Origin of the sequence: Sphingomonas sp. UBA978, assembly GCF_002292295.1 — a bacterium.
Classification (GTDB): domain Bacteria; phylum Pseudomonadota; class Alphaproteobacteria; order Sphingomonadales; family Sphingomonadaceae; genus Sphingomonas.
In genome coordinates this window covers 1-55,514 of record NZ_DBBS01000019.1, presented here as the reverse complement: position 1 = coordinate 55,514, position 55,514 = coordinate 1, and the positions used below count along the sequence as shown (strand labels likewise).

52 protein-coding genes, 1 tRNA gene, 1 pseudogene and 2 riboswitches (1 of these 56 running past the window's edge) are annotated in these 55,514 nt (G+C 68.8%); of the genes and pseudogenes, 27 read left to right on the top strand and 27 right to left on the bottom strand.

Going from position 1 to position 55,514, the window contains the following annotated elements; translation table 11 throughout:
- Positions 1 to 228: the end of a cation diffusion facilitator family transporter gene (locus tag B2515_RS11705; protein ID WP_293876486.1), read on the top strand. It extends 741 nt beyond the left edge of the window; only the last 228 of its 969 coding nucleotides appear in the window; the start codon falls outside the window, past its left edge; its stop codon occupies positions 226 to 228.
- Positions 229 to 270: 42 nt separating this feature from the next.
- Positions 271 to 930, top strand: a complete 660-nt coding sequence (locus tag B2515_RS11700) for a hypothetical protein (protein WP_293876484.1) — start codon at positions 271 to 273, stop codon at positions 928 to 930.
- A 28-nt stretch (positions 931 to 958) separates the two neighbouring features.
- On the opposite strand, the gene B2515_RS11695 is transcribed toward B2515_RS11700, so the two are convergent.
- Both B2515_RS11695 and B2515_RS11690 read right to left on the bottom strand, forming a co-directional pair.
- Positions 959 to 1,573, bottom strand: coding sequence for a DUF4893 domain-containing protein (locus tag B2515_RS11695; protein WP_293876482.1), 615 nt, complete (start codon positions 1,571 to 1,573; stop codon positions 959 to 961).
- Positions 1,570 to 2,355, bottom strand: a complete 786-nt coding sequence (locus B2515_RS11690) for a 3-hydroxybutyrate dehydrogenase (protein ID WP_293876480.1) — start codon at positions 2,353 to 2,355, stop codon at positions 1,570 to 1,572. The genes B2515_RS11695 and B2515_RS11690 overlap by 4 nt, the downstream gene beginning before the upstream one ends.
- 104 nt (positions 2,356 to 2,459) lie before the next feature.
- Here B2515_RS11690 and B2515_RS11685 point away from each other — a divergent pair, with 104 nt between their 5' ends.
- Complete coding sequence (locus tag B2515_RS11685) at positions 2,460 to 3,374, top strand: KPN_02809 family neutral zinc metallopeptidase (protein ID WP_293876478.1); 915 nt, start codon at positions 2,460 to 2,462, stop codon at positions 3,372 to 3,374.
- Between the two features lie 37 nt (positions 3,375 to 3,411).
- Here B2515_RS11685 and B2515_RS11680 read toward each other — a convergent pair whose 3' ends face one another.
- The gene (locus B2515_RS11680) at positions 3,412 to 4,659 is read right to left on the bottom strand and encodes an N-acetylmuramoyl-L-alanine amidase family protein (RefSeq protein ID WP_293876476.1); all 1,248 of its coding nucleotides are present in this window, start codon (positions 4,657 to 4,659) and stop codon (positions 3,412 to 3,414) included.
- 490 nt (positions 4,660 to 5,149) lie between these two features.
- On the opposite strand from B2515_RS11680, the gene B2515_RS11675 reads away from it, so the two are divergent.
- Positions 5,150 to 7,933: a ribonuclease E/G gene (locus B2515_RS11675; protein ID WP_293876814.1), complete on the top strand. Its 2,784-nt coding sequence runs from the start codon at positions 5,150 to 5,152 to the stop codon at positions 7,931 to 7,933.
- A 169-nt stretch (positions 7,934 to 8,102) separates the two neighbouring features.
- On the opposite strand, the gene B2515_RS11670 is transcribed toward B2515_RS11675, so the two are convergent.
- From B2515_RS11670 to B2515_RS11660, 3 genes are all read right to left on the bottom strand, one after another.
- The gene (locus B2515_RS11670) at positions 8,103 to 8,975 is read right to left on the bottom strand and encodes a DMT family transporter (protein WP_293876474.1); all 873 of its coding nucleotides are present in this window, start codon (positions 8,973 to 8,975) and stop codon (positions 8,103 to 8,105) included.
- 265 nt (positions 8,976 to 9,240) lie between these two features.
- Positions 9,241 to 10,230 (bottom strand): NADP-dependent oxidoreductase, encoded by a 990-nt coding sequence (locus B2515_RS11665; RefSeq protein ID WP_293876472.1) that lies wholly within the window; start codon positions 10,228 to 10,230, stop codon positions 9,241 to 9,243.
- A 112-nt stretch (positions 10,231 to 10,342) separates the two neighbouring features.
- Positions 10,343 to 11,512: a DUF2171 domain-containing protein gene (locus B2515_RS11660; protein ID WP_293876470.1), complete on the bottom strand. Its 1,170-nt coding sequence runs from the start codon at positions 11,510 to 11,512 to the stop codon at positions 10,343 to 10,345.
- A 231-nt stretch (positions 11,513 to 11,743) separates the two neighbouring features.
- Between B2515_RS11660 and B2515_RS11655 the strand changes: the two genes are divergently transcribed.
- The 3 genes from B2515_RS11655 to B2515_RS11645 all read left to right on the top strand — a co-directional run bounded on the left by B2515_RS11655 (position 11,744) and on the right by B2515_RS11645 (position 13,368).
- A tRNA-Ala gene (locus B2515_RS11655) sits at positions 11,744 to 11,819 on the top strand.
- A 64-nt stretch (positions 11,820 to 11,883) separates the two neighbouring features.
- Positions 11,884 to 12,630, top strand: coding sequence for an NUDIX domain-containing protein (locus B2515_RS11650; RefSeq protein ID WP_293876468.1), 747 nt, complete (start codon positions 11,884 to 11,886; stop codon positions 12,628 to 12,630).
- Positions 12,631 to 12,645: 15 nt separating this feature from the next.
- Positions 12,646 to 13,368 carry an extensin family protein gene (locus B2515_RS11645; RefSeq protein ID WP_414711390.1) on the top strand — a complete coding sequence of 241 codons (723 nt, stop codon included), beginning with the start codon at positions 12,646 to 12,648 and terminating at the stop codon, positions 13,366 to 13,368.
- Positions 13,369 to 13,410: 42 nt separating this feature from the next.
- Here B2515_RS11645 and B2515_RS11640 read toward each other — a convergent pair whose 3' ends face one another.
- The 4 genes from B2515_RS11640 to B2515_RS11625 form a co-directional block, all read right to left on the bottom strand.
- Positions 13,411 to 13,968 (bottom strand): hypothetical protein, encoded by a 558-nt coding sequence (locus B2515_RS11640; RefSeq protein WP_293876466.1) that lies wholly within the window; start codon positions 13,966 to 13,968, stop codon positions 13,411 to 13,413.
- A gap of 260 nt (positions 13,969 to 14,228) precedes the next feature.
- The gene (locus tag B2515_RS11635) at positions 14,229 to 14,504 is read right to left on the bottom strand and encodes a hypothetical protein (protein ID WP_293876464.1); all 276 of its coding nucleotides are present in this window, start codon (positions 14,502 to 14,504) and stop codon (positions 14,229 to 14,231) included.
- 67 nt (positions 14,505 to 14,571) lie between these two features.
- Positions 14,572 to 15,351, bottom strand: a complete 780-nt coding sequence (locus B2515_RS11630) for a transglutaminase-like domain-containing protein (protein WP_293876463.1) — start codon at positions 15,349 to 15,351, stop codon at positions 14,572 to 14,574.
- Positions 15,352 to 15,468: 117 nt separating this feature from the next.
- The gene (locus B2515_RS11625) at positions 15,469 to 16,221 is read right to left on the bottom strand and encodes a Bax inhibitor-1/YccA family protein (protein ID WP_293876461.1); all 753 of its coding nucleotides are present in this window, start codon (positions 16,219 to 16,221) and stop codon (positions 15,469 to 15,471) included.
- 134 nt (positions 16,222 to 16,355) lie between these two features.
- On the opposite strand from B2515_RS11625, the gene thpR reads away from it, so the two are divergent.
- Entirely contained in the window at positions 16,356 to 16,919 is a 564-nt protein-coding gene (thpR, locus tag B2515_RS11620; RefSeq protein ID WP_293876459.1) for an RNA 2',3'-cyclic phosphodiesterase, read from the top strand.
- A 21-nt stretch (positions 16,920 to 16,940) separates the two neighbouring features.
- A complete protein-coding gene (locus tag B2515_RS11615; RefSeq protein ID WP_293876457.1) occupies positions 16,941 to 17,477 on the top strand; it encodes a superoxide dismutase family protein in 537 nt (178 codons plus the stop codon).
- A gap of 45 nt (positions 17,478 to 17,522) precedes the next feature.
- Here the strand turns inward: B2515_RS11615 and B2515_RS11610 are convergent, their stop codons facing one another.
- The 3 genes from B2515_RS11610 to B2515_RS11600 form a co-directional block, all read right to left on the bottom strand.
- Positions 17,523 to 19,094, bottom strand: coding sequence for a spinster family MFS transporter (locus tag B2515_RS11610; protein ID WP_293876455.1), 1,572 nt, complete (start codon positions 19,092 to 19,094; stop codon positions 17,523 to 17,525).
- A 96-nt stretch (positions 19,095 to 19,190) separates the two neighbouring features.
- Positions 19,191 to 19,886 carry a hypothetical protein gene (locus B2515_RS11605; protein ID WP_293876453.1) on the bottom strand — a complete coding sequence of 232 codons (696 nt, stop codon included), beginning with the start codon at positions 19,884 to 19,886 and terminating at the stop codon, positions 19,191 to 19,193.
- Positions 19,859 to 21,097: a TIGR04063 family PEP-CTERM/XrtA system glycosyltransferase gene (locus tag B2515_RS11600; protein WP_293876451.1), complete on the bottom strand. Its 1,239-nt coding sequence runs from the start codon at positions 21,095 to 21,097 to the stop codon at positions 19,859 to 19,861. The genes B2515_RS11605 and B2515_RS11600 overlap by 28 nt, the downstream gene beginning before the upstream one ends.
- 163 nt (positions 21,098 to 21,260) lie before the next feature.
- On the opposite strand from B2515_RS11600, the gene B2515_RS11595 reads away from it, so the two are divergent.
- The 6 genes from B2515_RS11595 (at position 21,261) to B2515_RS11570 (ending at position 25,312) form a co-directional block, all read left to right on the top strand.
- A complete protein-coding gene (locus B2515_RS11595) occupies positions 21,261 to 21,572 on the top strand; it encodes a hypothetical protein (RefSeq protein WP_293876449.1) in 312 nt (103 codons plus the stop codon).
- A gap of 52 nt (positions 21,573 to 21,624) precedes the next feature.
- Entirely contained in the window at positions 21,625 to 22,332 is a 708-nt protein-coding gene (locus B2515_RS11590; protein ID WP_293876447.1) for a hypothetical protein, read from the top strand.
- Positions 22,333 to 22,358: 26 nt separating this feature from the next.
- Entirely contained in the window at positions 22,359 to 22,682 is a 324-nt protein-coding gene (locus B2515_RS11585) for a Rap1a/Tai family immunity protein (RefSeq protein ID WP_293876445.1), read from the top strand.
- 83 nt (positions 22,683 to 22,765) lie between these two features.
- Positions 22,766 to 22,918 (top strand): hypothetical protein, encoded by a 153-nt coding sequence (locus B2515_RS11580; protein WP_293876443.1) that lies wholly within the window; start codon positions 22,766 to 22,768, stop codon positions 22,916 to 22,918.
- Positions 22,911 to 24,269: a DUF5935 domain-containing protein gene (locus B2515_RS11575; protein WP_293876441.1), complete on the top strand. Its 1,359-nt coding sequence runs from the start codon at positions 22,911 to 22,913 to the stop codon at positions 24,267 to 24,269. The genes B2515_RS11580 and B2515_RS11575 overlap by 8 nt, the downstream gene beginning before the upstream one ends.
- Positions 24,266 to 25,312: an acyltransferase family protein gene (locus B2515_RS11570; protein WP_293876439.1), complete on the top strand. Its 1,047-nt coding sequence runs from the start codon at positions 24,266 to 24,268 to the stop codon at positions 25,310 to 25,312. The genes B2515_RS11575 and B2515_RS11570 overlap by 4 nt, the downstream gene beginning before the upstream one ends.
- 11 nt (positions 25,313 to 25,323) lie before the next feature.
- On the opposite strand, the gene B2515_RS11565 is transcribed toward B2515_RS11570, so the two are convergent.
- Positions 25,324 to 25,890 (bottom strand): type 1 glutamine amidotransferase domain-containing protein, encoded by a 567-nt coding sequence (locus B2515_RS11565; protein WP_293876437.1) that lies wholly within the window; start codon positions 25,888 to 25,890, stop codon positions 25,324 to 25,326.
- 125 nt (positions 25,891 to 26,015) lie between these two features.
- Between B2515_RS11565 and B2515_RS11560 the strand changes: the two genes are divergently transcribed.
- A complete protein-coding gene (locus B2515_RS11560) occupies positions 26,016 to 27,026 on the top strand; it encodes a DNA topoisomerase IB (RefSeq protein WP_293876810.1) in 1,011 nt (336 codons plus the stop codon).
- An 11-nt stretch (positions 27,027 to 27,037) separates the two neighbouring features.
- Entirely contained in the window at positions 27,038 to 28,225 is a 1,188-nt protein-coding gene (locus B2515_RS11555) for a mechanosensitive ion channel family protein (protein WP_293876435.1), read from the top strand.
- Positions 28,226 to 28,242: 17 nt separating this feature from the next.
- Here the strand turns inward: B2515_RS11555 and B2515_RS11550 are convergent, their stop codons facing one another.
- On the bottom strand, positions 28,243 to 29,058 hold the full coding sequence (locus B2515_RS11550) for a hypothetical protein (protein WP_293876433.1): 816 nt from the start codon (positions 29,056 to 29,058) through the stop codon (positions 28,243 to 28,245).
- A 110-nt stretch (positions 29,059 to 29,168) separates the two neighbouring features.
- Complete coding sequence (putA, locus tag B2515_RS11545) at positions 29,169 to 32,168, bottom strand: bifunctional proline dehydrogenase/L-glutamate gamma-semialdehyde dehydrogenase PutA (protein WP_414711389.1); 3,000 nt, start codon at positions 32,166 to 32,168, stop codon at positions 29,169 to 29,171.
- A 182-nt stretch (positions 32,169 to 32,350) separates the two neighbouring features.
- Between putA and B2515_RS11540 the strand changes: the two genes are divergently transcribed.
- The 3 genes from B2515_RS11540 to B2515_RS11530 all read left to right on the top strand — a co-directional run bounded on the left by B2515_RS11540 (position 32,351) and on the right by B2515_RS11530 (position 34,835).
- A complete protein-coding gene (locus tag B2515_RS11540; protein ID WP_293876808.1) occupies positions 32,351 to 32,785 on the top strand; it encodes a MaoC family dehydratase in 435 nt (144 codons plus the stop codon).
- A gap of 30 nt (positions 32,786 to 32,815) precedes the next feature.
- The gene (locus B2515_RS11535) at positions 32,816 to 33,994 is read left to right on the top strand and encodes an acetyl-CoA C-acyltransferase (protein ID WP_293876429.1); all 1,179 of its coding nucleotides are present in this window, start codon (positions 32,816 to 32,818) and stop codon (positions 33,992 to 33,994) included.
- Between the two features lie 358 nt (positions 33,995 to 34,352).
- A complete protein-coding gene (locus B2515_RS11530) occupies positions 34,353 to 34,835 on the top strand; it encodes a pyridoxamine 5'-phosphate oxidase family protein (protein ID WP_293876427.1) in 483 nt (160 codons plus the stop codon).
- A 76-nt stretch (positions 34,836 to 34,911) separates the two neighbouring features.
- Here the strand turns inward: B2515_RS11530 and B2515_RS11525 are convergent, their stop codons facing one another.
- On the bottom strand, positions 34,912 to 36,144 hold the full coding sequence (locus tag B2515_RS11525; protein WP_293876806.1) for a polyhydroxyalkanoate depolymerase: 1,233 nt from the start codon (positions 36,142 to 36,144) through the stop codon (positions 34,912 to 34,914).
- A gap of 153 nt (positions 36,145 to 36,297) precedes the next feature.
- Between B2515_RS11525 and B2515_RS11520 the strand changes: the two genes are divergently transcribed.
- Complete coding sequence (locus B2515_RS11520; RefSeq protein ID WP_293876425.1) at positions 36,298 to 38,067, top strand: ABC transporter transmembrane domain-containing protein; 1,770 nt, start codon at positions 36,298 to 36,300, stop codon at positions 38,065 to 38,067.
- Between the two features lie 109 nt (positions 38,068 to 38,176).
- On the top strand, positions 38,177 to 39,325 hold the full coding sequence (locus B2515_RS11515) for a saccharopine dehydrogenase family protein (RefSeq protein WP_293876423.1): 1,149 nt from the start codon (positions 38,177 to 38,179) through the stop codon (positions 39,323 to 39,325).
- A gap of 80 nt (positions 39,326 to 39,405) precedes the next feature.
- On the opposite strand, the gene B2515_RS11510 is transcribed toward B2515_RS11515, so the two are convergent.
- Both B2515_RS11510 and B2515_RS11505 read right to left on the bottom strand, forming a co-directional pair.
- Positions 39,406 to 39,732: a hypothetical protein gene (locus B2515_RS11510; protein WP_293876421.1), complete on the bottom strand. Its 327-nt coding sequence runs from the start codon at positions 39,730 to 39,732 to the stop codon at positions 39,406 to 39,408.
- Between the two features lie 10 nt (positions 39,733 to 39,742).
- Positions 39,743 to 41,968, bottom strand: coding sequence for a ribonuclease R family protein (locus tag B2515_RS11505; RefSeq protein WP_293876419.1), 2,226 nt, complete (start codon positions 41,966 to 41,968; stop codon positions 39,743 to 39,745).
- 78 nt (positions 41,969 to 42,046) lie between these two features.
- On the opposite strand from B2515_RS11505, the gene B2515_RS11500 reads away from it, so the two are divergent.
- Entirely contained in the window at positions 42,047 to 42,967 is a 921-nt protein-coding gene (locus tag B2515_RS11500) for a rhodanese-related sulfurtransferase (RefSeq protein WP_293876417.1), read from the top strand.
- Positions 42,968 to 43,092: 125 nt separating this feature from the next.
- On the opposite strand, the gene proS is transcribed toward B2515_RS11500, so the two are convergent.
- Positions 43,093 to 44,622, bottom strand: coding sequence for a proline--tRNA ligase (gene proS, locus B2515_RS11495; RefSeq protein WP_293876415.1), 1,530 nt, complete (start codon positions 44,620 to 44,622; stop codon positions 43,093 to 43,095).
- A 268-nt stretch (positions 44,623 to 44,890) separates the two neighbouring features.
- Between proS and B2515_RS11490 the strand changes: the two genes are divergently transcribed.
- Positions 44,891 to 45,790 (top strand): DMT family transporter, encoded by a 900-nt coding sequence (locus B2515_RS11490; protein ID WP_293876413.1) that lies wholly within the window; start codon positions 44,891 to 44,893, stop codon positions 45,788 to 45,790.
- On the opposite strand, the gene B2515_RS11485 is transcribed toward B2515_RS11490, so the two are convergent.
- The 6 genes from B2515_RS11485 to B2515_RS11460 form a co-directional block, all read right to left on the bottom strand.
- Positions 45,754 to 46,302, bottom strand: coding sequence for a CcdC protein domain-containing protein (locus tag B2515_RS11485; RefSeq protein WP_293876411.1), 549 nt, complete (start codon positions 46,300 to 46,302; stop codon positions 45,754 to 45,756). The genes B2515_RS11490 and B2515_RS11485 overlap by 37 nt on opposite strands.
- A gap of 383 nt (positions 46,303 to 46,685) precedes the next feature.
- On the bottom strand, positions 46,686 to 48,263 hold the full coding sequence (gene gcvPB, locus B2515_RS11480; protein WP_293876409.1) for an aminomethyl-transferring glycine dehydrogenase subunit GcvPB: 1,578 nt from the start codon (positions 48,261 to 48,263) through the stop codon (positions 46,686 to 46,688).
- A complete protein-coding gene (gene gcvPA, locus B2515_RS11475; protein WP_293876407.1) occupies positions 48,260 to 49,618 on the bottom strand; it encodes an aminomethyl-transferring glycine dehydrogenase subunit GcvPA in 1,359 nt (452 codons plus the stop codon). Before gcvPA ends, gcvPB begins: the two co-directional genes overlap by 4 nt.
- A gap of 122 nt (positions 49,619 to 49,740) precedes the next feature.
- Entirely contained in the window at positions 49,741 to 50,112 is a 372-nt protein-coding gene (gene gcvH / locus B2515_RS11470) for a glycine cleavage system protein GcvH (RefSeq protein WP_293876405.1), read from the bottom strand.
- A gap of 21 nt (positions 50,113 to 50,133) precedes the next feature.
- On the bottom strand, positions 50,134 to 51,336 hold the full coding sequence (gcvT, locus tag B2515_RS11465) for a glycine cleavage system aminomethyltransferase GcvT (RefSeq protein ID WP_293876403.1): 1,203 nt from the start codon (positions 51,334 to 51,336) through the stop codon (positions 50,134 to 50,136).
- A gap of 59 nt (positions 51,337 to 51,395) precedes the next feature.
- Positions 51,396 to 51,502: riboswitch (glycine riboswitch) on the bottom strand.
- Positions 51,503 to 51,595: riboswitch (glycine riboswitch) on the bottom strand.
- Positions 51,596 to 51,913: 318 nt separating this feature from the next.
- Complete coding sequence (locus B2515_RS11460; protein ID WP_293876401.1) at positions 51,914 to 52,549, bottom strand: hypothetical protein; 636 nt, start codon at positions 52,547 to 52,549, stop codon at positions 51,914 to 51,916.
- A gap of 170 nt (positions 52,550 to 52,719) precedes the next feature.
- On the opposite strand from B2515_RS11460, the gene ispH reads away from it, so the two are divergent.
- From ispH to rnhA, 3 genes are all read left to right on the top strand, one after another.
- Complete coding sequence (ispH, locus tag B2515_RS11455; protein WP_293876399.1) at positions 52,720 to 53,691, top strand: 4-hydroxy-3-methylbut-2-enyl diphosphate reductase; 972 nt, start codon at positions 52,720 to 52,722, stop codon at positions 53,689 to 53,691.
- Positions 53,692 to 53,921: 230 nt separating this feature from the next.
- Positions 53,922 to 54,875, top strand: coding sequence for a homoserine kinase (thrB, locus tag B2515_RS11450; protein ID WP_293876397.1), 954 nt, complete (start codon positions 53,922 to 53,924; stop codon positions 54,873 to 54,875).
- Positions 54,872 to 55,324, top strand: a complete 453-nt coding sequence (rnhA, locus tag B2515_RS11445; protein ID WP_293876395.1) for a ribonuclease HI — start codon at positions 54,872 to 54,874, stop codon at positions 55,322 to 55,324. Before thrB ends, rnhA begins: the two co-directional genes overlap by 4 nt.
- 13 nt (positions 55,325 to 55,337) lie before the next feature.
- On the opposite strand, the pseudogene B2515_RS11440 reads toward rnhA, so the two are convergent.
- Positions 55,338 to 55,514: pseudogene (locus B2515_RS11440) on the bottom strand (N-carbamoylputrescine amidase); the annotation flags it as partial.

Below are 55,514 nucleotides of genomic sequence, written 5' to 3'. Positions count from 1 at the left end.
GTCAACCACGTCCGCACGATCCACACCGCCCCCGATGCCATCTTCGTCGCGGTCAGCGCCGATTTCGTCGACACTATCACGCTCGGCGAGGGCGAGACGCTGATCGAGCAGCTGGAGGATGCGCTGCGCGCGGCGGTGCCGGCGCTGAGTTCGATCTATATCCGCCCGGAAAAGCAGGAGAATGCGGCGACGCTGACCGGCACCGCAACCGGCAGAACCACGGCATAACGTGGTTTCATAAACCGGCGCGCGCCGATACCATCCGTCGCCATGCACCGCCTGTTCCTGCGTCCGTTGCTCGCCGCCCTCCTGCTGGCCGGATCGCTTGTCGCCGCCGCGCCCGCCTGGGCCGCAGTGACGATCACCTTCTGGAGCCACGAGCTCGGCAACAGCTTCCCGCACGCCTTCTTCACGCTGCGCGGCACGCCCGATGCCGGCGGCGCCCCGGTCGACGTCAATTACGGCTTCACCGCAAAGGCGATCACGCCCAAGCTGTTGATGGGGACGGTCGGCGGCCGGCTCGACATTTCCAAGCCCTTCTACATCGCGGGCAGCGACGCACAGTTCGCGGTCGTGCTCAGCGACGCGCAATATGCGCAGGTGCTGGCGCTGATCGCCGCCTGGGACGACAAGACCGGCGACGGCCGCTACAACCTGAACAGCCGCAACTGCGTCCACTTCGTCAAGGAAGCCGCGCGGATCGTCGGCCTGTCGGGGCTCGACCAGCCGAAGCTGATGAAGAAGCCGCGCTCCTATCTGAAGGCGGTGGCGGCGGCCAATCCCGGACGGGTCACGCCGGTGAACCTGCGGGGCAAGGCCTATCTCGCCTCGCTCCCGCCGCTCGCCGCCACGCCGGTGATGGTCGTGTCCCCCGCAACGGTGCCGGTGGAGTCGACCCGGACGGCAGCGGATCTCGTGCCGGCGCAGTGAGGCGCAGAGGGGGGATGCGCGTGGGCGATCAGGCCCGCACGATCTCCATCACGTCCAGCGTCGACTGGAAGCCCGGATAGGGCAGTACCAGCCGCCAGCGGGCCGGGGCGATCCGCTCGACCAGCCCCGCCATGTCGCGCCGTGCATCGCGGCCGTAGCGCATCGGCCGGTCCTCGTCGCCGAGCGCCAGCGTGCCGAGGAAGACGGTGCGCGAATCGGTGCTGTCGAACAGGTTGCCGCTGGTGCGCTGGTCGCCGTCGGTGACGAACTGGCGGACGATGCCGCTCTCCGCCACGCGGCACCCGGTCCACGCCCCGCGCAGCAGCGGGCGGGCGTGCGGGCCGATGCCGCCCAGCCGGTGCATCCGGCAGCGATAGGCCCCCGGTCGCAGCGCCGCGCCCTGGACGATGCGATCGGGGTCGAACAGCGCCGGGTCGGCGGCAAGCCCCGCCGCCCCCTCCGGCGTCGCGCGGACGCGGGCCAGCGCCTGTACCCAGGCGTCGCGCCAGTTGCGCAGGCGCTCGCGATCCTGCCGCGTCGCGACCTTGCGCCAGTCGACGTTGCCCTCGTCCTGCGCGCGCACCGCGGCGGTCGCCAGCATCGCGCCGGCCAGCGCCACCGCGGCGATCCGGGTCGCCCTCACGCTGCGGTCCAGCCGCCGTCGACCGACAGGTTCGCGCCGGTGATCGCCTTCGCTTCGTCGCGGCACAGGAACAGTGCCAGCGCCGCCACCTGCTCGGGCGTCACGAATTCCTTGGTCGGCTGCGCGGCGAGCAGCACGTCGGTCATCACCTGCTCGCGCGTCATCCCGCGCGCGGCCATCGTATCGGGGATCTGCGCCTCGACCAGCGGCGTCCAGACATAGCCGGGCGAGATGCAATTGACGGTGACGCCATGCTGCGCCGTCTCCAGCGCCAGCGTCTTGGTCAGCCCCGCGATGCCGTGCTTGGCCATGACATAGGCGGATTTGTTGGGGCTTGCGATCAGGCTGTGCGCCGAGGCGGTGGTGATGATCCGTCCCCAGCCTGCCGCCTTCATATGCGGGATCGCCGCCTTGGCGACATACCATGCCGACAGCAGGTTGATGCGGATGATCGCCTCCATCCGGTCGTCGGGAAAGCTCTCGATCGGGGCGACATGCTGGATGCCGGCATTGTTGACCGCGATATCGATGCGGCCGGTTTCGCGCACGGCGCGGTCGACCAGCGCCGCGATCTGGTCGGGCTGCGTCATGTCGGCAGCATCGTACAGCGCGGCCGCGCCGCTGATCGCCGCCAGCTCGGCACGCAGCGCCTCGATCGCGCCGGGATCGCCGAAGCCGTTGATGACCACCGCCGCGCCCTCCGCCGCGAACGCCCGCGCATAGGCGAGGCCGATGCCCGAGGTGGAACCCGTGACGATCGCGGTCTTGCCCTTGAGGAACATGCGTCTCTTCTCCTGATGACGCCGTCGTCCTGCGTCGTCGTGCACAACGTTGCAACCGGGGGGTCGGTTCGGGCATTCGTAACGCACGCTAAACGGAGCCTGCCATGCGCCTCGACGATTTCGACCCCAACGACATCAACGTCGGCGACCAGCGCGGATCCGGCGGGGGGTTCGGCGGCGGCGGTGGCGGCGGCGGATTGCTGTTCGGCCTGTTGCCGCTGATCGGCAGCCGCTTCGGCTGCGGCGGGATCATCGTCGTGCTGTTGCTGCTTGCGGTCTTTGGCGGGCTCGGCAATCTCGGCAGCCTTGTAGGCGGCGGCAGTGGCGTCAGCAGCCGCCCGGCGGCGTCGGCCGAAGGGCCGCAGGCGGTCACCGCCGCCTGCACCGCCAATCCGCAGAGCAAGGCCGCCTGCAACGCCTTCCAGTCGGCGCAGCGCACATGGACCGCGATCTTCCAGCAGTCCGGTCAGCAGTTCCAGAAGCCCAGTCTGCAATTTTACGGCGGCAACGGCCGGTCGGGCTGCGGCGCGGCGCAGGCGGCGATGGGGCCCTTCTACTGCCCGACCGATCAGGGCATCTATCTCGACACCAGCTTCTTCGACGAACTCGCCAACCGCTTCGGCGCCAAGGGCGATTTCGCGCAGGATTACGTGATCGCGCACGAATTCGGCCATCACATCCAGAACCTGCTCGGCACCTCCGAACAGGTCCAGCGCATCCAGCGCAGCAGCAGCGAGACGGAAGGCAATGCCGCCTCGGTCCGGCTCGAATTGCAGGCGGATTGCTATGCCGGCGTGTGGGCGGCGCAGAACCGCAGCAGGATGGAGCCGGGCGATCTCGAAGAGGGGCTGACCGCGGCGCAGGCGATCGGCGACGACACGCTGCAGAAGCAGAGCCAGGGCCGCGTCGTCCCCGACAGCTTTACCCACGGCACCTCGGCCCAGCGTCAGTCATGGCTGCAACGCGGCCTGCAGACCGGCGACCCGGCGCAGTGCGACACCTTCTCAGGCGCGATCTGACGAACCTCGCTCCCCTCCCTCCGGGGAGGGGAAATCCCTATCGGCTCGCGAGCTGCCGGGCGAAATGCACCTCGACCGCCTTGGTCACGCTTTCCGCGATCCGCTCGCGCCCGTCGCGGCTGTCGAGGAACGCCGCATCGACCGGGTTCGAGATGTATCCCGTCTCGAACAGGATCGAGGGCATGTCCGGCGCTTTCAGCACCATCAGCGACGCCATGCGGTGGAACAGCGGCTTGGTCGGAATCCGCGGCTTGGCCTCGCGCCCCAGCAATCGGGCAAAGCTGGCGGAGGTGTTCATCGTCTCGCGTTGCGTCAGGTCGATCAGGATCGACGACACGTCCGCCCCCGCCTCGCCCAGATTGACGCCGGAGATGACGTCCGCCTTGTTCTCGCGGCTCGCCAGCCGCGCGGCTTCCTTGTCCGACGCGACCTCCGACAGCGTATAGACCGACGCGCCCGAGGCGTCGCCGCTGCCGACGCTGTCGCAGTGGATCGATATGAACAGGTTCGCCTTCAGCCGCCGTGCGATGCCATAGCGTTCGCGCAGTACCAGATAGCGGTCGTCGTCACGGGTCAGCGCCACGCGCACCCGGCCGCTCGCCAGCAGGTCGTCGCGGATCGCCCGCGCGATGCGCAGCGTCACGTCCTTTTCGCGCAGCCCCGTCTCCGGATTGATCGCACCCGGATCGACCCCGCCATGCCCCGCATCGATCACCACCAGCGGCCGGCTGTCGTCGCCACGGACACGCGGCAGCGCGACGCCGCGCGCGGGCGGCGGCACCGGTATCGACACCTTGTATTTCGGCCGGGCGGCCCAGTCGCCGAAGTCGAACGCCATGAAACTCAGCGGCCCGGCCGCACTCGCCGCCGCGAAGCGCGCGGCGGTGACCGGCTCCAGCGACAGCGTCAGCCGCCGGCCGTCGGCGTCGAATCCGCCGTCGCCGATGATCGCGGGTCGCGCGAGATCGAACAGCAGCCGCGTGCCGCCGCCCTGCCGCAGCTGACGCACGCCGCTCACCGGCCCGCCCGCCGCCGCCAAAACGCCGGGCAAGGCGCCCGCAACGTCGATCGCGATCTGACGACTGCCGTCGAGCATCACGCCGGTCGCATCGCCCACCCGCCCGTCGAAGCGGATGACGATCCGGCCATCGTGCACCGCAACGCTGCGGATTGCGGTCGCGCCCCATGCGGGCGCGCTCGTCAGCCAGCCGGCAATCAGGGCAAGTACCACGAACACACGGCGGTCTTGCCGCGCCGAGGGTACGCGGGTCCAGCGAAAAGCCATTGCCAACCCCTTCTGGCGATTCTCCTGCGATCGCCGCGGGTTGTTCTAGCTGCGCGGGTACGAACGCGGCGTTGCCCGGCAAGGTTAATCCGGGATTCGGCATGTTCTTGCCGGTGGACCGGCAATTCCCTGCCAGTTGCGGTGTGCTGGGTCCGATGCTACCAACGGACTGCACCCGTGCGTCGCGCGCTATCCGTAAGACGCGAAGCACAGGTCCCCGCGCCTTCCTGGGGCGGGTTTAACCAGGTTGACGCTCGCATGACGCACTTTTCCAACGTTCGACACCGCCCGGCCTCGGCCGGCGGCGTGTCGGGCGTGTGGGAGGGCCGAGCCCCCCGATGTGCCGGGCGAGCAGACGCATCTTTGCCACACACCCGCGCCGGTTCGCCCGGCGCCATCTATCAACGCGCATGCGCGCCCTCCGGACCGGCCCCGTCAGGGCCACCCGCAGGAGCGCCACGCGCGCGGAGACTATCCAATGACCACGCGTATGCTGATCGACGCACGCCACCGGGAAGAGACCCGGGTCGCCGTCGTCAAGAATAACCGGATCGAAGAGTTCGATTTCGAGAGTGCCGAGCGCAAGCAGCTCAAGGGGAACATCTACCTCGCCAAGGTGACGCGCGTCGAGCCGTCGTTGCAGGCGGCGTTCGTCGATTACGGCGGCAACCGCCACGGCTTCCTCGCCTTCAGCGAAATCCACCCCGATTACTACCAGATCCCGAAGGAAGACCGCGACGCGCTGCTCCGCGAGGAAGCCGAGCACGCCGCCGAGGAAGCCGCGCTGCGCGCCGAGCACGACCATGACGACGACGACCATGACGGCGACGAGCACGACGATTACGACGATGCCGACCACGGCGACGACACGGATCACGACGGCGGCGATCACGATCACGGCGACGGCACCGCCCATGGCGAAGGCACGTCGAAGAAGCCGCGCACCGCGAACGACGACCAGGTCGAGGCGCTCCGCCAGCGCCGCATGAACCTGCGCCGCCGCTACAAGATCCAGGACGTCATCCGCCGCCGTCAGGTGCTGCTGGTCCAGGTCGTCAAGGAAGAGCGCGGCAACAAGGGCGCGGCGCTGACCACCTATCTCAGCCTCGCCGGCCGTTATTGCGTGCTGATGCCCAACACGTCGCATGGCGGCGGGATCAGCCGCAAGATCAGCAACGCGGCCGACCGCAAGCGGCTGAAGTCGATCATGGCCGACATGCAGCTGCCGCCGTCGATGGGCTGCATCGTCCGCACCGCGGGCCTGCAGCGCACCAAGGTCGAGATCAAACGTGACTTCGACTATCTCGCCCGCCTGTGGGACGGCATCCGCGAAGCCACGCTCGGCTCGGCGGCGCCGGCGCTGATCTATGGCGACAGCGACCTCATCAAGCGCGCGATCCGTGACATCTACAACAAGGACATCGACGAGGTGATCGTCGAGGGCGAGGAAGGCTATCGCCACGCCAAGGAATTCATGAAGCTGCTGATGCCCAGCCACGGCCGGCGCATCAAGCAATATGCCGACGCGGTGCCGCTGTTCCAGCGCGCGCATGTCGAGGACCAGCTCGCCGCGATGTACCATCCGGTCGTGCAGCTGAAGTCCGGCGGCTATCTGGTCATCAACCCGACCGAAGCCCTGGTGTCGATCGACATCAACTCCGGCCGTTCGACCCGCGAACACAATATCGAACAGACCGCGACCGCGACCAATCTGGAAGCGGCGAAGGAAATCGCCCGCCAGCTGCGCCTGCGCGACATGGCCGGCCTCGTCGTCATCGACTTCATCGACATGGACAACAATTCGAACGTCCGTAAGGTCGAAAAGGCGATGAAGGAGGCGCTGAAGGACGATCGCGCCCGCATCCAGGTCGGCCGCATCTCGTCGTTCGGCCTGATGGAGATGAGCCGCCAGCGCTTGCGCACCGGCGTGCTCGAGGCGTCCACCCGCCCCTGCCCGCATTGCGAGGGCACCGGCCTCGTCCGCACCGCCTCGTCGGCCGGGCTGTCGGCGCTGCGCATGATCGAGGACGAGGCCGCCCGCGGTCGCGGCTCGCTGCTGACGCTGCGCGCGAGCCAGGAAGCGACGATCTACGTCCTCAACCGCAAGCGCGCCGACATCGCCGAGATCGAGGATCGCTACGGCGTACAGGTCGAGATCATCCCCGATCGCGAGGAGGAGGGCGCCCGCATGTCGGTCGAGGTGTCCGGCCCGCCGCCCGCCTATGCGCCGAAGATCGAGGCGCTGATCGAGGAAGATTACGACGACGTCCCCGAGGAGATCGAGGACGAGGAAGAGGAAGAGATCGTCGAGGAGGCCGAAGAGCAGCCGCGTCGCGAGCCGCGCGACGGCGGCCGTCGTCCCGAGAATCGCGAAGAGCGCAGCGACGACGACGGCGAAGGCCGCGGTCGTGGCCGCCGTCGCCGCCGTCGCGGCCGTCGCGGTCGCAAGGACGAGAATGGCGACGTCGTGCAGGACGAGGCCGGCGTCGAGGGTGAAGCGGTCGCGGGCGACGAGCTCGAAGCCGCCGAAACCGCCGACGTCGATACCGGCGAGACCGAGGGCAACGGCACGGACGGCGGCGAGTTCGCTGGCGAGCAGCCACAGGGCGAAGGCCGCCGTCGTCGTGGCCGTCGCGGTCGCCGTGGCGGCCGTCGCCAGGCGGGCGATCAGGTCGAGGGCAACGAGGCCGAGGCTGCGGGCGATCCGCAGTTCCCGGCGGACGACGCCGACGGCGAACCCGCCGAGCTGGAGCCGATCGCCGAAGCCGGCGATGCCGGCCCGGTGACCACCGGCCTCGACGCGCCCGTCCCGGCCGCGGTCGAGGACGACGCCCCGGTCGAGGCGCCCAAGACCCGCCGCCGTCCCCGCGCCCGCGCCGCCGCCCCGGCGGTCGAGGCACCGGTCGCGGAAACGCCGGTCGCAGCGGAGGCGCCCGTCGCCGAAGCGCCTGCGGTGGAAGCGGAAGCGCCCGTCAAGCCGAAGCGCACCCGCAAGAAGGCGGCTCCGGCCGCCGCGGTCGAGGACGTGGTCGCCGAGGCTCCGGCCGAAGCCCCCGCGGCCGAGGACAAGCCCAAGCGCCGCCGCACCCGCAAGCCCGCCACCACTGCCGACGCCGCGCCTGCGGACACGGTAGCAGCCCCGGTCGAGGAGCCCGCTCCGGCGCCCGAGGCCACGCTCCAGACCGCACAGGACGGCACCGCCCCGACCGACGACACGTCGGAAGACGGCGAAGCGCCCCGCCGCGGCTGGTGGCAACGCACCTTCGGCGCCTGAGTCGAAACGACGAACCCCCTCCCGCTCACCCGAGCGGGAGGGGGTTCGTCGTTGAGGACCTATCCCGTCGCGACCGCGTCCGGCGCGTGGATGGACCGGGTCCGGGGCGTCCCCGATCTCCGGCCTTCATCCGCCGCCGCATGCCGTCGCAAAGACGACGAAGGCGCGGCTAGGCGCCCGCCAGTGCGATCACGCCCACGATCAGCACGCCGCATCCTGCCAGCCGCCAGATGCCCACGGCTTCCCGCAGGATGACCATCGCCAGCACGGCGCCCACCATCATCGACATCTCGCGCATCGGCGCGACGAGGCTGAGCGGCGCGCCGTTCCGTAGTGCGGCGAGCACCAGAATATAGGACAGCGGCGACAGCAGGCCGACGCCGATCGCGAGCCACCAATAGCCCTTCATGGCGTGGATCGCCCGACGTGGGTTCGCGCCCACGATCGGCGCCAACAGGGCGAAGCGCAACAGGTTGGAAAACCAGTCGAGGATCACGGGCATGATGCTGAGCGCCTTCACCGCATGGGCGTCCACGACCGTATAGGAGGCGATCAGACCGCCGGTCGCGGCACCCCATCGTACCCCGGACTGACCGCCTGGCCGGCGGAAGGCGGACAGGTCGCCGCGCGTCGCGATCAGGCCGATGCCGATCACGACGAGCGCGAGCCCGCCGAGGCTCCGGCCGCTCGGCACCTCACCGAGCAACAGGATGGCGCCGATCGTCGACAGCATCGGTCCGGTGCCGCGGGCGACGGGGTAGATCACCGACAAATCTGCGACCTGATAGCCGCGCTGAAGGCAGAGGCTGTAGGCGAGATGGATCACGCCGCTGAGCAGCACGACGGCGACGCCCCCCGCCGTCCAGCCGACCGTTCCGCCCGACAGCAGATATAGCACCGATGGCGCATAGCCGATGCAGGCGACCAGATTATAGGCGAAGACGAAGACCGGCCCGACCGATGCCGCCCGCTTGGCGAGCAAATTCCAGATGGCATGGGTTACGGCGGCGAGGACGATGAGGAGCAGTGAGGCAAGCGTCATGGAGACCCCCTTTCGCGCAGGTGCGCTAATGGTCTCGACGTCTCCTCCCCTGGGCTTCTATCCCTTGGGTGCAGCCGCGGAACGTCCGCGGTCTCTGCAACGCTCGGTCCAGCGGCGGTGCCCGCCCGGAACCCTAGTTGCCACTCGGTCGATGTCGCACGATTAGCGCGACCGGGCACGCCCGATCAAGACGTGACGGGCGGGTGCCAAAGCATCTCGGGGAGGCGCCGCACGCGATCTCCGCATACGGCGCCCGCCCATTCCCTTACACCCGGACCAGCATCTTCCCCGTATTGCCGCCGGTGAACAGCCCCAGGAACGCGTCCGGCATCGTGTCGAGCCCCTCGAACACCGTCTCGTTGCGCTTGAGCTTGCCGTCCTTCAGCCAGCCGCCCATGTCGCGATAGAAGTCCGCGGCACGGTCCATGTAATCGCTGACGATGAAGCCCTGCACGCGCATGCGCATGCCGATCAGCCGCGCGAGATAGCGCAATTCGGTCGCTTTGCCGCTGTTGTAGACGTCGATCATCCCGCAGATCGCGAACCGCGCGCCCTGATTGCCATGCGCCAACGCCGCATCGAGATGCTCGCCGCCGACATTGTCGAAATAGACGTCGATCCCGGTCCGCGCGACCTCGCCCAATGCCTTCACCACCGGTGTGCCGCTCTTATAGTCGATCACCGCATCCGCGCCGAGCGATTCGACCCAGGCGCATTTCTCGGCGCCGCCCGCCGAACCGATCACCCGGCATCCCTTGGCCTTGGCGATCTGCACCACCGTCGATCCGACCGCACCGGCTGCGGCGGAGACGAACACCGTGTCGCCTTCCTTCGCACCCGCGACCTCGAGCAGGCCGAAATAGGCGGTCATCCCCGGCATGCCGAGCTGGCCCAGATAGGCCTGCGGATCGACGTCGAGCTGTGGCAGCGCCTGCACTTGATCGGCGGGCAGCACCGCCTCGTCACGCCAGCCCGCGAAATGCTGGACGGTGTCGCCTTGCCTAAACGTGTCGGAACGGCTCTCGACCACCTTGCCGATCGCGCCGCCCTGCATCGGTGCGCCCAGTTCGAAGGGCGGCGTGTAGCTTTTCACGTCGTTCATCCGCCCGCGCATATAGGGGTCGACCGACAGCCAGCTGTTGGCGATGCGGACCTCGCCGTCCTTCAGATCGCGCGTGCCGAGATCGACCAGCTCGAAATTCTCCGCCGTCGGCATACCCTGCGGCCGCGACTTGAGGCTCCATGCACGTGCCATCTCTCACTCTCCCGATTGCTTTGGCCACAGCTTGGCCATGTCAGTTGCAGGCTGCAACGAAAAAGGCCCGGGCGGTCGGCCCGGGCCTTCGTTATCCGGCATTCTCCGTGGTTTAATAGGTACCGGAGAAGCTCTTGTTCAGCGTCTTGCCGTCATTCGCCGTACCGCTGGCGGTCGACTGGCTACCGGTCGCGGACGACGACGACTGGCTGTATGCCTGCGAGGACCGCGAACGGTCGTCGCTGTCGTCGCCGAACATCGCCTGATTGCGCTCCTCGTCGCGCCAGGCCTTCTTGGCGTCGGCGGCCGACTTGCTCAGCGTCACCTTGCCATCGACCGTCTGCAGCCAGCTCGACGGGATCGAATGGTGGCGGCCGCCGGCGTCGGCGTCGTTCTTGGTCAGCAGGATGCGGTCGCCACGCACCTTGTCGACCGTGCCGACATGTTCGCCGTCGCTGCCGACCACGTCCATATGCTCCTCGACCGCGTTCAGCGCATCGCGCTGCGTCTGACGGGTCGAGCGCCACGCGCCGAACTCATTCTCGAACTTCGACCGGTTCTCTCGGCGATATTCGTCGTAATCGCGGTCGAGCGACTGGATCTGGCCACGGCGCCAGCTGTGATAATCGTTGTCGCGATCGGTGTCGTAGCGATCGTCCATCCGCGAATCATATTCGCGACGCCGCTCGGCATCCTCGTCGCCGAACCACGAGCGGACCTCGTCGCCGGCGCGGGCGAAAAAGCCGCGATCCTCATAGTCATAGCCTTGCGGCTGACGGCCATAGCCCTGCTGCTGCGACCGGCCGTACGGCTGCTGGCGATCGCGGTTGTCGCGGTAATTGTCGTCGTCGGCATGCGCCGTGCGGCCGAAATCCTCGAACCGGCGGCTGCCCGCACCATAGCTGCCATGATATTCGCGCTGCTGGTCGCGGCCGGCATCCGCGCCATAACGGCTGCGCTCGCCATAGCCGCCACCGCGGTTCTGGTCGTCACGATAGTCGCTGCCGCCGCGTCCGCCATAGGAGTCGCGCCCGCCGGCATTGCCGCGCGGCTGATCGTACTGGCCATAGCGCCGGTTGCCGTAATCGCGGCTGCCATAGCCGGACCGGTCGCCGTCGCCGAAACGGCCCGCGGCCTGATAATCGCGCGCGCTCGAATAGCTGTAGTCGCGACCGGACCCGTAGTCGCGGCCATAGTCCTGCGGATCGGTGCGCCCGTAATCGTCGCCCTGCGGATTGGTACCGCGCGGATAGCGTTCATAGCCCATGATCGTCTCCTGCATGATCGTCCTGCGGGTGCGGGGCGCGTCGTTGTTCGCACGCCCCTGCTCCTGCGCTAACAAAGGACAAACCCTCGCTTCGTTCCGATTGTTGAGCAATCGCAACGACTTTGCACCGCACGGGGCGGGCGTTCCGTCGCAGGAGAAATTCGCGCGGCAAGAAGCGCGCCCTGTTGCATCCGTTTCGCGAGCCCGCTAATGGCGACGCTCCCGGGCATGGCCCGGTCGGGGTGCGGGGCTGTAGCTCAGATGGGAGAGCGCTGCAATCGCACTGCAGAGGTCAGGGGTTCGATTCCCCTCAGCTCCACCACCACCCCGCGACATGGCCGACGATCCGCTGCTACCAACCACGCCGATGCGCGTTACAGCAGGCCATGGCCAACCCACCGATCCCCGCCGCCACCCTCGTCCTGTTCCGTGACCGCGCCGACGGCCCGCCGCACTTGCTGATGGTCGAGCGTGCCAAGGCGATGGCGTTCGCCGGCGGCGCGATGGTGTTTCCGGGCGGGCGGATCGATCCCGGCGACCATGCGCTCGCCGAAGCGGCGGGAGCAGGCGCGGACGGCGCGGCCCGGATCGCCGCGATCCGCGAGACGATCGAGGAGGCCGGCGTCGCCGTCGGCCTGTCGCCACCGCCCGCACCGGATCGCCTCGCCGCGATGCGCGCGCGCCTGCACGCCGGCGACGCGTTCGGCGCGATCCTCGCGGACGAGGGCATCGCGCTCGATCTCGACCGGCTGGTGCCGTTCGCCCGCTGGCTGCCCGCCCATGCTCCTATGCGCATCTTCGACACGTTGTTCTTTCTCGCCCGCGCGCCGGACGAGGTGGAGGCGACCGTCGATGCGACCGAGAACGTCCGCCTCACCTGGACGACCGCGGCCGACCTGCTCGCCGAGGCCGACGCGGGGCGGGCGACGATCATCTACCCCACCCGCCGCAATCTCGAACGGCTGGCGCTGTTCGCGGGCTATGACGCGGCGGTCGCGCAGGCGCTGGCGCATCCGGTGCGTGTCATCACGCCCTTCACCGAGGATCGCGCGGGGACGCCCCATCTCTGCATCCCCGACGATCTCGGCTATCCCGTCACCGCCGAGCCGATGCACGCAGCGATGCGCGGCTGACCGGCGGTGCGGGCGCTGCGGCGGACGATCGGCTGGATCGCGGCCCTGTTGACGATCGGCGCGGCGGCGTTCCTGCTATGGGCGTTCGCAAAGGGGCGCCCGCAGGATTTGCCATGGACGCCGCTCAACCTCAGCGAACCGGTCGGCATGTTCACCGGGCGCAAGCTCACCGCGCTGACCGGGGATTTCCCGCAATGCCGCGCGCTGCTCGACCAAGCCGGCGTGCGCTACACCGCCCTGCCGGAACGGCGCGACGGCGGACAATGCGGCTATGCCGATGCCGTCCGCTTCACCGAAGGCGGGTCGCGACGCATCGATTTCCGCCCGGCCGGCCTCGGCATCGCCTGTCCGGTCGCGGCGGCGCTGGCGATGTGGGAATGGGACGTGGTGCAACCCGCCGCGCAACGCCATTTCGGCAGCCGCGTCGTCGCGATCGACCATTTCGGCAGCTATGCGTGCCGCCGCATCTACGGCCGCGATGCCGGCAGCTGGAGCGAGCATTCCACCGCCGATGCGGTCGATATCGCCGGCTTCCGCCTCACGGACGGGACGCGGGTCACGGTGGTCGGCGACTGGCGCGGCGACGCGGCGAAGGCCGCCTTCCTCCGCGAAGTGCGCGACGGCGCCTGCACGCTGTTCGCGACGACGCTGTCGCCCGATTACAACGCGGCGCACCGCGATCATCTGCACCTCGACCAGGCGAACCGCGGCAGCATGGGCTGGCGCGCCTGCCGCTGATCCGCCCCGATCGAGCCAGTTCGCCGGGTCAGTCCGCCGGGATCAGTTCGGCAGCGCCGCCGATCCGCTGTCGACCTTCTCCACCCAATGCGGGAAGAACGCCGGCTGGCGGTTCGACCAGCCCGATGCGGTCGCCGCGGCCTCGCTGATCGACTGCAGCAGCTTGCGCCGCAATTCGGGATGGAGATGCGGCAGCGCCGCCGCCGCGCAGAATGCGCTCGGCAGCCACGGGCGCGATTCCGCTCCGATCAGCCGTTCATAAAGGAAGCGGAACGCCGAGAAGCTGGTCAGCCGCCCCTGCCCCAGATCGAAACCGACGAGCGTGACGAGCGGCGCGAGGAACGGCTCGACCGCGGCGAGGTCGGCATCGTCCGGCACCAACTGGCGCAGGTCCGGGAGCGCGCGATACAGCCGCGCCTGCGCCCGGATGCTCGCCGCCTCGACGACGTCGCGCGACCAGCGCGCCATGGCATCGTCGCGGTCGAGACCGATGTCGAGGCTGCGCCGGATGTAGCGCTGCGTCGCACTCGGAAAGCTCGCGAATTCCTTCATTTCGGCCAGCGTCATCGCGCCCTCGGCCGGTCTCATCTTGGCACCCATGCTCGTTACCCCGCCCCGCCAGTGAACACCGTCGGGACCATGGCACAAGATGGTTAACAGCCGCCTTAACGCCGTGGTCCCGCGATGGTCACGAAAGCATCACGAAAGCTGCTGCGCTGCAACAAGCGTTGCGACGAACCGAACGGTTCCGGTCGCAAACGTCGCCGGGTGAGACAGTTACGCAACAATGTGCTAAGCCCCGCACATGAAGACGGCGGCCCCCGCGAAGGGACCGCCGCCTGCCATCGTCCATCCGGACCTTACTTCTGGCGCGCGCGCTCGGCATCCTCGTCATAGCCGGACGACGGCGCCGGCCCGTGATTGTGCACGGGCTGCGTCGACGAGGGCGGATCGCTGGCATCCATCGATTCGTCCAGCCCGACGTCGAGCCGCGCGTCGGAACTTTCCGGGTTCTTTTCTAGACGCTTGTTGATCGACTTGTCCTGGCCGGCGTCCTGGCGCGGATTGCGCTCCTGATCGCCGTCGGTCGGCGCGACCGACAGGCTGTCCAGCGCCTTTTCGTCGATACCGGTCATAGTGCACCCTCCTGTGATTACAGGGGCAGAACGATTGCTGTATCGTTTCCGTTCCTGCCCCCGCCGATCATAGCTGCGTCACCCGCACCTCCTGCCGGACGAACTGCGCGTTGCCGAACACCGTCATGAACGCGATGTCGGTCGCATCGCGGCCGACGCACACCCGCGCGATCGATTCCGCCGGCGCCATCCGCGTCGCATCGACCAGCCGCCACGCGCCGTCCAGCCACAGCTCCGCCACCGCGTGGAAATCGGGGGGATCGACGCCGGGTGCATAAGCGGCGACGCAGCGCCCCGGAATCTCGCCCGCCCGTGCCAGCGCGACCAGCAGATGCGCATAGTCGCGGCACACGCCCGCCCGGCTGGCGAAGGTGTCGAGCGCGGTCGTCTCGCCGCTACTCGTATTCGCCCGGTAATCGAGCGCGTCGGCCACCCAGTCGGTCAGTGCCGCCGCCAGCGCCCCGCCCTGCAACGCGCCGAATTCGCGCCGGACGAAGCCCTCCAGCCGGTCCGACTGACAATAGCGGCTCGGCAGCAGATAGGGCACCAGCGCCCCGTCCAGCGCCCGCGCCGGCGTCGCGCCCAGCGCCGCCAGATCGACGCCCTCGCGTGCCACCGCGACGGTGGCGCGATATTCGGCCTTCAGCCAGTTCTCGGCGCGGATCCAGCAGCGCTGGCCGATGCCGTCCTCGCCGCGGACCGCCGCGATCGGATTGTCGCTCCAGATGTTCAGCGCCTCGGCCTCGATCCGCTGGTCGGGCATCGCCGCGACCTCGATCTGCATCAGCACGTCGGCGGGCGGACCGATGATGGCATAGTCGAGATCGACGGCGATCGAGAGCCGCATAAGCGTCAATTCCTTGGGGAGAGGAGCGATGGGGTAACGGGCAGACGCGGGCAAAAACAAAGAGCCCGGCGGCATCGGCCACCGGGCTCCCCGTCACGTAACGTTCGGTTCCGGGTATCAGTCGCGCGATGCGCCGAACAGACGGAGGACGAACAGGAACATGTTGATGAAGTCGAGATAGAGCGACAGCGCCGACATGATGACGGCCTTGCCGACCATGTCCGTCCCCGCCACCTCGAAATACAGGCTCTTCGTGCGCTGCGTATCATAGGCGGTGAGGCCCGCGAAGATCAGCACGCCGACCGCGCTGATGACCAGCTGCATCACGCCCGACTGCAGGAACAGGTTGATGAGGCTGGCGACGATCAGCCCGACGAGGCCGATGATGAGGAACGTGCCGAATGCCGACAGGTCCTTCTTCGTCGTATAGCCGTACAGGCTGAGGCCCGCGAAGCCCGCAGCGGTGGCGAAGAACGCACCTGCGATCGACGTCCCGCTATAGACGAGGAAGATGGTCGACAGCGACAGGCCCATCAGGACGGCGAACGCCCAGAACAGCAGCTGCAGCGTCGACGTCTTCATCCGCCCCTGGCCGAAGCTCATCGCGAATACGACGCCAAGCGGCGCGAACATCAGCACGTAGCGGAGGATGCCGCCGCCCATGAACACCTGCGCCGCCGGCGACGAGGCGCCGCCCCAGGCGAACAGCAACGCGACGATGCCGGTGAGCAGCACGCCCGAGCCCATGTAATTGTAGACCGACAGCATGTACGAGCGCAGACCCGCGTCGTACGCGCCGCTGCGTGCCGTGTCGGTGCGCGCGGCCCCGAACGGCGCGGCGCCCGGCCGGGGGTCAGACCAGTTAGCCATGGTATCCAGAACTCCTTTGCCGACCTGATGTCGGTTCCTCGAAATATCGGCTTGCGCTTGTCGGTTTTCAAGCGAAACCGGGCAGGCTTCCGTTCCGTGGCAACAGAACATTACACAAGGATGCTCCACCCGCCATGCGCCTGTTCGTCGCCCTGCGTCCACCGCCTTCGATCCGGCAGCAACTGATCGCGGCGATGGGCGGCGTGCCGGCCGCCCGCTGGCAGGACGACGCGCAATTGCACTGCACCTTGCGCTTCATCGGCGAGGTCGACCGCCCGCAGGCCGAGGATGTCGCCGCCGCGCTCGCCGCCGTGCATGCCGAGGCGCCGATGGTGTGCATCGCCGGTGTCGGCCGCTTCGAACACAAGGGGCGGACCGACACGCTCTGGGCCGGCCTCGCACCGCACGATGCGCTCCGCCACCTCGCCCGCAAGGTCGACCAGGCCTGTATCCGCGCCGGCCTGCCGCCCGAACGCCGGGCCTATCTGCCGCACGTCACCCTCGCCCGCCTGTCGCGCAGCGCCGGCATGGCGCCCGAGATCGAGGGCTGGCTCGCGGTCCACGCCGGCCTTGCCAGCGCCGCCTTCCCGATGCCGCACCTGATGCTCTATCACAGCCACCTCGGCCGGTCGGGCGCCGCCTACGAACCGGTGGCGCGCTGGCCGCTGGAACCGGCAGTACCCGTGCCGGGTTCGTAACGCACTTCAGGGAGAAGAATCATGCGCGCCATCCTCGTCCTCGCCGGCCTGTCCACGCTGGCGCTCGCCGCCTGTACGAAATCGGAGGAGGTGGCGGTCGGTTCGCCCACCGCCGGCGGCGCACGCGCGACCGCGATGCTCAGGACCGGCACCGGTCAGGACGTCGGCCGCGCCACCGCGACCGAGGTCGCCGGCGGCATCCGCTACACACTCGACGTCAAGGGCCTGCCCGCCGGTATCCACGGCGCGCACATCCACACCACCGGGCGCTGCGACGGCCCGGACTTCACCACCGCGGGCGGCCACTGGAACCCGACGACGATGAAGCACGGCAGCATGAACCCGCAAGGTCCGCATGAGGGCGACCTGCCCAATCTGACGATCGGCTCGGACGGCCGCGGCACGCTGGGCGCCACCGTCCCGGGCGCGACCATGGCCGGGCTGCTCGATGCCGACGGCGCCGCGATCGTCGTCCATGCCGGTCCCGACGACCTGATGTCCGATCCCGCCGGCAACAGCGGCGGCCGCATTGCCTGCGGCGTGTTCGCACCCGCCTGATTACCCGCCCGTGCTCCCGCATCGGGCGGGAGTACGGGCATTCTCTCAGATCACCTCGCCCGCGGCGCGCGCCCGCGCCTCGCGCGATGCCTCCGCCTTGGGCACCAGCTTGTAGGCCGCGATCGCGCAGCCGAGCGTGATCGGCATCACCGCCAGCAGCGACAGCATGCCGACCGACAGGCTGCCCGACAGCGTCGAGATCCGCCCCGCCAGATACGGCCCCATCGCCAGCCCCATCAGCGTCGTGCCGATGAAGAAGGTCGCGGTCGCCGTGCCGCGCATTCGTGGCAGCACGAGGTCCTGCGTCGTCGCCGCCGCCGATCCCAGCGCGCCGCTCGCGGTCAGGCCCGACAGGAACAGGCAGGGGTAGAAGACCCAAACGCTGCTCGCAGTGAACGCGCCGATCAGGAACGGCACCGGCACCGTCGCGCCAAAGATCACGACGATCAGCCGCCCGGCGGGATCGGTCCGCCGCAAGCGGTCGGCGACGACGCCACCGATCGTCAGCCCCAGAAACCCCGCCAGCGCCCCGCTGCTACCCAGCAGCAGCCCGGCGCGCGCCGGCGTCTCGCCCAGTTCGCGCAGCACATAGGGCGCGCCCCAGAAGCTCGCCGCATAGCTGAGGAAGGAATTGAGGCCATAGGCGACCACCGTGCACAGGAACGCCGGCGTGCCGACGATCAGCGCGAAGGTGGCGGGATCGCGCCGCTTCAGCGCGCAGGCCCAGGAAAAGACCGCATAGACGCCGATGCCGACCGCGAACCATTGCGGCTTCGGCTCGCCCAGTCCGATCAGCAGCGTCACCACCGCGACGACCGCGGCCAGCCCGGTCAGGTTTATCAGCAGCGCCCGCGTGCCGCCCCGCGCCGCGCCGATCAGCGTCAGCGGCGGGATGATCGTCAGCAATTCCTGAAAGAAGGCGCGGAACGGCGCGGGATGCTTTTCCGGCTCGGGCAGCCCCTCGACCATCCCGCGGATCGGCTCGCGCAGCGTCGCGATCCAGATCGCGACGAGCAATCCCGGCAGGCCGACCGCCAGGAACGCCGCCTGCCAGCCGACCAGCCCCATCGGCCCGCCACCCGGATAGGCCTTGTTCCAGCCCTGCACGATCAGCCCGCCGATGAACAGCGACACGCCGCCGCCGACGTACAGGCCGGCAGAATAGATCGACAGCGCGGTCGCGCGCAGCCGCTTGGGAAAATAGTCGGAGATCAGCGAATAGGCGGACGGGCTCGCCGTCGCCTCGCCGATCCCGACGCCGATCCGCGCTGCCGCCAGTTGCCCGCCGGTGCGCGAGAAGCCCGACAAGGCGGTCATCGACGACCATAGCGCCAGCCCCACCGTCATCAGCCGCACCCGGTGCCAGCTGTCCGCCAGCCGCCCGAGCGGAATGCCGAACAGGGCATAGAAGACGCCGAACGCGGTCCCGTACAGGAAGCCGAGATCCTCGTCCTTCAGGTTGAGGTCGCGCTTGATGTCCTCCGCCAGGATCGAGATCACCTGCCGGTCGATGAAATTGAGCACGTAGACGAGGAACAGGATGCCGAGCACGTACCAGGCGTAGCGCGACGCCTGTTGCTCGTCCGCGGCCAGACCTTGCGGGGCGGGGTGCGCCATCAACCTCTCCGTTCTGTTTTGCGGGAGGCTAACAGACGGCGGATGGGGCGGTAAGCCCGAAAACGATACCCGATATTCTAAAGTGTTGCTGGCCGATCAGGCACGCAGCGGCCGCCGCGTGCTCTGCTCCAGCCGCCGCAGCAGCGATTCGATCGAGGGCGCGCTGGCCGCTTCGGTCGGCGCGCGCGGCAGTTCGACGCTGGCGATCCGCTCGCCATCGACCAGCGCGACCGGGCGCAACGATGCGACCGGACGCACCGGCTCGCGCGGCACCGCCGGCAGCGCCTCGGGATGGAAGGCGGCGAGCGGCATGTCGAGGTCGGCCGGGATCGCCTGCACCACCAGCACCGGCGACGAATCGGCATCGTCCTGCGCGGGGTCCTGCGCCGGCGGCATCGGCGCGCCGAGGTCGGCGGCGGACAGCGGCTTGCGCGCGGGCGCATCGGGATGCGCATCGGCGCGGCGCAGCACCGGCACGCCCTCCTGCGCGACCGGCCGCGGCGCGAACAGGCCGTCGGGACCGACCAGCAGGAACAGCGCCGACCAGCTCACCGCCGCAGCGAGCGCCCCCGCGCCCAGCGCCAGCACCGCCCGCGCGGTCGTGCCGAGCGGCGGTTCCGCCACCGCGATCAGGCCGGGCAATCCGCTCTGCCATACCCAATCCTCCAGCAGCGTCTGCGGCAGCAACAGGAACAGCGCCGCGGCGGCAAGCCCCGCCATGATCGCGCCGCCCGGTGCGATCCATGCGGGCGCCCGGGAAAGGGTCAAATTCCGGCTGGTGAACGCTGCCATGATCCATCCACTGTCGCGGCTGCCATCAGCCGCTGGTAAATTGGTTCGTAACGACAAATGTTTGACGACCAGTTACGCTCCGCCGCGACGAACGCCCGCCCCCGCGCCCGCCGCGCCTCCCAGCCGCTACGGTCGGCGAGCAGGCCCGCCAGCGCCGTCGCGATCGCATCCGGATCGTCGGCGCGGAACAGCGTCCCCGTCTCGCCGTCGCGGATCAGCTCGCGATGGCCGCCGACGTCCGATGCCGCGACCAGCTTGCCCTGCGCCATCGCCTCCAGCGGTTTCAGCGGCGTGACCAGCTCGGTCAGCCGCATCGCCTTGCGCGGATAGGCGAGGATGTCGACCAGCGCATAATAACGCTCCACCGCGGTATGCGGCACGCGTCCGACGAAGCGGATCGCATCCGCCACCGGCGATGCCGCCGCCTGCGCCCGCAACGCCGCCTCCATCGGCCCGCCGCCGACCAGCAGCAGCCGTGCCCTGGGCCGCGCCGCGACCAGCGCCGGCATCGCCGCGATCAGATCGTCGAGTCCCTCGTAATCGTAGAAGCTGCCGATGAAGCCGATCGTCTCGCAATCCTCCAGCCCGAGCTCGCGCGCGAGCTCGGCATCGCGCGCCACCGGTTCGCCGAACAGCGTGAGGTCGACGCCATTGGGCGACACCACGATCTTGTCCGCCGCCACCCCGCGCGCGACCAGATCGCCGCGCAGCCCGTCGCAGATCACCGCCACCGCATCGGCGCGCCGCACCGCCCAGCCCTCCAGCGCCCGCGTCGCGCGATATTTCGCCGATCCCTCGCGCCCCGTGCCGTTGCCGACCGCCGCATCCTCCCAGAACGCCCGGATTTCATAGACCAGCGGCAGACCGCGCCGCCGCGCCACCCGCAGCGCCGCCAGTGCGTCGAGCACCGGCGAATGCGCGTGCAGAATATCGGGCCGGAACGATTCGACCGCCGCGTCGATGCGCCGCGCGAACGCCGCGATGCCGGCGAGTTCGCCGACCACCCCGCCGCGCCGCGCCGCGCGGGTGCGGTGGAAGGTGAGGCCGTCGATCGATTCGACCGCGTCGCCGCGATCCGCATGATACCGCGGCCCGGTGACCGCCGCGACCTGCCAGCCGCGCTGTTCCTGCGCCTTCAGGATCGCACGGGTGCGGAAGGTATAGCCGCTCTGCAGCGGCAGTCCGTGGTCGAGGACATGGAGGATGCGCATGCCGTATGCCTTCGCACGCCGCCGCTTAATAGGCCGTCAACCGCATCGCCCCGCGACGAAACCGGGCGTCTCCACCGCGTTACGCACACGTTTCGACTTATATCGATTGTCAGGCGTTCCAGCGCTGCGCTGACTGGCGCGACCTGATTTCGGAGGTAAGTATATGCGTTCCACGTTTCCCAGATATGCCGCTGTCGCGATGATCCTCGCCGGCTCGACCGTCCTCGGCGGGTGCGCCACCAAGGGCTTCGTCCGCGACCAGATCGCGACCGTGAACACCCGGATCGACGGCATGGACGGGCGCCTGCGCACCGTCGAGGGTACGTCGGGACAGGCGCTCGCCCAGGCGCAGGCCGCCGCCGGCCAGGCGCAGCAGAACGGCCAGCGCATCGACCAGATCAACGGCCGCGTCGACGGGCTGGAGCAGCAGCTGCAGCAGCAGGCGCAGCAGCGCCAGCGCAAGCCGCGCGGCTGATCGCCTGACCGCACGCCAGCACGAACGGACGGCTCCGCTGAACAGGACAAAGATGTTCGCGGGGCCGTTCCGCATCGCCTGCCACGCGGCGTTCGCGCTCGCGCTGCTCGTGCCGCCCGCGGCATCGGCGGCGCCGCGCACCCGCAAGCCGGCCGCCAGGATTGCCGACGCGCCACCGCCGGTGCCGCCGATGATGCCGCGATCGGAGGCCGCCAGCCGGATGATCGCCTGGATCGCCGCGGCGCAGGACAATGCCGGCCTGCCCTATGCGGTCGTCGACAAGCAGGCCGCGACACTGTTCCTGTTCGATGCGACCGGCGCGTTGCGCGGCGAGGTCCCGATCCTGCTCGGCGTCGGCGTCGGCGACGATTCGTCCCCGGGCGTCGGGGCCAAGGACCTGTCGGAGATCGGACCGGCCGAGCGGACGACACCCGCGGGCCGCTTCGTCGCGAAGTTCGGACGCGCCTTCGGTCGTCAGCGCGTGCTCTGGGTCGATTACGCCAATTCGGTCGCGCTGCATGCGGTCATCACCACCCATCCAAAGGAACGCCGGGTCGCGCGGCTGCTGTCGCCCTCGCCGGACGACAATCGCATCACCTTCGGCTGCATCAACGTCGCCACGCGCTTCTACGCGGGCACGCTGAGCCCGCTGTTCCGCCGCAAGGGCGGCATCGTCTACGTCCTGCCCGACACGCGGCCGCTCGACGACGTCTTCCCGCGCGTCCGCCTGCTGCCCTATCTCGCCGCCGCCAGCGGCTGAGACCGCCAGAAATAAGGATTCCCGCGATGATGCCGTTGTTGCTCGCCCTGCTCGCCGCGGCGGACCGACCGGTGGTGGTGAGTTCGCTGACCACGCCGCAGCTCGTCGAGCAATGCCGCGGCAAGGACGACGATCCCGCCCCCAATTTCTGCACCGGCTATATCGTCGGCGCCTTCGACACGCTGTCGCAGACGCGCCAGATCTGCCCCGCCGCCACCCGCCTCTCGACCAACGACATGGTCGCGGGCGTGCGCAAATACCTGCGCAAGCGCGGGAACAAGGCAACCGGCGCGCCCGCCTTCGTCGTCCGCGACGCGCTGCGCGCCGCCTTCCCGTGCCGGCGCAAATGACCCCGCCGGCGCGCCACCCACGCACTTAACGCCGCATCAACCCCTCCCCGCCTATGGCGGCGCGGGAAAGGAGCGGCGACACCATGATCGACAATCTGTCGCTGGGCCTCACCCACGGGCTGATGCTGCTCGCCGCCTGGCTGCTGCTCCGGCGCCCCGATCTCGATTCCGAAGCGCCGCCGCCGCGCCACTGGCGCGCGCGGACGCGGCCGCAGGACCCGCCGCCCGGTGCGTGACCTCGTCTTCGTCGCCTTCCTCGCCGCGATCTTCGGGATGGGGCTGCGCCGGCCGTTCATCCTCGTGCTCGCCTATGTCTATATCGACATCGTCTCGCCGCAGCGGCTGACCTACATCCTGCTCAACACCGTGCCGATCTCGCTGATCGCGGTCGCGCTGGCGGTCGGTGGCTGGCTGCTGATGGACGCCAAGTCGGACAGCCGCTTCACCCCCCGGCAGGGGCTGATCGTCGTCCTCCTCCTCTATTGCTGGGCGACGACGGCAGGCGCCGACTTCCCGCTCGATGCGAAGGACAAATGGGACTGGGTGTGGAAATGCCTCGCCTTCGCCGCCTTCCTGCCGCTGACGCTGCGCACGCGCCTGCGGATCGAGGCGCTGCTCCTGTTCATGATCCTGTCCGCCGCGTCGATCATCATCGTCGGCGGCATCAAGACCGCGGCGGGCGGCGGCGGCTATGGCCAGCTCGACCTGATGGTGAACAACAATTCGGGCCTGTACGAGGGCAGCACCATCTCCACCGTTGCGATCGCGATCGTGCCGCTGATCGCCTGGTTCATGCGCTACGGCACGATCTTCCGCCCGGACTGGAAGGTGAAGGGCTTCTGCCTGTGCCTGATCTTCGCCTGCCTGCTGATCCCGATCGGCACCTCGACCCGCACCGGCCTGCTCTGCATCCTCCTCGTCGCGCTGCTGTCGCTGCGCAACGCGAAGCGCAAACTGCTCTATTTGACGATGATCGGCGCGGTGGCATTGACCAGCATCCCCTTCCTGCCGGCGAGCTTCACCGACCGGATGAGCACGATCAAGAGCCACGACGCCGACGAATCCGCCTCGACCCGGCTCGCCGTCTGGCAATGGACGATCGACTATGCCCGGGCGCATCCCTTCGGTGGCGGGTTCGAGGCGTATCGCGGCAACCGCATCCGCTATGAGATCAAGCGTGCCGACGGCGCCGGCCCCGCTCCCGCGGTCGCCGATCAGGCGGTGACCGACAAGGCGCGCGGCTATCACAGCGCCTATTTCGAGATGCTCGGCGAACAGGGCTATCCCGGCCTCGTGCTCTGGCTCGCGATCAGCCTGATCGGCCTGGTCCGCATGGAGGTGCTGCGCCGCCGCTATCGCGATGCGGAGGGCGAATTTGGCTGGGCCGGACCCTTGGCCGCGGCGTTGCAGACGGCGCATCTGGTCTATCTGCTCGGCGCCGCCTTCATCGCCATCGCCTTCCAGCCGTTCGTCTACATGCTGATCGGTGCGCAGATCGGCCTCGATTCCTACCTCGCCCGCCGCCGCGCCGAAACGGCGAAGGTGCCGATGCGCAAGCCGAGGCCCGCAGCGGCGCTCGCGGCGTGACCGGCGAGCTGCGCGCCCTCACCAGCGTCCGCGGGATCGCGGCATGGCTGGTCGTCCTCTACCATATCCGCGGCGCGATCGCCGGCCTGCCCGCCGGTATCGAGGCGCTGCTCGCCCGGGGCTATCTCGCGGTCGATTTCTTCTTCCTGCTGTCCGGCTTCGTCATCTGGCTGACGTGGCACGATCGCCTGCGCACGCCGGGCGCGTCGTGGCGCTTCCTGCAAAAGCGGATCGCGCGCATCTGGCCGCTGCATGCGGTGATGCTCGGCTTCGGCGTCGCGCTCGCGCTGCTGTTGCGCGCCACCGGCCGCGACGATCCGGCATTTCCATTCGCAGAGCTGCCGCTCCACCTGCTGCTGATCCAGAACTGGGGGTTCACCGACGCGCTGCGCTGGAACGATCCGTCCTGGTCGATCAGCTGCGAACTCGCCGCCTATCTGCTCTTCCCGCTGCTGGTCGTGGCGGTCGACTGGCGCCGCCTGCCGACGCCCGCGCTGGTCGGCATCGCCGCCGCAATCCTGCTCGCACTGCACGGCGCGATGCAGGGCGCGCCCTCGCTCGGCACGGACATTCCCCGCTACGGCCTGATCCGCTGCCTGTGCGAATTCGCGACCGGCACGATCCTCGCCGCGCTGTTCCTGCGAACAAGGGCGCACGGCAGCATCGCGATCCCCGGGCTCGCGACCGCCGCGACCGCCGCCGCATGGGCGCTCGGCGCGCCCGAAACGCTCGCCGCGCCCGCCACCTTCGCCGGGCTGCTGCTGACGCTGGCGCATACCGCGGGCCGCCGTGGCCACCCGCTGGAAGGGCGCGCGATCCATTATCTGGGGGACATCAGCTACGCGACCTATCTGTCGCATTTTCTGCTGTGGAAGGCGTTCCGCCTCCCGCTCGACGCCGCCATGCTCCCGACATGGCTGATCGCCGGCTATCTGGCGCTGGTGCTCACCGCCTCCGTCGCGCTCTACCATCTGGTCGAGCGCCCGGCGCAGCGGCGGATCAACGCGCTGTCGATCCGCCGCCGGTTCGTACCGGCCGCCTAGGGCCGATGGGCTCAGGCGTCCTCGGTCTCTTCGGCCAGTTCCTCTTCCAGCGCCGCGATGATCGCCGCGTTGAAGGCGGGGATATCGTCGGGCTTGCGGCTGGTGATGAGGTTGCCGTCGACCACGACCGCCTCGTCCACCACGTCCGCGCCGGCATTCTCCAGATCGGTGCGCACCGACGGCCAGCTGGTCACGCGCCGGCCGTCGACCACGTCCGCCTCGACCAGCAGCCACGGCGCGTGGCAGATCGCGGCGACGATCTTGTCGTCCTCCATGAATTCGGTGACGATCTCGATCGCCCGCTCCTCCAGCCGCATCTTGTCGGGATTGCCGACGCCGCCCGGCAGCACCAGCGCGTCGTAATCGTCGGTATCGACGTCCTCCAGCGTCAGCTCGGGCGTGATGCTCTCGCCCTTCTCGCTGTCGTTGACGACACCCTGGATCGGATCGGTCGCGATCGACGCCAGCGTCACCGTCGCGCCCGCGTCGATCAGCGCCTGCCGCGGCTTGAACAATTCGTCCTGCTCGAAACCGTCGGTCGCGATCATCAGCACGCGGGCTTGGGCGAGGTCGGCCATGACGAGTAACTCCTGTGATTGGGGAATGCCGGGCCTTAACCCCCGCATCGACCCGCCCGTTCCCGGAACACACCGTCGGTCCTGCGCATTTCCGATAACCTGCTGAAAGGATGCGCCGGGTGGCAATGCGGATTACCTATTGCGACGATTCGAAACCGGGCATCACCCGCCGGAAGGTCCGCAACGGCTGGGCCTATTATGCCCCCGACGGCGACCGCATCACCGACCGCGACGAGATCGACCGCCTCAACGCGGTCGGCCTGCCCCCCGCCTATCGCGACGCCTGGTTCTGTCCCCGCGCCAACGGCCATATCCAGGCGATCGGCTGGGACGAGAAGGGTCGCAAGCAATATCGCTACCACACCGGCTTCCGCGAGGCGCAGGAGGCGGCGAAATACGAGAAATGCGCCGATTTCGGCCATTGCCTGCCAAAGATCCGCAAACAGGTGGACGACGACCTGACCGCACGCGGCCTCGGCAAGGACCGTGCGGTCGCTGCGGTCGTGCGCCTGCTCGACATCGGCCATATCCGCGTCGGCAACGAAGCCTATGCCGAGGCGAACAAGAGCTATGGCGCGACCACGCTGCGCAAGGATCACGGCAGCGTCCGCGGCGACACGCTCAAGCTCCGCTACACGGGCAAGTCCGGCAAGGAACGGGACATGAAGGTCACCGACAAACGCCTCGCCGCCACCGTCCGCAAGATGCAGGATCTCGACGAGCAGCATCTCTTCGCCTGGGTCGACGACGACGGCACGGCGCACCCGGTGACCTCGTCGGACGTCAACGACTATATCCGCCGCGCCGGCGGCGGCGACTTCACCGCCAAGCATTTCCGCACCTGGGGCGCCAGCGTCACCGCATTCGAGGCGCTGGCCAGCGCCGAGGCGGACCTCAGCCTCAAGGCGATGCTGGAGCCGGTCGTCGCCCGCCTCGGCAACACGCCCGCGATCGCGCGCAAAAGCTACGTCCACCCCGCGCTCATCGCCCTCGTCAAAAAGGGGCAGAGCACCTTCCGCAAGGCGCTGCGCCTGCCGCGCTCCGCCCGCTATCTCAGCCGCGCCGAACGCGGCCTCATCGCGTTCCTCGAAGCCGGAACGCCCGCGACCCTGCCCGATCTGAAGGCAGCCGCCTGAAAAGAGTATCCATGGCCAATAGCACTACCACCGCCGCCCGGGCGCCGATCTTCGATGCCGACAACGTCCAGGATCAGGTGTCCGATCTCTACGTTGCCAGCGAGCTGTGGCTGCACACGCACTGGCTGCAAATCCTGATCGCCTTCGCGGTCGGCGCGGTCATCGTCATCGCGCTGCACGGCCTGCGCCGGCTCGGCAACCGGCTGTGCGACACGCCGCTCGGCACGGGCGAGCTCGCCCGGCGCGGCTGGGGGACGATCGTCGGCCGTGCGATCACCCGCACCAGCAATTTCTTCATCGTCATGCTCGCCGCGAAGCTGGTCGTGGGGTACGCCGGCGCGCCCAGCCAGGTGTCGACCACGGTCGACTTCCTGTGGACCGTCGCCTCGGTGTTCCAAGCAGCGATCTGGGCGCGCGAGCTGATCCTCGGCGCGATCGAGCACCGCACCAGCAGCGAACATTACAGCGGCGAGGCGCTGCTGTCGGCGATGGGCCTCATCCGCCTCCTCGTCACCGTCGCGCTGTTCGCGATCGCCCTCGTCGTCGTGCTCGACAACCTGGGAGTCAACGTCAATGGCCTCATCGCCGGCCTCGGCGTCGGCGGCATCGCTATCGGTCTGGCAGCGCAGGGAATTTTCGGCGACCTGTTCGCCGCGCTCGCGATCATCTTCGACCGCCCGTTCCGCCGCGGCGACAAGATCAGCTACGGCACCACCAGCGGCGTCATCGAATCGATCGGCCTCAAGAGCACCCGCATCCGCGCCTTCACCGGCGAGCTGCGCGTCATCAGCAACAAGCAGCTGCTCGACAAGGAAATCCAGAACACCAGCGTCCGCGACCATATCCGCATTAGCTTCACGATCGGCGCCGCCTACGAAACCCCGCCCGACACGCTCGCCCGCATCCCCGCGCTGCTCCGCGAGATCGTCGAGGCCGAAGGCGGCAAGGTCGCGCGCAGCGGCTTCGAGACGTTCGGCGCCTCCAGTCTCGACTTCGCGCTCCAGTTCGACATCCCCGGCGACGACTGGGCCACCGCCCACCCGATGCGCGACCGCATCATGGTGGGCATCATGACCCGCTTCGCCGCCGAAGGGATCGTCATCCCCTATCCCACGCAGACCACCTACACCGCCGCGCCCGACGGCACGCTGGTGATGCCGTACGCCGTGCCGGTGGAGGGGCAAACGGCATCGGCGTAGCGCCGATCAGCCGTGCGTCATCGCTTGACGTCCGCTGGTGTGATCGTCTGGCCGGCGACCTTCCAGATTTGCCTGTCCGGCGTTCCGACGAACACGGGCATACGGAGGTTATAAGACGCGAACACATGGATTTCGGTTGGTACGGGGTCGAGCAGATGATTGACGATGACGCCAACCGGTTTGGCTTTTGGGGGGAGGCTGGGAATTTCAACGTTAAGGCATGCAACGCTATAGGGCCGGTTCGCCACTATCGCGCCGTCAGCGCCGACGATCACGCGATAATTTCCGCCAATCGGGTAAGATCGCAAGTCCAGTTGCGCCGACAGCAAGTAGACGATGCTCGGGCCGCCGTTAGGTGACGGAAGAACGACCGTGTTGAACGGAGCGGCAGTGCAAGGCTTGTAACCGAGCCTCACTGCCGCCGCAGCCGCATTCTCACGCGCTCTCGCCAACAAAGACTGCGCCGGCGTCAGCGGTGTTGGCGTCACCGTCAGATCACTGTCGACCACCTTGCCGTCTCGAACGTCCGCATGGAAAAAGGCACGCGCATCCACGCCCTTACCGCGAAAATACGTTACCCGAAGCCCCTGCCCGTCGATCGGTTCGACCACATAACCGCCGATGCCGGTGAGCTGATCCTTGGTCACCTTGGCCGCCAGGGCATCCGAGCTCACCCATGCCGCGCGATCGTACAGATATAGCAGCCCACCGATTTTGGCGGCTTGCGCAAGGCGTTGCTGGTGGGCGACCGCGGACGAAGGTTGGGACGGCACGGGCGGCACCGCCTGTTGCGATACCAGAGCTGCCAAGGCAAACCCCTGCAAGACCGTCATGCTTCCCCCGTTTCGCCGTCCATGCCGCCCGTCTTCCACCCATGCGATGACATGCACAAGTCGGCAGCGCTACGGCGACCATCGGTTTACCGACGGCATGGGCGGCCCGCCTAGATCCCCCCTTCGTCGAGGCTCAGCAATGTCGCATTGCCGCCGGCGGAGGTCGTGTCGACCGACACGGCCCGTTCCGCGCAGAAGCGGTAGAGGTAATGCGGTCCACCCGCCTTGGGTCCGGTTCCCGACAGTCCCTCTCCGCCGAACGGCTGCGATCCGACCACCGCGCCGATCATCGAGCGGTTGATGTAGAGGTTGCCGACCGCCGCAGCCGCTTCGGTCACCTCGGCCGCGCGCGCGATGCGGCTGTGCAAGCCCATCGTCAGGCCATAGCCCTTGGCGTTGACCCGGGCGATCGTATCGGCGAGCTTGCCCGCTTCCCAGGTCGCGACGTGCAGGATCGGCCCGAACCATTCGCGATCCAGGTCCTCGATAGCATCGAGCTGGACCAGTGTCGGCGGCACGAACAGCCCGTCGGCCGGAGCGTCGAGCGTCTTGAGCGTCCGGTCCGTGACGGTTGTGCGATAGGCCATCAGCTTGTCGTATGACGGTTGGTCGATCACTGGTCCCACGTCGGTGGCCGGATCGGCCGGATCGCCGAGGCGCAGCGTCTCCATCGCACCGGTCAGCATGTGGATGACGGTGTCCGCGACATCCTCCTGCACGAGCAGCAGCCGCAGCGCCGAACAGCGCTGTCCCGCCGAGCGGAACGAGGAGGTGACGACGTCCGCCACCACCTGTTCGGGCAGCGCGGTCGAATCGACGATCATCGTGTTGATCCCGCCCGTCTCCGCGATCAGCGGCACGATCGGGCGATCGTCGTCCTCCACCAACGTCCGCGCGATCCGCTTGGCGGTCGCGGTCGATCCGGTGAAGGCGACGCCCGCGACGCGCACATCGGCGGTCAGCGCCGCGCCGGCCTCCGGCCCGCCGGTCACCAGCACCAGCGCATCCGCCGGCACGCCCGCGCGATGCGCCAGCTCGACCGCGAAGCGCGCGATTGCGGGCGTCTGCGGTGCCGGCTTGGCGACGACGCAATTGCCCGCGACCAGCGCCGCGACCGTCTGGCCGAGGAAGATCGCCAGCGGGAAATTCCACGGAGCGATCGTCGCCCACACGCCGCGGCCCTCGATATGCAACATGTTGCGCTCGCCGGTCGGCCCGGGCAGCTCGACCGGCCGCAACCGCGCCCGCGCCTCGCCCGCATAATAGCGACAGAAATCGGCCGCCTCGCGCACCTCGCCGATCGCATCGGGGATCGTCTTGAACGCCTCCTGCACGCAGATCGCCATCAGCCGGTCGCGATTCTCCTCGAGCAGGTCGGCGAGCCGTTCGAGGCAGGCGGCACGCTCGTCCACCGGCGTCGCCGACCAGGCGGGAAAGGCGGCATGCGCGCGGGTGACGGCGGCCCTGACTAGCCCCTCCCCTTCAGGGGAGGGGTTGGGGGTGGTGGAGGTCTCACCGAGACCTGTACCACGTGACTCCCCCACCCCAACCTCTCCCCTGAAGGGGAGGGGCTTTTTGACCGCCGCCACCGCGGCCTCCAGCGTCGCGACATCGCTCAGGTCCAGCCCGCGCGAATTGCGATGCCCCGGCGCGAACAGATCCTTGGGCAACGGAATGCTGGGATGCCGCGTGCCGCCGACCGCAGCGATCTTCGCCACCGGGTCTGCAAGGATCTCGTCCTCGCTCAGCCGCGCATCCGCCAGCTGGTGGACGAAGCTCGAATTGGCGCCATTCTCCAGCAGGCGCCGCACCAGATAGGCGAGCAGGTCGCGATGCCCCCCGACCGGCGCATAGATGCGGCAATGATAGCCGTTCTCGCGCACCAGCCGCTCGTACAGGCCGTCGCCCATGCCGTGCAGCCGCTGGAATTCGAAATCGCGCGCATTCCCCGCCCATTCCAGGATCGTCGCCACCGTCAGCGCATTGTGGCTGGCGAAGGCGGGGCGGATATTCTCCGCCGCCAGCATGTCCTTCGCCACTGCCAGATAGGATACGTCGGTCGCCGCCTTGCGTGTGAACAGCGGATAATCGTCCAGCCCCTCGACCTGCGTCCGCTTGATCTCGCTGTCCCAATAGGCGCCCTTGACCAGCCGGACGTTCATCACCCGGTCCAGCCCGTTCGCCCAGGCGACCACCGGCCGCGCCCGCTTGCCATAGGCCTGCACCGCCATGCCGAACCCGTCCCAGCCCTTCAGCGACGGCAGCGCCGCGACCGCGCCGATGATGTCGAGGCTCATCTCCAGCCGCTCGGACTCCTCCGCATCGACGGTCAGCGCGATGTTCTTCGCCGCCGCCTGCACCGCCAGCGCCTCCAGCATCTCGGTCAGCGCCGGCACGCACTCGCTCCACCGCGCCACCTCGTAGCGCGGGTGCAGCGCCGACAGCTTGACCGATACCGAATGCCCCGCGGCGGGATCGCTGCCGACCGCGTCGATCGCGCCGACATAGGCCTGGAAATAGCGCTCCGCGTCGTCGAACGTCCGCGCCGCTTCGCCGAGCATGTCGAAGCTGGCGGTGAAGCCCTTGTTCTCGCCGCGTTTCATCCGCCGCATCGCCTCGTCGATGGTGCGGCCCATCACGAAGATCTCGCCCATCATCTTCATCGCCGCGCCCACCGCCTGCCGCACGAACGGCTCGCCGGCGCGGCCGATGAGGCGACGCAGCGGCCCCGACGGCCCCTCGCCGACCAGCACGCGCCCGACGACGAGGCCCCAGGTCGCGCTGTTGACCAGCTTGCTGTTCGACCGCCCGGCATGCGCGCGCCAGTCGGCATCGCCCAGCTTGTCGGCGATCAGCAGGTCCGCCGTCTCCGGGTCGGGCACGCGCAGGAACGCCTCGGCAAGGCTGAGCAGCGCGACGCCCTCCGACGAGTTGAGCCGATATTCCTGCAGGAACTGGTTCACCCAGCCGCGGTTCTGCGCCGCGCGCAGGTCCGCCAGCAGCCCCGACGCATGGCCCATGATCCGCTGACGCGAGTCGGGCGACGTGGATGCGCGGTCCAGCAGCGATTTTAGAACATCGGGTTCGCTGGCGCGATACAGTTGTGCCATGGATTTACGGGCGGCAGACGTTACGGCAGAGGACATGTTCAAGCTTTCGGTCGGTCGAGGCTTGCGAGGAACACCCTCCCGCGCCTACAGAATGGCCCGCGTCTAGCGCCAAACGGCAGGCGCCAAAAGCCGGGACCAGAGGCCAAGGAGAGAAACGCGTGGCGACGATCACCATCGACGAGATGAAGGCCAGGATCGGCACCGAAACCGTCTCCGACTGGGTCGAGGTGACGCAGGCGATGATCGACCTGTTCGCCGAGGCGACCGGCGATCACCAGTTCATCCATCTCGATCCCGTCGCCGCCGCGCAGACGCCGTTCGGCGGCACGATCGCGCACGGCTTCCTCACCCTGTCGCTGATGCCGCTGCTCGCGTCGAAGGTGCCGGACGCGCCCCGTCTCGACGGCGTGAAGATGGGCGTCAATTACGGCGGCAACAAAGTCCGCTTCCTCACGCCCGTCCGCTCCGGCAGCAAAGTGCGCGGACGCTTCAAACTGCTCGAATTCGACGAGAAGCGCCCCGGCCAGTTCCAGCAGACCAACGCATTCACCGTCGAGATCGAAGGGCAGCCGAAGCCCGCGATGATCGCCGAATGGATAAGCCAGATCTTCGTCTAACCACCCCATCATCAGCCGAGAGAAACCACCATGCGCTCCGCCGTCATCGTCTCCACCGCCCGCACCCCGATCGGCCGCGCCTACCGCGGCGCCTTCAACAACACGACGCCGCAGGCGCTCGGCGCGCATGCCATCGAACATGCCGTCAAGCGCGCCGGGATCGAGGGGGCGGAGGTCGAGGACGTCGTCTTCGGCGCCGCGCTCCAGCAGGGACATCAGGCGGGCAATATCGCGCGCCAGGTCGCGCTGCGCGCCGGTCTGCCGACCTCGGTATCGGGCATGTCGCTCGACCGCCAGTGCGCCAGCGGCCTGATGGCGATCGCCACCGCGGCCAAGCAGATCATCGTCGACGGCATGGACATCGCGATCGGCGGCGGCGTCGAGAGCATCAGCATGGTCCAGACCCCGCAGATGCGCGTCGCCCCCGACAAGCAGCTGATCGCGATGCACAACGACATCTACATGCCAATGCTCCAGACCGCCGAGACGGTGGCGAAGCGCTACGGCATCGGTCGCGACGTGCAGGACGCCTATGGCCTCCAGTCGCAGCAGCGCACCGCCGCCGCACAGGCCGCGGGCAAGTTCGACGACGAGATCGTGCCGATGGCGGCGACGATGAACGTCGTCGACAAGGCGACCAAGGAGGTCAGCACCAAGGACGTCACCCTGTCGAAGGACGAAGGCAATCGCGCCGACACCACGCTGGAAGGCCTGCAGGCGCTGCAGCCCGTCGTCGGTCCGGACGGCGTCATCACCGCGGGCAACGCCAGCCAGCTGTCGGACGGCGCCTCCGCCTCGGTACTGATGGAGGAAAGCGTCGCGGCGGCGCGCGGCCTCACCCCGCTCGGTCGCTACGTCGGCATGGCGGTCGCCGGCACCAAGCCCGACGAGATGGGCATCGGCCCGGTCTTCGCGATCCCGAAACTGCTCGAGAAGAACGGCCTGACGATGAACGACATCGGCCTGTGGGAGCTGAACGAGGCGTTTGCGGTCCAGGTCCTCTATTGCCGCGACACGCTCGGCATCCCCGACGAACTGCTCAACGTCAACGGCGGCGCCATCTCGATCGGCCACCCCTATGGCATGTCCGGCGCCCGCATGACCGGCCACGCGCTGATCGAGGGCAAGCGGCGCGGCGCGAAGTACGTCGTCGTCACGATGTGCATCGGCGGCGGCATGGGCGCGGCCGGGCTGTTCGAGGTGCTGTAAACTTGAACTTCACCCCGTTCGGGGATATTTAGACGGCGGACATTGTCATTGGTGTCCTCCTTGTATGGGCCTCGACCGTTGCAGCGGTCGGGGCCCAAAACGTTTGGGGTTCGAGTTGCAGCCCGAACCCCGCCCGTGTGCCTTACCTGTTGCGACTATCGACGATCTTCACGGTCAGAGCCGCAAAGGCGATGATGACGCCCAGGATCTGGCACAAGTCGGCCACCGTCATTGCGGTATCCTCCTTGTGGTGACGGCGGGATTGCCGCCGTCGATGATCGTGACCGATGCGGCCCCATCGCGCAACCAACCCCCATCGCGCTCGTTCTCCCGCCAACACCCGCACAGGAGACGATGCATGGCCGATCACGACAGCCCACAGGAAATCGCCGCCAAGTTCCTCGACAAACTGAAATCCAGCCCGTTCGTGATGATCGGCCTGCATGACGGCGGCCATTCCGAACCGATGACCGCGCAGATCGACGACGATCAGCCCAATACGCTGTTCTTCTTCGCCGGCAGGGACAATCGCATCGCCAAGGGCGGCGACGCGATGGCGCAGTTCGTCGGCAAGGGGCACGATTTCTTCGCCTGCCTCGCCGGCACCGTCAGCCAGGACGACGACCGCGCGCAGATCGACAAGCTGTGGAATAACCAGGTCGATGCCTGGTTCCCGAACGGCAAGGACGATCCCAACCTGACGCTGCTGCGTTTCGACATCGACAGTGCCGAGCTGTGGGAAACCGACATATCGATCTCGGGTCGCGTCAAGATGCTGTTCGGCGGCACCATCCGCGGTGACGAATCGAGCAGCCATGCGGTGGTCGACTCGGTCGCCTGACACGAAAAAGGGGCGGTTCGCGCCGCCCCTTTGAGCAAACGGAAGGGCGGCGCCGTCAGGTGCCGCTCTTCTGGTGTCAGGCGTTCGCCGCCATCCATTCCTCGACCACGGGGGCGACGTGGTTGCGCCACTTCGAGCCATTGAAGATGCCGTAATGGCCGGCGCCTTCCGCCATCAGATACCGCTTCTTGTCGTCCGGCAGGTTCGTCGCCAGCGTCAACGCCGCCTTCGTCTGCCCGAGGCCCGAAATATCGTCGCGCTCGCCCTCGATCGCCAGCACGGCGACATCGGTGATCGCGGCGGGATCGACGCGACGGCCGCGATGCATCATCTCGCCCCTGGGCAGGGCATGCGTCTGGAAGACCAGATCGACCGTCTGGAGATAGAATTCGGCGGTCATGTCGCAGACCGAGCGATATTCCTCATAGAAATTCTTGGTCGCGTCCGCGCTCTCGCCGTCGCCCTGCACCAGATGTTTGAACATCTCCCAATGCGACATCATGTGGTTGCCGAGATTCATCGACATAAAACCGGCGAGCTGCAGGAAGCCCGGATAGACCTTGCGCCCCGCACCCGGATACATCGCCGGCACCTTGACCACGACATTCTGTTCGAACCAGGCATGCGGCCGCTCGGTCGCCAGCGTGTTGACCGCGGTCGGCGCCTCGCGCGTATCGACCGGGCCGCCCATCATCGTCAGCGTCCGCGGGCGGCAGGGGTGCCGGTCCGCGCTCATCAGCGCCACCGCGGCATAGCAGGGCACCGACGGCTGGCAGACCGCGAGCATGTGCGCGCCGCCCTGCCCCTCGTTGGGGCCGATCGCCTCCATGAACGCGATCAGATAATCGATATAATCGTCGAGGTCGAAACCCCCGTCCGACAGCGGCACCAGCTTCGCATCGCGCCAGTCGGTGATGTATACGTCCGCGCTCGGCAGCATGCGCTCGACCGTGCCGCGCAGCAGCGTCGCGAAATGACCCGACATCGGCGCGACGATCAGCAGCTTCGGACCGCCCTCGACCCCGTCGCGGCGGAAGCGCTTGAGCTGGCCGAACGGCTTCTGCAGCACGATCTCCTCGTGCACCGCGACCTCGCGCCCGTCGACCGTCGTATGGGTCAGGCCGAACGCCGGCTTGCCGCGAGTCGCCGAGGCGTGGGCGAACACTTCCAGCGCGGAGCTGACGATCTGGCCGCCGCCGGCATAGGACCAGGGGTTGGCGGGATTGCGCAGCCAGTCGGCCCCGAACGTGGCCATCGCGCTCGCCCCGGCGAGCATGGAGCGCTGCATTTCATAGGCGTCGTAGAGCATGGTTCGCATCTTTACATCAGATAGGTTGCAAGGGTCGTAACGCAAATCACGCCCCGTTCAATCGGTCTGAACGCCCGAGACGGCCGACAGGACCCCTGCCCCGTCCCCGCCCGGCGTTGAGCCGGCCTCCCCCGCCTGCTAGGCGCATCGGCGATGGCCAAACCTCCCGTACCCAGCAATCGTCGTCTCGGCGACCTTCGCCTCGTGGTGGAGCGCGTGTTCGCCTATCCGCGGCACCTCGCCATCGCGCTCGCCGCGCTGGCGACCACCTCCGCCGCGACGATCGGTATTCCCTACGGATTCAAGCGCGTGATCGACCGCGGCTTCGCGCCGGGCGGTGGCGAGACGGTGGCCTCCTCCTTCCACTACCTGCTGATGATCGTCGCGGTGCTCGCGGTGGCGACCGCGATCCGCTTCTATTTCGTGTCGTGGCTCGGCGAGCGCGTCGTCGCCGACATCCGCACGCGGGTGCAGGCGCATCTGCTCGGCCTGACGCCGCGCTTCTTCGAGGAGAATCGCCCGTCGGAGATCGCCTCGCGCCTGACCTCGGACACCGCGCTGATCGAGAGCGTCGTCGGCAGCACGGTCAGCATCGCGCTGCGCAACACCTTCACCGGGGTGGGCGGCATGATCTATCTGTTCGCGCTGTCGCCCAAGCTCGCGGGCATGCTGCTGCTCGGCATCCCGCTCATCATCCTGCCGGTGACGATCCTCGGCCGGCGCATCCGCAACCTGTCGCGCACCTCGCAGGATCGCGTCGCCGACGTCGGTTCGCTCGTCACCGAGACGTTGGGGGCGATGAAGATCGTCCAGGCGTTCGGGCAGGAGCCGCGCGAGGCGCAGCGCTTCCACACCGCCGTCGACGCGACCTTCGCCGCCGCCAAGACGCGCATCGCGCTGCGGGCGTTCATGACCGCGATCATGATCTTCCTGATCTTCGGGTCGATCACGCTGGTGCTGTGGGAGGGCGCGACCGATGTCGCCGCCGGGCGGATCAGCGGCGGCGCGATCGCCGCCTTCGTGCTGACCGGCGGTATCGTCGCGGGCGCGTTCGGCGCGCTGACCGAGGTCTATGGCGACCTGCTGCGCGGCGCCGGTGCGGCCAGCCGCCTTGCCGAGCTGCTCGCCGAACAGCCCGAGATCACGCGCCCGGCCGCGCCGATCCCGCTACCCGTCCCGGTCAGCGGCGCGCTGACGTTCGACGATGTGCGCTTCCACTATCCGACCCGGCCGGAGGTGGCGGCGCTCGACGGCTTCTCGCTCGCGGTGCGGACCGGCGAGACGGTGGCGGTCGTCGGCCCCTCGGGCGCGGGCAAGTCGACGCTGTTCCAGCTCGCCGAGCGGTTCTACGATCCCGCCGCGGGCCGCGTCCTGCTCGACGGCGTCGACCTGCGCGAGGCCGATCCCGCCGCGGTGCGCGCGCAGATCGCGATGGTGCCGCAGGATACGGTGATCTTCGGCGCATCCGCCCGCGACAATCTGCGCTACGGCCAGTGGGAGGCGAGCGACGACGAACTCTGGGCCGCCGCCGAGGCCGCCAATGCCGCCGACTTCCTGCGCGCGCTGCCGCAGGGGCTCGACACCAATCTCGGCGAAGGCGGTGCGCGCCTGTCGGGCGGCCAGCGCCAGCGGGTGACGATCGCACGCGCCTTGCTGCGCGATGCGCCGATCCTGCTGCTCGACGAGGCGACCAGCGCGCTCGATGCGGAAAGCGAGCGGCTGGTCCAGCAGGCGCTGGAACGGCTGATGGAGAATCGCACGACGCTGGTCATCGCGCATCGCCTCGCCACCGTGCGCGCCGCGGGACGGATCGTCGTCATGGACCAGGGCCGCATCGTCGAGGAAGGCACCCACGCCAGCCTCATCGGCCACCGCGGCCTCTATGCGCGGCTGGCGAGCCTGCAGTTCAGCGCAGCGGCGTAAGCCCCGCCCCGATCCGCGAACGATGGAAGGGTGGGTGGCGCGGCGGCCACGGGCTTGATCCCCCTTCCGCCAAGGCGCATGACGCGCGCGGAAAGCAAGGGAGAGAGCAATGCGCGACTATGACATCATCGTCTATGGCGCGACCGGCTTCACCGGGCGCCTCGTCGCCGAATATCTGGTCCGGCAGGGCGTCACCCGCTGGGCGATGGCCGGCCGCAGCCGCGCGAAACTGGAAGAGGTGCGGGACCTGATCGGCGCGCACGCCGACACGCCGCTGGTCGTCGCGGACGCCGACGATCCCGCCAGCCTGACCGCAATGGCGCAATCGACGCGGGTCGTGCTGACCACCGTCGGCCCCTATCAACTGTACGGCGCGCCGCTGGTCGCCGCCTGCGTCGCCGCCGGCACCGCCTATGTCGACCTGTGCGGCGAGCCTGCGTGGATGCGCCACATGATCGACGCGCACCATGCCGCCGCGCAGGCGAGCGGCGCGCGCATCGTCTTTTCCTGCGGCTTCGATTCGATCCCGTTCGACCTCGGCGTGCTGACCCTGCAGGAATGCGCGATCGCCAAATACGGCCACCCCGCGCCGCGGGTGAAGGGCCGGGTGCGCGCGATGCAGGGCGGCTTTTCCGGCGGCACCGCGGCCAGTCTGAAGGCGACGCTGGCCGCCGCGGCGCGCGATCCGTCGCTCCTCGGCCTGCTCGCCAGCCCGTTCGCGCTGACGCCGGGGTTCAGCGGCCCGCACCAGCCGACCGGCCTGCTGCCCGAATTCGATGCGACGCTGAACACCTGGGTCGCGCCGTTCATCATGGCGGCGATCAACACCAAGAACGTCCACCGCACCAATTTCCTGCTGGGCCACCGCTACGGCAGCGACTTCGTCTATGACGAGATGATGGTCGCCGGGCTCGGCGATATGGGCAAGGCCGCGGCGGAGGCGATCGCCCGCATCAACCCCTTCGCCGGCGACAAGGGCCCCAAGCCCGGCGAGGGCCCGAGCCAGGAAGAGCGCGACAACGGCCATTACGACCTGCTGTTCGTCGGCCTGATGCCGGACGGCGCGCGCTTCGACGCGGTGGTGACGGGGGATCGCGATCCCGGTTACGGTTCGACCAGCAAGATGATCGCCGAAACCGCGCGCTGCCTGTTGGAAACGGAAGGCGCAGGCGGCGTCTGGACCCCCGGCGCGCTGCTCGGCACGACGCTGCGCGACCGGCTCCAGGACAAGGCCGGGCTGACCTTCACCGCGGGGTGACGGCGGGCATCGCGGCGGAGAGCGTCACCGGTGGCATGCCTCCGCCGCCGGAGCCGCCCCCCCCGCCCCGAAACGGCGGTTCAGCCCCGGTAGAAGAGGAACGCGACGGCGGCGAGCAGCAGTGCCACCATCAGCAGCACCGGCACGCGCCTCGCCCGTCGCGCCGCGGCGGCGGCCTCATAGGCGGTCATGTCGAACCAGAAGCGCCCCGGCGCCGCCACCCGGATCGACCCGTCCGACAGCATCGCCGCCAGGGCCTTCGCCTCGCGCGCATCCGCCGGCACGAAGGCGATGGCATCGCCCGCGGTCACCGCATGCGCCGCGACGAAGCGCGGCGCGATCGATCCGCGCACCAGATAGGAATCGCGCACGCTGCCCTGCGGCTCGACGCGGGTCAGCCGGGTCATCGCCACCGCCTCACCGCCGCTTGCCCTGATGGCGGATGTTCTGCGGCCGGCCGCGATGTTTGATGACGCGATCCTTCCGCCCCGATCCGACATGCCGCGGCCCGGGCGCCGCGCCCTTGCCGCCGGGCAGTTCGAAGCGCAGCGCGCCCGACACCGGGTTCGCCTCCGCCAGCCGCAGGTCGATGCGCTGGCCGAGCGCATATTCCTCGCCGGTCTGCTCGCCGATCAGCTTGCGCGCCGCCTCGTCGAAGCGGAAATATTCGCCGCCGAGGTCACGGACCGGCATCAGCCCGTCCCCGCCGATCCCCTCGACCGTGGCGAAGAAGCCGTAATTCTGCACGCCCGTGATCCGCGCCGACAGCGTCTCGCCGACCTTTTCCGACAGGAACGCCGCGACATAACGGTCGATCGTGTCGCGCTCCGCCTCCATCGCGCGGCGTTCGAGGCCGCTGATCGTCGTGCCGATCTGCTCCATCGCCTCGGCATCGGCACGGGTCAGCTCGCCCGGTCCCAGCGCATAGGCCGCGACCAGCGAACGATGGACGACGAGGTCGGCATAGCGCCGGATCGGCGAGGTGAAATGCGCGTACGAACCGAGGCTGAGCCCGAAATGCCCCTGGTTGGCGGGCGCATAATAGGCCTGGGTCTGGGTGCGCAGCACCTGTTCCATCACCTGCGGCCGGAAATCGGCGTCGCCGACGCGGGCGAGGACATGGTTGAACGTCGCCGGGCGGATCACCTGCCCGAGTGCGAAGGGCACGTCGAACGTCTCGAGATAATCCTTCAGCGCGACCAGCTTCTCGCGGCTCGGCGGCTCGTGGACGCGGTACATCACCGGCGCCTTCTTTGCCTCCAGCGCCTTCGCAGCGGCCACGTTGGCGGCGATCATATAATCCTCGATCAACCGGTGCGCATCGAGCCGCTCGCGCGGGGCGACCGACATGATCCGCCCCTCCGCGTCGAGCACCACGCGCCGTTCGGGCAGGTCGAGATCGAGCGGCTCGCGCGCGTCCCGCGCCTTCGCCAGCGCGCGCCAGCAGGCCCAGAGCGGCTTCAGGACGGTGTCGGTCAGCGGATGCGACAGCGTGCCGTCGATCGCCGCCTGCGCATCCTCATAGGCGAGGTTCGCCGCGATCCGCACCCGCGCGCGGGCGAAGCGCCAGCTGTCGAGCTTGCCCGATTTGCCGATACGCAGATGGCAGACCAGCGCGGCGCGATCCTCGCCCTCCTTGAGCGAGCATACCTCCGCGGACAGGATCTCAGGCAGCATCGGCACGACGCGGTCGGGGAAATAGACCGAATTGCCGCGGCGGCGCGCCTCGCGGTCGATCTCCGATCCGGGGCGGACGTAGAAGCTGACGTCGGCGATCGCGACCACCGCCTGCCACCCGCCGGCGTTACCCGGATCGTCGTCGGGCGCCGCCCAGACCGCATCGTCGTGGTCGCGCGCGTCGGCGGGATCGATCGCGACGATCGGCAGGTGGGTCAGGTCCTCGCGCTCATCGCCCAGCGGCATCCGCGACACCCGCTCCGCCTCGTCCAGCGACTCGCCCGAAAAGACGTCGGGGATGCCCAGCTTGTGGATCGCAATCAGCGAAAAGCTGCGCGGCGCGAACGGGTCGCCCAGCCGCTGCACCACCCGCACCGATATCCGCGGCGGCCGCCCGGTGATCTCGGTCATCACCAGATCGCCTGCCGCCGCATCGCCGACGTCGGACACCGGGAATTCGCGCCGGTCCTTCTTCTCGACCCCCGTCAGCCAGAACCGGTCGCCGTCGCGCCGCAGCACCCCGAGCACCTGTTCGGACGCCTTGGCCAGCACCTTCATCGGATGCGCGATCCAGCCCGCACCCGCTTCCTCGGTGCGCGCGAGGATGCGCTCGCCGATCCCCAGCGCGCCGCGCTTGCGTTCGCGCACCCGCAGCCGCGGCGGCGGCGTCTCCGCCTCCCAATGCTCCGGCACCGCCCAGACGTTGCCGCCATCGTCGACGTCGGCGATGCGCAGCACGGTCACCTTCGGCAGCCCGCCCATCTTGTGAAAGGCGCGGCCGGGCGCGGAGTCGATCAACCCCTCGTCCGCCATGTCCTTGAGCAGCGCTTTCAGCCCGATCTTCTCCTGCGCGGTCAGGCCGAACGCCTTGGCGATCTCCCGCTTGCCGGCGGGGACATCGGAATTGGCGATGAAGTCGAGGATCTGCGCCTGCGTCGGCAGGCCGGTTCTGGGTTTCTTTGGCACGGACAGGAGATAGGGACTGCGGCGGGCCGCGTCATGTGCGAACTTTGCGTGCGCGCCGGCCAGCGGCTACAGGGCGGCATGTTCCGCGTCTGTGCGCTCTATCGCTTCACCCCCTTCGCCGACCCCGCCGCGCTGAAGCCGCCGCTGCTCGCCGCCTGCGAGGCCGCCGGGGTGCGCGGCACGCTGCTGCTCGCGCACGAGGGGATCAACGGCACGATCGCCGGGCCGGATGAAGGGATCGACGCGGTGCTCGCGCATATCCGCGCGCTGCCCGGCTGCGCCGCGCTCGACGTCAAGGATTCGCGCGCTGCGGAGATGCCCTTTTACCGGACCAAGGTGCGGGTGAAGCGCGAGATCGTGACGATGGGCGAACCCGCGATCGATCCGCTCGACGCCGGCCATTATGTCGATCCGGCGGACTGGAACGCGCTGATCGCCGACCCCGCGACGGTGCTGATCGACACGCGCAACGACTACGAGGTCGCGGTCGGCACGTTCGCGGGCGCGGTCGACCCCGACACGCGCAGCTTCCGCGAATTCCCCGCCTGGTTCCGCGACCATCGCGACGACCTGCTCGCCGGCCGCACCCGCGTCGCGATGTTCTGCACCGGTGGCATCCGCTGCGAAAAGGCGACCGCTTTCCTGAAAGCGGAGGGCGTCGACGACGTCTTCCACCTCAAGGGTGGCATCCTCAAATATCTCGAGGAGGTGCCGGCCGCGGACAGCAGCTGGACCGGCGAATGCTTCGTCTTCGACGAGCGCGTTGCGGTGGGCCACGGCCTCGCCCCCGGCACGCACGGCCTGTGCCGCGCGTGTCGCATGCCCGTCTCCGAGGCGGACCGCGGATCGCCGCTCTACGAGGAGGGCGTCAGCTGCCCGCGCTGCCATGATATGCGGGACGACGCCGACCGCGCCCGCTACGCGGAACGGCATCGGCAGGCGCTGCTCGCCGAAGCACGCGGCGAGGCGCATGTCGGACGGCGCTACGGGGAAGACTGACGAACCCGGCCCGCCCCGACCCTCACCCTATCGACGGCTGCGCCGTCTCTTCCCTCTCCCAATGGGAGAGGGAGGGAGCGCCGAAGGCGCGGAAGGGTGAGGGCCGTGGCGCGATGGCCCGAAGATCAATACGCCCGCGCCAGCAGCACGCGCTCGACGGCAGGCGCACCGGTGAACACGCACGCACCCTCCGCCGCACCCGCATCGCTCGGCGCGTTGCGGATCGTCAGCTTGAGCGCCTTCAGCCGCTCGACCACCGCATCCAGCGCCGCGCCGGTCGGCTTCGCCCAGTGCACCTCGACCCAGCCGGGATTTTTTGCGCCCTCGGCGAAATGCGCCTCGACCGCGGCCCAGTCCGCCGCCGGCACGATGTTCGCCTGCAGCCGCTCACGCGCCTGTTCGTGCAGCGCGCTCTGGATCGCGGCAAGCAGCGCGGGCGCGTCCGCTTCGAAATTGCCGCGCGGCATGACCTGCGAATCGAGCTTGCCGTCTTCGCGATACAGCCGGTCGCGACGGATCACCGAAACGTTGCCGCCCGCCATGTCGCGGCCGCCGATCTCGACGACGATCGGCGCGCCCTTCTTCACCCAGCCCCAGCGCTTGGTCGCCGCCTTGGCGGGCTTGAGGTCGAGCAGCGCGCGCACCGGCTCGCCCAGCGCCGACAGGCCGGCGAGGTTCGACTGGATGTCCTTTGCGTAGGCGATCAGCGCCTCATCTTCGGGCGTGTCGCGCAGCATCGGCACGATCACGATCTGCCACGGCGCGATCCGCGGCGGCACGCGCAGGCCGTCGTCGTCGCCATGGACCATGATGACGCCGCCGACCATGCGCGTGCTGACGCCCCAGCTCGTCGTGTTCGCCAGTTCGAACTCGCCGCCGGCATTCTGGAATTTGATGTTCTGCGCTTTGGCGAAGTTGGTGCCGAGGAAGTGGCTCGTGCCCGCCTGCAGCGCCTTGCCGTCCTGCATCATCGCTTCGATGCTGTAGGTCGCGACCGCGCCGGGGAAGCGCTCGTTCTCCGGCTTCTCGCCCGCGACCACCGGCAGCGCGAGGCAATCCTCGGCGAACGACCGGTACACCTCGAGCATCTTCAGCGTCTCGTCGCGCGCCTCGTCGGCGGTGGCGTGGGCGGTATGCCCCTCCTGCCACAGGAATTCGCTGGTGCGCAGGAACATGCGGGTGCGCATTTCCCAGCGCACGACATTGGCCCATTGGTTGATGAGCACCGGCAGGTCGCGCCACGACTGCACCCAGCGCGCGAAGGCGGTGCCGATCACCGTCTCCGACGTCGGCCGCACGACCAGCGGCTCCTCCAGCTTCGCGGCCGGATCGGGCATCAGCCCGCCCTTGCCGTCGCTCACCAGCCGGTGATGCGTGACGACCGCCATCTCCTTGGCGAAGCCCTCGACATGCTCCGCTTCCTTCTCGAAATAGGAGAGCGGGATGAACAGCGGGAAATAGCAATTCTCGTGGCCGGTCGCCTTGATCCGGTCGTCGAGCAGGCGCTGGATCCGCTCCCAGATGCCATAGCCCCACGGCCGGATGACCATGCAGCCGCGCACGCCCGATTCCTCGGCGAGGTCGGCCTCCGCGATGACGGACTGATACCAGGCGGCGAAATCGGCGTCGCGCGTGACGGGGAGAGCATGCTTCATGGCCGCCGCTTTATCCGCGACGGTCATATCCGTCACCCCCGCACGTCCGCCCCACGGGCGGGGGAGAACCCGACATGGCCGACCGGCGTGCACCGCGGCGTCCCATCCCGTCCGTCACCCCGGACTTGTTCCGGGGTCCACTCCGCGGCTAGGCGAACGGCATCGAGCCGACGCGATACGCCCGCCCACCGGTGGCCCCCGGAACGAGTCCGGGGTGACGAAGGATTTTGGACATGTCGCAGGTCATGCGATCACTGGAGGGCGCAGCGTGAACGACCGTATCCTGCCCGCGATCGGCCTGCGCCTGCTGTCGGTGGTGTTCTTCGCGCTGATGAACGCCGCGATCAAGCTCGCCGGACAGGCGGGCGCGAGCGTCGTCGAGATCCTGTTCTTCCGCCAGTTCGGCGCGGCGCTGCTCGTCTCCGCGGTGATCCTCGCCGGGCCGGGCCTGCCCTCCGTCGCGACGCGGCGGCTGCCCGCGCATATCGTCCGCGCCGTGGTCGGCCTGTCGGCGATGGCGATGACCTTCAACGGCATCGTCGCGCTGCCGCTCGCCGAGGCGACGACGATCGGCTTCACCGTGCCGATCTTCGCGACCATCCTCGGCGCCGCCGTGCTGCGCGAACCGACCGGTGCGTGGCGCTGGGCCGCAGTGGTGGTGGGCTTCGCGGGCGTGCTGATCGTCGCGCAGCCCGGCGGCGACCATTTCCCGCTGCGCGGCGCGGGCTTCGCGCTGGCGGGCGCGTTCGGCACCGCCTGCGTCACGATCCTGCTGCGCCAGATCGGAAAGACCGAGGCGGCGCTGACCACGGTCTTCTGGTTCTCCGTCCTGTCGCTGGTGCCGCTGTCGGTCCTCTACGCGCCCGCCGCGCAGGCGCACGGGCCGATCGGCTGGGCGGCGCTGGCGGCGGTCGGCACGCTCGGCGGCTGCGCGCAGATCGCGATGACCAATTCGCTGCGCCTCGGCCCCGTCTCGGTCGTCGTGCCGATGGATTATTCCAGCCTGTTATGGGCGGCGCTGCTCGGCTGGCTGCTGTTCGACACGCTGCCCGCCGCCGCGACCTGGATCGGCGCGCCGGTCATCATCGCCAGCGGTCTGGTGATCGTCTGGCGCGAGGCCGTCCGCCGGCGTCAGGAAACGCTGGCGGCGGTCGCCGAGGTCGCCTGAGCCCCCGCTCTGGGCGCTGCCAGCATCCGCCGCCCGCGCAGATACATCTCCAGCCGCTGCGCGGTGAACAGTCCGAGCGTGAGCGCCATCAGGATATCGGTCAGCGCCATCGGATCGAGTCCCGCCGGCCCGGCGTAGCTGATCGCCCCCTTCGCGCCGCTGCGCACCGCGATCAGCAGCAGGATGAACAGCAACGCCGCGGGCGACGACGTCTGCCCGAGCCGATGCGTGTCGGGATCGAGCGTGATCCGCATCATCTTGCCGCGCTGCCACCCCAGCCCCGCGCCCAGCACCAGCGCGATCAGGCAGAACAGCCACCCCCAGCGCTGCGGCGGAAAGCGCGAAAAGGTGACACCGATCACCACCGCGTAGAGCGTCGGCAGGATCCACAGCCGTTCGAGCTTGAGCGGCCGCACGCGGCTCATCCGCTTCCACCGGATCGCCATCACCATGGCGATGACGACCAGCGGGATCGCATAGCTGATCCACCCGCCCGCCTGCTGTACCTGCATATGCCGTCCCCCTTACCCGCCGGGCTTGAGGGTAACGCGGCAGCGTGCGGGGGGAAAGAGGGACCGCAGCCCCTGCCCGGCCGACCCGTCATCCGGACTGGTTCGGTGGCTATAGCTTTCCGGCAAGTACCTCCCCGGCGGAGGCCGGGGTCCAGTTGCGGAACACCGCCGCCCGGATGCCGCGCTCCCTTGTCATGACTTTCCCAACTGGACCCCGGCCTCCGCCGGGGAGGCGTACTTCCCGAAAACGGGATGATCGCGACGGGTTCCGCCCCCCCCCCTTTGCGGCGAAGGGTGCGGCCAGAGGTTCATGCGTAAGGCCTGCGGACCGGCGTCACCCCGGAACCAGTCCGGGGTGACGGCGAAGATGACCCGAAGGTTGCCTATTCCGCCGCGGCGGCGAGCGGCGCGTCCTTCCACACCAGCACCGGCTTGCGCGCGGCGAGCGTCTCGTCGAGCCGGCTGCGCGGCGCGAAATGCGGTGCCGATTTCAGCGACGCATCGCCCGCCTTCGCCCGCTCCGCCACCGAGCGCAGCGCGCCGATGAACTGGTCCAGCGCCGCCTTCGATTCGGTTTCGGTCGGCTCGACCAGCATCGCGCCATGGACGACGAGCGGGAAATAGACCGTCATCGGGTGGAAGCCCTCGTCGATCAGCCCCTTGGCGACGTCCAGCGTCGAGAAGCCCTCGGCGAGGTTGGCGTCCGAGAAGATCGCCTCGTGCATGCACGGCCCCGCCCCCGCGAACGGCGCGTCGAGCGTGCCCTCCAGCGAGCGCAGCACGTAATTGGCGTTGAGCACCGCATCCTCGGCGACCTGGCGCAGGCCGTCGGCACCGTGGCTGAGGATATAGGTCAGCGCGCGCGTGAACATCCCCATCTGGCCATGGAAGGCGACCATCCGCCCGAACGTGTCGGGATGGTCGTCGCCGGCCGTCTCTTCCTCGATCAGCTGGATATGGCCGTCCGCCATCCGCGCCGTGAACGGCAGCGGGCCGAACGGCGACAGCGCCTCCGACAGCACCACCGGCCCCGACCCGGGTCCGCCGCCTCCATGCGGGGTGGAGAAGGTCTTGTGCAGGTTGATGTGCATCGCATCGACACCGAGGTCGCCCGGGCGCACCCGCCCGACGATCGCGTTGAAATTGGCGCCGTCGCAATAGACGTAGCCGCCCGCCGCATGCACCGCGTCCGAAATCTCCTTGAGATCGCGCTCGAACAGGCCGCAGGTGTTGGGGTTGGTAATCATCACCGCCGCGACGTCCGGCCCCAGCCGCGCCTTCAGCGCCGCGGTGTCGACGCGCCCTTCCGCGGTCGCGGGAATATCCTCGACCTTGAAGCCGGCGAAGGCGGCGGTGGCGGGGTTGGTGCCATGCGCCGATTCGGGCACCAGCACGACCTTGCGATGCCCCTCGCCGCGCTTCTCCAGCGCCGCCTTGATGCACAGGATGCCGCACAATTCGCCATGCGCGCCCGCCTTCGGGCTCATCGCGACGCCGTGCATGCCGGTCAACTTGATGAGCCACACCGCCAGTTCGTTGATGACCGCCAACGCGCCCTGCACGGTATCGACCGGCTGGAGCGGGTGGACGTCGGCGAAACCAGGCAGCCGCGCCATCTTCTCGTTCAGCCGCGGATTGTGCTTCATCGTGCAGCTGCCGAGCGGAAACAGGCCGAGGTCGATCGCGTAATTCTGACGGCTGAGGCGGGTGTAGTGGCGCACCGCCTCCGGCTCGGCGAGGCCCGGCAGGCCGATCGCGCTCTCGCGGAACAGGCCGCCCAGCCGGTTGTCCGCCCCGATCTCGCCGCGATCGGCGAAGTCCACGCCGGTCGTCTCGGTCGAGCCGATCTCGAAGATCAGCGCCTCTTCCAGCATCAGCGCCCGGTTGCCGGTGAAGGTCGGGGCGGCCGTGCCGGTACCGGCGGTCATCTCGGGGCGCCAGCCGCTCTGGTTGATGCTCATGCCAGTACCTCCTCGAGCGCCGCGGCAAGCGTTTCGACGTCCTCCGCGGTGGTGGTTTCGGTGACCGCGACGATCAGCCCGTTCGCCAGCGCCGCCTGGTCCGGATAGAGCCGCCCCAGCGACACGCCCGCCAGAATGCCGCGATCCGCCAGCGTCCGCACGACGGGGCGCGCCTCGACCGGCAGCTTCAGCGTGAATTCGTTGAAGAACGTGTCCGTCACCAGTTCGACGCCCGGCACCTTCGCCAGCCGCGCCGCCGCCGCCGCCGCGCCGACATGGTTGATCGCCGCGAGCTGGCGCAGGCCCTTCTCGCCCAGCAAGGTCATGTGGATCGAGAAGGCGAGCGCACACAGGCCGGAGTTGGTGCAGATGTTCGACGTCGCCTTTTCGCGGCGGATATGCTGCTCGCGCGTCGACAGCGTCAGGACGAAGCCGCGCTTGCCATCGGCGTCGACCGTCTCGCCGCACAGCCGGCCCGGCATCTGGCGGACATATTTGTCCTTGCAGCCGAACAGGCCGACATAGGGGCCGCCGAACTGGAGGCCGACGCCGAGCGACTGGCCCTCGCCGACGACGATGTCCGCGTCCATCTCGCCCGGCGACCGGATCGCGCCCAGCGCGACCGGCTCGGTCACCACCGCGATCAGCAGCGCCTTGTTGGCGTGGCAGGCGTCGGCGAGCGGCGTCAGGTCGGCGATGCGGCCGAGGATGTCGGGATATTGCACGACGACGCACGACGTGTCGCCGTCGATCGCGGCGATCAGCGCGTCGATATCGGTCTCCGCGCCCAGCGTCGGCAGCGACGTTTCGAGCGCGTCGCCGGTGTATTTCGCCATCGTCTTCGCGACGCTGACGTAATGCGGGTGCAGCCCCGACGACAGGATCGCCTTGCCACGCCGCGTGATCCGCCGCGCCATGCCGATCGCCTCCCAGCAGGCGGTCGAGCCGTCGTACATCGACGCATTGGCGACGTCGGTGCCGAGCAGGCGCGCGACCTGCGTCTGGAATTCGAACAGCATCTGCAGCGTACCCTGCGCGATTTCCGGCTGGTACGGGGTATAGGCGGTCAGGAACTCGCCACGCTGGATCAGGTGATCGACGCTGGCCGGCACGTGATGCCGATACGCCCCCGCCCCGAGGAAGAACGGCACTTCGCCAGCAACCGTATTCTGGCGCGCGAGTGCGGTCATGTGCCGCTCCACCGCCAGCTCGGACGCATGGTTCGGCAGGCCGTGGACGGGGCCGTCGAGGCGGGCGGATTCGGGCACGTCGACGAACAGGTCGTCGATGCTGGCGGCACCGATGACCGACAGCATCGCATCACGGTCGGGCTGGGTAAGCGGCAGGTAGCGCATCAATTACTCCCTAGACCCCTCCCCTTCAGGGGAGGCGCAAGGGGTGGGGAAGATCTCACCGAGACCAGCGCCTGCGGACAGGCCCCACCCCGACCCCTCCCCCGAAGGGGAGGGGCAAAGACTTACAGCTTCGAGGCGAACGCCGCGTAGGCGGTTTCGTCCATCAGCGATTCGAGTTCCGACGGGTCGCTGAGCGTGATCTTGAAGAACCAGCCCTCGCCCTCGGCATCCGAATTGACCAGCGACGGATCGTCGACCAGCGCCGCATTACCCTCGATCACGTTGCCCGACACCGGCGAATAGACGTCCGACGCCGCCTTGACTGATTCGACCACCGCGGCCTCGTCGCCCTTGTTCAGCTGCTTGCCGTCTTCCGGCACGTCGACGAACACGATGTCGCCGAGCTGGCCCTGCGCGTATTCGGAGATGCCGACGGTGCCGATGTCGCCATCCACGTCGACCCATTCGTGATCTTCGGTAAAGTAACGGCTCATCTCACTTGCCTCCCAGGATGTTCAAAGCTGCCGGACGTAGCGGTGGGGAACGAACGGCATCGCCACCACCGTCGCCGCGTGGATCTTGCCGCGCTGGACCAGCTGCACGGCCGTGCCGGCGGTGGCGAGCGCGGTCGGGATATAGGCCATCGCGATCGGTGCGCCGACGCTGGGGGCGAAGCCGCCGCTGGTGACGCGGCCGATCACTGCGCCGTCCGCATCGACGACGCTCGCGCCCTCGCGCACCGGCTGGCGCCCGGCGACCGACAGGCCGACGCGCTTCACCGCCGCGCCGTCGGCGCGCTCGGCAAGGATGCGCGCCGCACCGGCGAAGTCGGCGGCCTCGCGGCGGCGCTTCGACAGCGCGAAGCCGAGGTCGGCCATCACCGGCGTCGTCTCGGGATCGAGGTCGTGGCCGTACAGCGGCAACCCCGCCTCGAGCCGCAGCGAGTCGCGCGCACCGAGGCCGATCGGCTTCACTTCCGGCTCGGCACAGATCGCGTCGGCAAAATCGGCGGCGGCCTCGGCCGGGATCGAAATTTCGACACCGTCTTCGCCGGTATAGCCCGAGCGGCTGATCCACAGCGCATGGCCGTTCCAGTCGAACGCGCCCGCGGTCATGAATACGAGGGTTTCGACACCGGGGACCAGCCGCGCGACCGCGGCGACCGCCTTCGGCCCCTGCACTGCTAGCAGTGCCTGATCCTCCATCAGGTTCATCGTGATATCGTCGGGCAGCACGTCGAGCAGATAGGACAGATCGTCATATTTGGTCGCGCCGTTGACGACGACGTAATGGCTCGCCTCGCCAAAGGGATGCGCGCCCTCCTCGGGCAGCCGCGTCGCCATCAGGTCGTCGAGGATGCCGCCCTCGTCGTTGAGCAGCAGCGAATAGCGGATCTTGGTCGCGCCGAGCCCGGCGATATCGCCCGGCAGCACCACCTCGAGCGCCTTGGCGACGCCGGCCGCATCCACGCCGTCGCCGGTGAAGCCGACCTGTCCCATATGGCTGACGTCGAACAGGCCCGCCGACTCGCGCACCCACAAATGCTCGGCCATGATGCCCTCATACTGGACGGGCATCTCATAGCCGGCGAACGGCACCATCCGACCACCGCGGGCGCGGTGCCAGGCGTCGAGCGGCAGCTGGAGGATGGCAGGCTCGTCGCCTTCGTTCAGGTCGTCGAGCGGGTCGGGCAGGGTGTCTGGCAGCGTATCGCTCATCAACCGTCTCCAAAAAAAGGCACGCGATCAAGGCGCAGCCGGGGCCGCATCCGATCCGTCATACCCCCTCTGTCACGGTGACCTGAGAGCTTTGACCCGATGTCGCGAAACGCCGGGCTTACCCCTTCGGTGGCTCCTCAAAGGAACGCTTTCCAGAGTGTCGATGAGGCGGCGCGCGGTCCGTGGTGCCTGAGAGATTCCGGGGTGGTTGCTCCTTCGGCGGCCCCCTTGTGAAGAGGCTCTCTCCCGCGCGCGCCCATGCCGGTTGCCCGGCATCGACCCGGCGATCTGTGGCGGCGCAGCATGGCTTAGTCAATCAGGAAAGACGCCGATCCGCCCCTCCCTGGGAGCGAGGGGGCGGGGATGGGTCGCGCACTCGCGATACGGACGCCGCCGAACGCGGACCGAGCGGTACGTCCGCACGGCCCCAGCCCGCCGGACACCCACCCATAACCGCCGTCATCCCCGCGCAGGCGGGGATCCATAACCTCCGCCCCCGCTTGGGCCGAACCGCTGGCGTGTCTGGATCCCCGCCGGCGCGGGGACGACGAACGACGCCGAGGCTTACGCCACGAAACTACCGCTGCGCGTTATACTTCAGCTGCTCGTCGGTCAGCTGGAACCCGACCAGCGCCTCGAAGCTCGCCCGCAGGACGGCGGACCGCACCTCGGGCCGCGACAGCGGATCGGTCGCGGCATCCTCGTCGCCCGCCTTGCGCTTGCGGGTCAGCTGCTCGCGCACCTCGTCGGGCAGCGTCGCCGCCGACCGCGCAATCTGCGTCGAGGCGGTGCCGCTCGCCTGCGCACGCGCCTGTCCGGCGTCGAAGTGGATCGCGATCTGCCCCTTGCGCTTCGCCGTCACCGCGCTGCCGCCGCGGACGATCGCGATATAATAAGGCAGCACGATATCGCGCGGACCGTCGGCGCGGGTGCGGCGCGCGGCGACGTCGAACGTCACCGTGGTCGCGATCTGGTCGCCCGCGTCGTTGCAGGTGCCGCGGACGTTGGTCATGTTCGCCACCACGTCGATCGCGCTCGCATCGCGGCTGGTGACGGGATCGAACAGCGTGATGTCGCCGGTGCCGGCGGCGACGCCGACCGTCGGGCAGGCCGAGCGCACGGCGGTGATGCCGCCTTCCACGATCTCGCCCTTGCCGGCGCACCCGGAGAGGATCAGGCCGAGGGCGGTGAGGCCGAGAAGCGGAGTTTTCACGGGGACGCGTACCTTTGTCGAACGGGCGGGATGCGGCGCCGGACGGCCCCGACGGTGCGGCGCGCAGCATAGGAACCGGCTGTCGCGGGTGCAAGCAATCGCGTGCTCCCGCGCGCTTGCCCAATCGCGGACTTCCGCGCGCCGGTCCAATCGCGTAGGAGCGCTGCATCATGGCCTCTCTTTCCCAGGTGGACGGCGCGAAGCCGGTCCTCGAGCTGCTGATCGCAGCGCCCCGCGGCTTTTGCGCCGGCGTCGATCGCGCGATCCGCATCGTCGAACTCGCAATCGAAAAGCATGGCGCGCCCGTCTATGTCCGGCATGAGATCGTCCACAACAAGTTCGTCGTCGACACGTTGAAGGCGCAGGGCGCAATCTTCGTCGAGGAACTCGATCAGGTGCCCGACGGCGCGCCGGTCGTCTTTTCCGCGCATGGCGTCCCGAAATCGGTGCCGGCCGATGCGCAGAATCGCGGGCTCGACTATCTCGACGCGACCTGCCCGCTGGTGTCCAAGGTCCATCGCCAGGCCGAACGCCTCGTCGCGGCGGGCCGCCATATCGTCTTCATCGGCCACGCCGGCCATCCGGAGGTCGTCGGCACCTTCGGCCAGGTGCCCGAGGGCGCGATGTCGCTGATCGAGACGGCCGAGGATGCGGAGCGGTTCACGCCGCCTGATCCCGACAATCTCGCCTTCCTGACGCAGACGACGCTGTCGGTCGACGACACCGCCGCGGTGGTCGCGGTGCTGCAACGCCGCTTCCCCAACATGCAGCCGCCGCGCGGCGAGGACATCTGCTACGCCACCTCCAACCGTCAGGCGGCGGTGAAGGCGATCGCGGCGGCGTGCGATGCGATGCTGGTGATCGGCGCGCCCAATTCGTCCAACTCGGTGCGGCTGGTCGAGGTCGCCGAGCGCGAGGGCATCCCCGCGCGGCTGATCCAGCGCGCCGCCGATCTCGACTGGTCGTTCCTCGACGGCGTCGGCACGCTGGGGATCACCGCGGGCGCCTCCGCCCCCGAACTGCTGGTCCGCGAACTCGTCGACCAGCTCGCCACGCGCTTCGCAGTGACCGAGCGCGAGGAGGAAACGACGCGCGAGACGATCGCCTTCAAACTGCCCCGCGGGCTGGAGGCGGCGGCTTGAAGGACTGATTGTCACGCGAAGAGAAGAGGACACGCGCAGAGGCGCAGAGGACGCCGGGAAGATAGCCGCGCAGCATCTTCGATCATCCTCCGGGACGTTGGCTCGAAAGGCGCTCCGCGCCGGACCCGACATCTCCGCGCCCTCCGCGCCTCCGCGCGAACCAACCTTCTTCGCGTCTTCGCGTCTTCGCGAGAACACATGAAAAATCAGCAACCGGGGAAGAGGACAGCATGGCCGTCTACACACAGGTGTCCGCAGAAGCGCTGACCGCCTTCCTGCGCCGCTATGACGATGTCGGCGACCTCGTCTCCGCCAAGGGCATCGCGGAAGGGGTCGAGAACAGCAACTACCTCGTCGACACCACCACCAGCCGCTTCATCCTGACGCTGTACGAAAAGCGCGTCGACGCCGGCGACCTGCCCTTCTTCCTCGCCCTGCTCGACCATTGTGCCACGCGCGGCCTGCCGGTGCCACCCGCGATCAAGGACCGCGACGGCGTCGCGATCCAGCAGCTGGAGGGCCGCCCGGCCTGTCTGATCCGCTTCCTCAACGGCGTGTCGCTGACCCAGCCGACGCCCGCACAGGCCGCCACCGCCGGCGCCGCGCTCGGCGATCTGCATGCCGCGCTCGCCGACTTCGCCGGGGATCGGCCCAACAGCCTCGGCATCGCCGACTGGCGGCCGTTGCTCGACCGCTGCGGCAGCGACCTCGACCGGATCGCCCCCGGCCTGTTCGTGCGTATCGACGGCGCGCTCGCCACGGTCGAGGCGAACTGGCCGCACGCCTTGCCCGCCAGCGTCATCCACGCCGACCTGTTTCCGGACAACGTGCTGATGCTCGGCGCGAAGGTGACCGGACTCATCGATTTCTATTTCGCCTGCCGCGACATCCGTGCCTATGACGTCGCGGTGATGCACACGTCCTGGGCGTTCGATCCGCTGGGCGCGCCGCTCGACGGCGTCGGCCCTGCCCTGCTCGCCGGCTATATGCGGGCGTTCGGCCTGTCCGATGCGGAACGCGCCGCGCTGCCGGTGCTGGCGAAGGGGGCCTGCATCCGCTTCCTGCTGACCCGCGCCTGGGACTGGCTCAACACCCCCGCCGACGCGCTGGTGACGCGCAAGGACCCGCTCGCCTATCTGCGCCGGCTCGACTGGTACGACGCGCATCCGGAGGTTTTCGCATGACCGACCCCGCCCCGCAGCTGGTGGAGATTTCGACCGACGGCGCGTGCAAGGGCAATCCCGGCCCGGGCGGCTGGGGCGCGATGCTGCGCTTTGGCGCGAAGGAAAAGGAAATATCGGGCGGCGAGGCGCAGACCACCAATAACCGGATGGAGATGATGGCCGCGGTCGAGGCGCTCAATGCGTTGAGCAAACCCTGCCGCGTGACGCTCTATACCGACAGCAAATATGTGATGGACGGCATCACCAAATGGATTTTCGGCTGGCAGAAAAATGGCTGGAAGACCGCTGATCGCAAGCCGGTGAAGAATGCCGAAGTCTGGCAGCTATTGGTTCAGGCCACCGCGCGGCATCAAGTGACCTGGCAATGGGTCAAGGGCCATGCCGGTCACCCGGAAAATGAGCGCGCCGACCAGCTCGCCTGCGCCGCGGCGGAGAGCTTCCGCCGCTGACGCCTGCCTCGCGTCAGATATCCTGCGCGATCCGCCCATACAGCTCCGGCCGCCGATCGCGGAAGAAGCCCATGCCGGCGCGATGGGTACGCGCCTGCGCCAGGTCCAGCGTCGCCACCAGCGCACCAAAATCCTTGGCATCGCCATCAGCGATCAGGTCGCCCCATTCGTCGCTGATGAAGCTGTGGCC

Bases quoted from the DNA above. Each gene is read 5' to 3' on its own strand.
- B2515_RS11700 (WP_293876484.1), top strand. From the start codon at position 271: ATGCACCGCCTGTTCCTGCGTCCGTTGCTCGCCGCCCTCCTGCTGGCC.
- B2515_RS11690 (WP_293876480.1), bottom strand. From the start codon at position 2,355: ATGTTCCTCAAGGGCAAGACCGCGATCGTCACGGGTTCCACCTCGGGC.
- B2515_RS11685 (WP_293876478.1), top strand. From the start codon at position 2,460: ATGCGCCTCGACGATTTCGACCCCAACGACATCAACGTCGGCGACCAG.
- B2515_RS11680 (WP_293876476.1), bottom strand. From the start codon at position 4,659: ATGGCTTTTCGCTGGACCCGCGTACCCTCGGCGCGGCAAGACCGCCGT.
- B2515_RS11675 (WP_293876814.1), top strand. From the start codon at position 5,150: ATGCTGATCGACGCACGCCACCGGGAAGAGACCCGGGTCGCCGTCGTC.
- B2515_RS11670 (WP_293876474.1), bottom strand. From the start codon at position 8,975: ATGACGCTTGCCTCACTGCTCCTCATCGTCCTCGCCGCCGTAACCCAT.
- B2515_RS11665 (WP_293876472.1), bottom strand. From the start codon at position 10,230: ATGGCACGTGCATGGAGCCTCAAGTCGCGGCCGCAGGGTATGCCGACG.
- B2515_RS11660 (WP_293876470.1), bottom strand. From the start codon at position 11,512: ATGCAGGAGACGATCATGGGCTATGAACGCTATCCGCGCGGTACCAAT.
- B2515_RS11650 (WP_293876468.1), top strand. From the start codon at position 11,884: ATGGCCAACCCACCGATCCCCGCCGCCACCCTCGTCCTGTTCCGTGAC.
- B2515_RS11640 (WP_293876466.1), bottom strand. From the start codon at position 13,968: ATGGGTGCCAAGATGAGACCGGCCGAGGGCGCGATGACGCTGGCCGAA.
- B2515_RS11635 (WP_293876464.1), bottom strand. From the start codon at position 14,504: ATGACCGGTATCGACGAAAAGGCGCTGGACAGCCTGTCGGTCGCGCCG.
- B2515_RS11630 (WP_293876463.1), bottom strand. From the start codon at position 15,351: ATGCGGCTCTCGATCGCCGTCGATCTCGACTATGCCATCATCGGTCCG.
- B2515_RS11625 (WP_293876461.1), bottom strand. From the start codon at position 16,221: ATGGCTAACTGGTCTGACCCCCGGCCGGGCGCCGCGCCGTTCGGGGCC.
- thpR (WP_293876459.1), top strand. From the start codon at position 16,356: ATGCGCCTGTTCGTCGCCCTGCGTCCACCGCCTTCGATCCGGCAGCAA.
- B2515_RS11615 (WP_293876457.1), top strand. From the start codon at position 16,941: ATGCGCGCCATCCTCGTCCTCGCCGGCCTGTCCACGCTGGCGCTCGCC.
- B2515_RS11610 (WP_293876455.1), bottom strand. From the start codon at position 19,094: ATGGCGCACCCCGCCCCGCAAGGTCTGGCCGCGGACGAGCAACAGGCG.
- B2515_RS11605 (WP_293876453.1), bottom strand. From the start codon at position 19,886: ATGGCAGCGTTCACCAGCCGGAATTTGACCCTTTCCCGGGCGCCCGCA.
- B2515_RS11600 (WP_293876451.1), bottom strand. From the start codon at position 21,097: ATGCGCATCCTCCATGTCCTCGACCACGGACTGCCGCTGCAGAGCGGC.
- B2515_RS11595 (WP_293876449.1), top strand. From the start codon at position 21,261: ATGCGTTCCACGTTTCCCAGATATGCCGCTGTCGCGATGATCCTCGCC.
- B2515_RS11590 (WP_293876447.1), top strand. From the start codon at position 21,625: ATGTTCGCGGGGCCGTTCCGCATCGCCTGCCACGCGGCGTTCGCGCTC.
- B2515_RS11585 (WP_293876445.1), top strand. From the start codon at position 22,359: ATGATGCCGTTGTTGCTCGCCCTGCTCGCCGCGGCGGACCGACCGGTG.
- B2515_RS11580 (WP_293876443.1), top strand. From the start codon at position 22,766: ATGATCGACAATCTGTCGCTGGGCCTCACCCACGGGCTGATGCTGCTC.
- B2515_RS11565 (WP_293876437.1), bottom strand. From the start codon at position 25,890: ATGGCCGACCTCGCCCAAGCCCGCGTGCTGATGATCGCGACCGACGGT.
- B2515_RS11560 (WP_293876810.1), top strand. From the start codon at position 26,016: ATGCGGATTACCTATTGCGACGATTCGAAACCGGGCATCACCCGCCGG.
- B2515_RS11555 (WP_293876435.1), top strand. From the start codon at position 27,038: ATGGCCAATAGCACTACCACCGCCGCCCGGGCGCCGATCTTCGATGCC.
- B2515_RS11550 (WP_293876433.1), bottom strand. From the start codon at position 29,058: ATGACGGTCTTGCAGGGGTTTGCCTTGGCAGCTCTGGTATCGCAACAG.
- putA (WP_414711389.1), bottom strand. From the start codon at position 32,168: ATGGCACAACTGTATCGCGCCAGCGAACCCGATGTTCTAAAATCGCTG.
- B2515_RS11540 (WP_293876808.1), top strand. From the start codon at position 32,351: ATGAAGGCCAGGATCGGCACCGAAACCGTCTCCGACTGGGTCGAGGTG.
- B2515_RS11535 (WP_293876429.1), top strand. From the start codon at position 32,816: ATGCGCTCCGCCGTCATCGTCTCCACCGCCCGCACCCCGATCGGCCGC.
- B2515_RS11530 (WP_293876427.1), top strand. From the start codon at position 34,353: ATGGCCGATCACGACAGCCCACAGGAAATCGCCGCCAAGTTCCTCGAC.
- B2515_RS11525 (WP_293876806.1), bottom strand. From the start codon at position 36,144: ATGCTCTACGACGCCTATGAAATGCAGCGCTCCATGCTCGCCGGGGCG.
- B2515_RS11520 (WP_293876425.1), top strand. From the start codon at position 36,298: ATGGCCAAACCTCCCGTACCCAGCAATCGTCGTCTCGGCGACCTTCGC.
- B2515_RS11515 (WP_293876423.1), top strand. From the start codon at position 38,177: ATGCGCGACTATGACATCATCGTCTATGGCGCGACCGGCTTCACCGGG.
- B2515_RS11510 (WP_293876421.1), bottom strand. From the start codon at position 39,732: ATGACCCGGCTGACCCGCGTCGAGCCGCAGGGCAGCGTGCGCGATTCC.
- B2515_RS11500 (WP_293876417.1), top strand. From the start codon at position 42,047: ATGTTCCGCGTCTGTGCGCTCTATCGCTTCACCCCCTTCGCCGACCCC.
- proS (WP_293876415.1), bottom strand. From the start codon at position 44,622: ATGAAGCATGCTCTCCCCGTCACGCGCGACGCCGATTTCGCCGCCTGG.
- B2515_RS11485 (WP_293876411.1), bottom strand. From the start codon at position 46,302: ATGCAGGTACAGCAGGCGGGCGGGTGGATCAGCTATGCGATCCCGCTG.
- gcvPB (WP_293876409.1), bottom strand. From the start codon at position 48,263: ATGAGCATCAACCAGAGCGGCTGGCGCCCCGAGATGACCGCCGGTACC.
- gcvPA (WP_293876407.1), bottom strand. From the start codon at position 49,618: ATGCGCTACCTGCCGCTTACCCAGCCCGACCGTGATGCGATGCTGTCG.
- gcvH (WP_293876405.1), bottom strand. From the start codon at position 50,112: ATGAGCCGTTACTTTACCGAAGATCACGAATGGGTCGACGTGGATGGC.
- gcvT (WP_293876403.1), bottom strand. From the start codon at position 51,336: ATGAGCGATACGCTGCCAGACACCCTGCCCGACCCGCTCGACGACCTG.
- ispH (WP_293876399.1), top strand. From the start codon at position 52,720: ATGGCCTCTCTTTCCCAGGTGGACGGCGCGAAGCCGGTCCTCGAGCTG.
- thrB (WP_293876397.1), top strand. From the start codon at position 53,922: ATGGCCGTCTACACACAGGTGTCCGCAGAAGCGCTGACCGCCTTCCTG.
- rnhA (WP_293876395.1), top strand. From the start codon at position 54,872: ATGACCGACCCCGCCCCGCAGCTGGTGGAGATTTCGACCGACGGCGCG.